Here is a 56473-nt window from a genome sequence, read left to right as displayed (position 1 = left end):
CCGGATTTGAAATTACGATCGCCGAGAATGGCACGATCCTCATCGGCCCCGGGCGCTACTATGTAGGCGGCGTGCACGTCGAGGTTCCGCAGTTGATTGAATATAATAGCCAGCCCTTTTTTCGTCCGGCTGCAGACGACCCGTTATCCTCCGCCGATCGCGCTGCAAACGGTAAGACCGCGCTGATGTATCTCGAAGTCTTCGAACGAACGGCGAGCGCCGCCGAAGACCCCAGCCTCGCCGATCCAGCACTCGGGGGCTCCGATACCGCGCTACGCCGCCAAACCGTTTGGCATGTACGCAGCATTGAGACGGGAACGGCATTTGCCCAGATGGGATTCAATGAGATCAACGCTCTGCTCGATCTCGAAACAGGGGCGCCGCCACGGCTCGCAATACGCGCGGCTCAGGCCGCTACGAGTAGTGAACTCTCGGGCTACCTCGGCGCAGAGAACCACCTCTTTCGGATCGAAATCCACCGCGGCGGCGGGGCGGGTGAAGCGCAATATAAATGGTCGCGAGATAATGGGGTGATCGTCGGATCGTGGCATGGTTTCGATGGAGACCTTCTTCGCCTGTCGATGCGCGAGGCTTTACAACCGCCAGCCGTCGTCGAGTTGTCCGATGGTCCGCGCGAAGCTTCAGGGCTGCCGGGCGTCTTGGTGGAGATCGCCGCCGATCGCAACGACTGCTACCGGATCGTTACCGGAGATATCGAGGCGGTTCGGGCGCTATGGGAAACGAGCCTCTCCAGACCATTTGTCCGCCGATGGGAGCTGCTCCGGTCAGGCCCGGCGCCCGGGTTGGCTTTTGTTCAAGTGAGCCAATCGCCGGTGCCACTTTGGACTTTTCTTGGCGACGGTCTCGAAATTGCGTTCGAGGGCGGACCGTTCATTGCAGGAGATTATTGGCAACTGGCCGCCCGCCCCGGCGCCGACCTGCTTTGGCCCGGCGGCAGGGTCGCGGGTTTCTGGAAACCAAAATTCTGCGTACCCGCGGGCCCACTGCGTTGGCGGGCCCCGCTGGCGCTTGTAGGAAAGGAAGAGGGCAGACCAGCAGTTCGAGACCTGCGCCGACGTTTTGCACCGCTAATGTAACGCGCCCTCCTGACAGCTTCAAAAAGAAGTCGTGTCCGTTATCCAGCACATTGTCATCGGCATCCGTCGGCCTATTCTCGAAGCGTTGCTTCCGACTGACCGGCGCCCTGCAAAGTCGTCCCCCCAAACAACCTGCGCGACGTTCCGAATCCGCGTTATCTCCCACATACGACCTGCACGAGGCGGCAAAGCACTGATGGTCTGCTATCTCAGATTTACGACTAAAAGCGGAAGGTCTGAAATCGGCCATCTCGCGCCATAATATAGCGAAGCAGATCGCATCTTTGACCTAATCGGTCGCACATCAGCGGCTCGACTTTACCAGCCCGCGACCCACGGCAACCAGCGTGGCCTCCGCGCGGGACTGAACGTTGAGCTTTTGGTACAGGATCTTGATGTAGCTGGTCACGGTGTGGGGAGTTAGCCCCAGCTTGCGGGCGGCTTCCGCAGTGGTCATCCCGGCAGATATCAGTGTGAGGACTTCAGTCTCCCGCGCAGTGAGGCCAGCATCGTCGCGACGATCGATGGCCGGGCGCTGCTGGAAATGCTGCATCATCCGCCATGCGATGGAAGGCGACAAGGGAGGCTCCCCGGCATCGATCCGCTGAAGCAATGACGACAGGGTAGCAGCGTCGCGATCCTTGAGGAGGTAGCCGCCGGCGCCTGCTGCGATTGCATCAAACAAATGGGCGTCGTCGTCGTAGATTGTCGCGACGATCGCGGTGGTGGCGGGATGGCGCGCTGCGATCTGGCGCAACAAGTCGATCCCCGAACCGTCGGGTAATCCGAGATCGATCAACGCCATGGCGAATGGCAAGGTGGCATTCCGCTCTTGCCCATCGAGCCAGCGGCGCGCCTCGCCGAGAGTTGAAGCCTCGGCGATCGCCATGTCCGGAAACGTGTCGCGAAGGGCTTGCACCAGCCAATTGCGAACGCTCGCCTGATCTTCGACGACAAGACACTGACGCGTCGGGGTCTGCGCGATCTGCGCGTCATCGGCCATCAAATGTCTCCTTGTCTTGCGAACCCAAAGGTTTCGCCTGCCAGCGGCCAGCTAAGCACGATCCGCGTACCTGCGGCCGGTTCCTCGATCCGAAGCGTTCCGCCAATGCTTGCGAGGCGTTTCGCCATCCCGGTCAGGCCAGTGCCGTGACTGGTCCCGATAGTCATCCCTAGGCCGTCATCGGCAATTCTGACCATCCCGGTGTTGCCTTCGAAGCTGATCCTGACCGACATGTGCGTCGCCTCCGCATGGCGCATCGTGTTGCTGACGGCTTCGCGAATGGCTGAGGTGATCGCTTTCGAGTGATGATACGGCATAAGCTGGCTTTCCGCTCCGTCGACGATTGGCCAGTCGAGCGCGATCCCGACGGCCTCGAGCCTCGAAGCGGTTTCTATGCGAATGTCCGCAATCACACGCGACAAGGGCGCATTTTCTCCGATCAGGCCCGTCACCAGCGTGCGCATGTCGCGCAGGGCATCCTGCAGCAGCGACCTGACTGGTCCCTGAGCAACGTGAATTCCGGACAACAAACGTGCGCCGATGTCGTCGTGGAGATCTTGCGCCATACGGCGTCGCTCGTCGGCGGCGCCCCGGTCGTAGGATAGAAGCGCCTCTCCGGCCTGTCGGCAAAGTGTGGCCATTTCATCCAACAGATGACGATCATCGGGCGCAAATAGCCGAGTACCGCGGCCGGCATAAGCAAGCCGCAACGCGCCGCCTCCCGCCGGATCGGCGACCAGCATCGCGATGCCATCTTCTATAATCTCCGCCGATCTCGTGACGGGCCCTTGAGGCCTGATCTCCAGCGGCTCGAACAGGCGTTGCATTAGGGCCCGCCACTGCGCCGATCGTACAGCGGGAGCTGCGAACACAACCTCCATGACCGCTGCGAACATCTCATTCTTTCGAAGACCTGTCCGGCGCGTCAAAAGCATCGCCAATCTGGAGCGCGCAGGGAGATACGCTAGCCCGACAAGGATCAGCGAAAGCCCCAAAGCAGGCCCCTGATCAAGCCCTAAGCCATAGATAAGCACGGCGTCGGCGAGCCAGAGGGCTGCCGTCCCGCAGACCGCAAACAGAATTCGAAAGCTCCAGGCTTTGGCCTCGAAGAGCCGATAGCGCAGCAGGCCGAACGTGAGGCCCGCATAGATCAAGAGCAAAAGCGGAAAGCCAACAGGTGCGTCGACGATCGCTTGCACACCGACAAGATTGGGCAGCGTGAGCAGGGCGATAAACCCCCCGGCGCCGACGACGACCGAGAGGCCGAACCATGTCAGCGCAGCACGCGCGAGCGGGTCACCCCGCGTCACCCGGAATTGTTCTGCAAGTGCAAGGCACAAGGCGGCGAATAAGATCGTCACCTCCACCTGCGCACCGCCGGTGGCTTCCCGCAGTGTAACCAGCATTCCAGCCAAACCGTCGCCCGGCCGATGCACCCATTCGAACAGGCGCCCGGTCGCTATGGCTAATGCCACCCCGAAGCAGAGCAATGCTGCGACTATGACGACCTTCGCGGATGCCAGCCTGCGGGGATATACGCAAAACAACGCGACCATCAGGATGGCAAACGACACGGCAGCGATCTCGTGCGAGAACATGAGCCACCGGTAGAGCTCACCATCGACCGCAAGGTCACGCGAGATCACGATGGCTGTCCCCGCGGTTACGAAGGGGAAGGTGAGCCCCGATAGCGCAACCAGGCGATTGGGCAGGCCATTCGGTTCGGACGCAAGCACGACAGCGGATACTGCGATCCCCACCACGCCTGGAACCAGTACGATCCAGAATCCCCACGGGATGCCGCCAAACCCACGTTTGGCTCCAACCGCGTAAGGATCCCCTGCAATCACAAGCCGGGCATTTGGCGATTGCAACATTTTAGCGAGCAGCGTCTGCCGCTCGTAAAATCGATGCAGCGTGTCAGCCGTATCAAACTTGTCGCTGTCTTTGACGATGTCCATTGGCAGGATGCGAACGCGCCGTCCGCCCTGATGCAGCTCCACTGGACCTATCGTCTCGCCGTTCAGACGGGCAACGACTGCCCCGTTGCGTTCCTTGACCACCACGCCCGTTGCCGGTTGCATCGCACTTACCCAGATCGCGGCGATTGCCACAAGCATGCCAAGCATCAGCATCGAGCGAACGATCGTGACGGGCAACAAGGTTCGCAAAGTCGGTCCTCCCGATCCCTACATCAGCGTCACCGCATGTCAGGACGCAGGAGGAGCTGGCCGCCCCGACCTGATCGAGTGAATAGACATTGTAAATCGAATTACGCATCCCCCCTTGGAACGGCACCTATAGCCAGCATCTCTTAGGTTAGTCGCTTTGGGGTAACGCGCTTTTGGGGGCCCAGTTCGTCGGCAGAACTTTGACATTGTCGGCGCGCAAACTGTTCCCCAAGCGCACGGCAGTCCCTTCCGCCGTGCTTTGATCTTTGGCCCACACGCATTCGACCTTCGATTGCGCACGCACAAGCCGGGGATCGATGCCAGCGCCCTCAATAACCTGGGCGACGCTAGCGTCGCTGCGAAGCCAGAGCTGATATTCTTCGGTCAGGGCCGCGACCCGCGCTTCGTCACCATAAGAGAGATTCAGCAGCGCCACGCGATTAGATCCAGGCCGCGTCGGAGTTGCAGTGCAAACGACAAAACCATCTGCAGAGGCCTGTGCCGGGGCGGCCGGTGCAACGGCGAGCAATACAGCTGCGGAAATTTCGATGAAAATCATGCTTCAACTCCAAGTCATCATTGAAAAATAGGGAATTTTGATTCGGGCTCGGCTGTAGAACCGATCAATGCTTACATGCCGCGCGCCGCTGCGATGCTTTCTGGTTCCTGAAGAGCGGCGATGGCATCCGCATTGCCCTGCGCTGCAGATTTCCGGAACCAGCGGACCGCCTCTTTCATGTCTTTGGGCACACCCTCGCCCCCCGAGTAGAGCGCGCCCAGAATGTGCTGGCCCTCCGCGTGTCCACTATCTGCGGCCAGTCGGGCATATCGCGCGGCAACGGTCATGTCCTTGGGCACCCCATCGCCAAAATATGCGAAGCGCGCCATCATCACCTGCGCGTCGCCATCGCCGGCATCTGCCGCCTCGCGCGCATAACGGACTGAACGCGCCAGATCCTTCGGCTCAAGGGCACCTTCATATAGAATGGCTGCGTAATCGCCCATCGCCGCGGGATAATGTTGGTCCGCCGCCATCCGAATATATTTGAGCCCTCTCGCCGGGTCCTTCGCTTGACCATTGCTGCCTTGAACAAGCGAGAGTCCTAACGGGCGCATCGCTTCGGACTGGCCAAGATCGGCCGCTTTCGTGATCAGTGCCCACCCTTTGGCCGTGTCTTTTTCAAGGACGGTGCCGCCCACCATATATTGCTCGCCCAAGACTTGCAGCGCCATAGGATGATCCTGGGCAGCGGCAAGCTTGAGATAATGGATCGCTTTGGCGGGATCCTGTTCGGCGCCATTGGTGCCATAAAAGTAGATCACGCTTCCCAGTGTCGCTTGCGCGACGGCCTCGCCGGCGTCGGCGGCGCGCGTCAGCAGCCCGATCGCCTCCGGGAGGGGGGCATCGCTCGTCCGTTTTTCAACGGCGTCCGTGATCAGCATCATGCCGTACAGAGCTTGGCCATAGCTATCACCGCCGGCCGCCGCGATTTTCAGCGCCGCTCGGGCAGCGTCGCGGTCTACGGGGCCGCCGCGCCCATACATGGTCAGATAGCCATATTGCGCGGAGGCGGCGGGGTGCCCTTGGGTCGCTGCGGCTCCAAACCAGCGGCGTGCGGCGACATCATCGCGCGCGACACCCAGCCCCGCATAGTTCAATCGGCCCAGATTATATTGCGACTGCGCTTTTCCTTCCGCGGCCTCCCGCGTAACCCGGGCCACCATTTGCGGCGTCGTCTCTTCAATGTTGATGAAAACGGTGCGGCTCGCGACGACGCTCTGCGGGCCTCGCTCTGCGCCCGGTGTGGCGGCGAAGGCGCCCGTGGAAGGCGTAGCCGAATTGGGTGCGGTTCCGCCTGATCCCCCTGTGGTCGAGCGGCCGCCGGCCAGTCCCTTTTGGAACGACGCATCTGCGTTACGGCGGTCGTTCGCGGCGGCCGTATCGCGCATGCTGGCCATCATCCGCTGGCGATTGGCCTCGTCATTTGCTGCGCTCCACTCTGCGCGAGTTGGCGAGGCAGTGAGTAGGGGGAGTGTCAGCATTGCCGCGCCGACCCAACGGGCTACCCGGATCCGATCGAACTGAGGGGCAAGCGTAATAAAGCGCATATGGATCCTGACCTGAATGGGAGCGCAACATCAGCTGATCGCCGGGAAGCGACAATTACATCAGTCGTATCAAGCAGATGGTCAGCGACAACCCTAGGATTAGGGGTGCTGATCAATTCTGGCAGCGTTACAGAAGCGCTCGCTCACCGAGCAAGTCATCGCGCGAGAACTCGCGACAGTCTGACGTAGCTCTTCAAATCTTGGCATGGAGACATCATGATTCGGAAACTTTCATTCGTCGTCGCGATCGCAATTTCAGCGCAAGCGGTTGCACAAGTTCCATCGCATTCGCGCGCTGAAGCGCTGCGCTGCGCAGCGGCGGCACTTGCTCTGTCGGGTATTTCCAAAATTCCGGAAGAGAAGGCTAAATATCAGAAGAAGGCCGACGCATTTCTCGAGCCAGTCATTCAACAGAATAAGCGCGACGGCATGTCTGACGAGAATTTCAAAGGCGAATTTCGTGTGGTAAATGAGGGCTACAAAAAGCAGCTAGACGCTTTCGGCGGGTCGACTGACCAAATGCTGATGGCATTTGAAGACGTGGAAGATTGCAGTAGCTGAGATCGGTCGGCGTTCGTGCGTTGCGATCAGCCCGATTGAACTGCTGTCGCCGCTTGACCACTTACGGCTCGCACAGGAGCAGCATTTCAAAGCGGCCGATGCCATCGCGCGCGCGCATCCAGACGAAACTCCCGTAATATATCGAGACCGTAACGTCCGTCGGGCAGCCGGCCAAAACTCTGAAAGCACATCGAATGAAACAGGCCATCGGAATAGTTGTCGCCGCGGCTCTTGCACTGGGAGCCGTGCCGGCGCTGGCGGCAGACGACGCCTTCCTCGTCGGCGCCAAAGCCTATGCGACGGCAGATAAATCTGACGCCCGCCCCTCCGAGGCCAGCGATTACGCTTATTGCGCTGGCTACTGGGACGCATGGAGCACGTCGATCAGCAGCGGCAAAGTGCCCGCAGAGCGCCTTCAGCCACTTCCGATTGCGCTGAAGCCGCCATCGACCGAACTCGCGTCGATGGCGATGATCCTCATGCTCGAGGAGACGCCGGAAATCGACCAGAAGATTGAACTCGCCAAGGCCGAGGCCCTGATATTGATCGACGCGAGCCTGGCGGGCAAAGTCAAAGCCGCCGAAGATCTGTTCCATTCGCTTGGCATCTGCCAAATCAGCGAAGACGAATAAGGGTCAGTCGCCGCTAGTCTTACCGGCCGCTCCACAGCGCGTCAGATCATACATCGCGATCGGAATGGAAACCGCCGTCGCTGTGCTGTCGCCATTGGCCGCCGCCGGATTGTACCAAAGCAACGGGCCGAGACCGCGCGCGAACAAATGCGCCGGCGCCGCGCTATCCGATTGCGGTACCGCGTCGATCACATCGTAATTCGCGCCGAACATATCGAAATCGACCTGCGGCGGCTCCTCTGCCGTGTCGGTCGCCCCGGCGTCCCGATCGGCCTCGGTGAGCGTGGCGGGATCGCGGTCGGGCGTCAGATACACACCGCCATAGCCGTTCGGCGCGTTGAAGGAGAACCACCTCCGGCGCCCTTCAACCTCGACCCAGAAAAACAGGTCGCTGCTGAAATTGACCTGGAACCGCTGCCGGGCAAAACCCGCGGTCACGTCTCTCGTGCCGCGCAAGGCGTAGGTCGCCTGCTCAGCGCGACATGCCGGCACATTTGCCGCCATGCTGGTTGCCAGCAACATGCTTGCGATCATTGTCATTCCCCCGACTGTGCATTGCGCGCCCCACCGTCCTTTAGCACCGGTAGCTACAACGTCGCGCCATTTCAGCGCCCTCGGGAATATTTGCCGATCGACCGGAGCGCAGATCATTCGGGCTGACCTCTTGCGCGAGACGGATGTCCGAATAGAAGGGCGGCGGCATGATGCGGATGTTGCCGCTTGGGGGAGCTTCTGGAATGAAATGGTTGATTGCACTGTCGGTCGCTATGAGCGCGGTCAGCGCACCCGCTGCGGCGCAGATTAGCAAAAGTATCGACTTTTCGGACAGTCAGGCGCCCGTCACCGTGTCTCATGAAGGCGCCATTGTGACGTTGCGGCCTGTTCGCGACCCCGAGCTCGACGACCTTATCGATGTCGAGGCAGCGATCCGCGTACCCGGCTTGGCTCCGGTCGTCGTATCGGAGGGCGGGGCGACGTCGAAATTCTTCACGCGGTGGGTGGGGATCGGCAAATTGTCCGCAAGCGATGCAGCCCCCTCGATCCTTCTGGAAGGGTTCACCGGCGGCGCCCATTGCTGTGCGACCCTGCGCGTCGTTACGCCGGTGGGCGGGATCTTCAAGACGATCGAATTCGAAGCGATCGACGGTTCGGGTGCGGAAGCCTTTCCCACCGATATCGACGGTGACGGGCGCGTCGACTTTGTCCGCCAGGACGATCGGTTCCGCTATCGCTTTTCGTCGGGGGCGGGAAGCCTCAGTCCGCCCGTGATCTACAACATCTTTCAGGGGCAGTTGGTGGACGTCAGTAAAAAGCCAGAATTTGCGCCGGTGTGGGTGAAGTTTGCCGCCGAGGCGCGCGCTCTGTGCACCGACACTTCGCAGTCCGATCGCAACGGTGCCTGCGCGGCATATGTGGCCGCTGCTGCGCGGCTCGGCAATTTCGAGCCGGCGATGCGCGAGGTCAAACGGTTCGCGGCAAAGGGCAAGAAACTTGATCTCCCGATGGCGTGCCGTTCGGCAGTCGTCGATGGGCAGTGCCCTGTCGGTATGGAACGTAAATTTCTCACCTTCGGCGACGCGCTGCGCTGGTTTCTTCAGGACACCGGCTACACGGGCTGACTTAATTTACGTCGGCCGTCGACCGTCGTGATCCGCCTGCCTTGTGCGGGATAGCGAGCACGTCGAAATCCGTGGGCAAGCGTCCATCCGAGGAATTGGATGTCAGCTTGGCGCGATCCCTAGCCGAAAGCGGACCGTCCGAAATCGGCCAAGTGCCGCGTAGGTTGGCGCCGACAAAAAGGCCTCGCGATGAAGCGAGGCCTTTCCGTTCTCTTGCTCTTGCAAGCGGGAGAAACCTCCTCGGCCGGCTTGGGTCGCTAAAGCTGGCTTCGGAGAAGAAATGAGGCGAGAACCTCCTTAAAAGCCGAACGCGACACCTACGCGGCCGCCGGTCGAGCCTTTCACGGTTGATCCCGCAAAACCGCCCGAAACGTATACGCGCGGTGCCGCGCGCACGACTACCGCCCCCGAAAAACCCTGCTCGCCGCGAAAGGTGGCGAGGTTGAAGTTCATCGAGACGGTGCTGTCGGGGACGATCATGGTTCCGCCCATCGCCATCGCCGCCGCGATGCCGCCATTGGCGTGCCGGAAGCGGCGGTCGGATGAAGCGCTCAGAACGTCGATGCGCGTGTCGACCTGTCCCAGCCGGTCATCGACCGCGTCAAGTGCCGACCCGACACTGGCGTAGCTTTGGCCGCCGATCATATAGCTGGGGGCGGATGCAGCGCCGGTCGCTGCGTTATAGCTCGATCCGCCGCCGAGCGCGCTGGCGGTGCTGGCGCCAAGCGTATCGCCGCGCACGATGGCGGTGTCGGCGGTGGTCTGGGCGGCAGCGGCGTCGATGCGCGCGGTATCCGCCGTGCCTTGCGCCGTTGCCGCATTGGTCAGCGCGGTGTCGGCGGTCGCCTGCGCCGCGATCGCCAGTGCCGACGCCGCCTGGGTGCCGTCTTGCGCCGCGAGCAGCGCCGCGGCGGCTTCGGTGCGGGCCAGATCGGCGGTTCCCTGCGCCGTGGCGGCGGCGGCGGCAACGACGTCGAGCTGGCGCTTGTTGACTGCGTCGGTCGCCTGGGTGCCGTCGGCGACCTGCGTGATCTGGCGTTCCGCGCCCGAACGGCCCACGGAAACACTGTTGGCGCGATCGGTTTCCGAACCCTGACCCAATGCGACCGAGTTTCCGAATAATGCGCGGCTTTCTGAGCCGAATGCGCTGGCATTGGTGGCATTGGCCCTAGCGCCCGCGCCTACGGCGGTCGCATTATTTTGCCCTGCTGCAGTTATACCGGCCTGAGCACCAGCGCCGAGTGCAGTGGCTGCCGCGTTTTCAAATGTGTTGGGGATAATGTTCGCCAGAACATCGGAAACACCGCCGTCACCGCCCGCCCTCGCGCCAAAGCCATAGACGCTGCTACGGTAACCCGCAGCCGCGCTGTCGGCGCCTGCTGCGATGCTTTGTTCGCCGACGGCTCGGCTAACATGTCCGATCGCGGTACTGCGCAAGCCGATTGCCTCCGTTTTCATGCCGAGCGCTGTGCTCCCTGGCCCGGATGCGTTGCTGAACACGCCGACCGCGACGCTTGCATTCCCAGATGCCGAACTGCTGCCGCCGCATTCTGTCGAGAAATTGGGATCGTCCGCATTGCCGGGAATGCCGTCGGGGCCGGGGTTACTGTTGCATTCGGGCGTGCCATCGGCCAGCGCCGACGTCGGCAGCATGCCGATCGTAATAGCGGTGACGGCCAGCGTCAGCGGCGCAGCGGCGGTTAGCAGGTTCGACAGTCTATTCATTATGCACTCCTCAAAGGCTCCAAGCGGATGCCGCCTGAAAATTCGTACCTCTGAGGGGATAGAAACCACGGTCGTGCGGTGCATCGGCCAGATGGCCTAACCGCATGGCCGACGCCTTAGCCAGATGGCCTAGATGCCTTGTGCCGACGTGCAATTGCGGCAAGGTTGCCGTCATGGACCACGACACACCGTCTCTTCATGGCCCCGGTTCCAGTTCGCCGACGGTCCGCGCCGGTCCGGGAAACGGCTGGGCAACTGAAGATCGAATAGCGACGGGCGCAGAGCAATATCCTGTCGGCTTGCTGACGAGCTTGCTGCGCTACGCCGGGCTTGCTGCTGCATTTTACTCCATGTCGGTGCTGTTCGCGCCGCATGTGCCGCATGCCACGATGCGGTCATGGGGCATCGTCACGATCATTTTCATGATCATCTGGCTGACTTCGATTGTTGTCCATTATTGGATCCGGCCTTCGCAGGCGGTTGAAGTCCGGCAATGGAATCTGATCGGGAAATGCCTGCTGATCGGCACGGTCCTGATCATAATGACGATGATCTGGGCTTTTCTGCCGGGGGCGCCGGAGCCGCTGCATCTGTTGATGATCATCTTCGTGATGGCTTATCTGTCCATCACGATCATTTCGGCGCCGCAACATGCCGTGGTCAACAGGTTCGCGATCATCGCCATGTTGGGATCGATCCTGATCGTCCACGATTATCAGGCAGATTTGTTCAATGGCGTCATTTTCGTGTTCGTCCTGCTGTTCGCGGCGATCATGTTTTTTTTGAGCAAGGTGTTCCCAGACGCCATCAAACAAGCGGCGCAATCTCGGGAAATTTCCGAAGCGGCACGCATCCAGGCTGAAATGCAGCGGGATGCGAAGGGGCGGTTTCTGGCCTCCGCGTCGCATGACCTGGGCCAGCCTTTGCAATCGGCACGATTGTTTTTCGATCAGGTCGTGAGGGGCACCGATCCGGCGCTGCGGGCGAGCGCCGTGATGCACACCGAAGCGGCCTTCTCTTCGATCGAGCGGCGACTGCGTCAAATGATCGAGCATCTGCGCCTCGAATCCGCGGACAGGGCTGCGGCGCTTGTCGCGCTCACGGTCGGACCTTATATCGCCCGGACGGCGGCGCTGGCCGAAGCCATGGCCGCACAGAAGGGCGTCGCGATCCATGCTCTGCCAAGCAGTTTGCAAGTCTGGGCAGACGCCGAACTGCTTGAAAGGGCGTTGCTCAACTTGGTCGACAACGGATTGCGTCACGCACGGGGCACGCGATTACTGATGGGAGCGCGCCGGCGGGGCTCTTCCGTTCGCATCTGGGTCATCGACGACGGCGTTGGAATTCCGGCAGGGGACGTGGCTTCGTTGTTTGAGGATTATTTCCAGGGCAGCAATCATGGCGACGAGGTGCGTGGCGGCTTTGGATTGGGCCTGGCATCGGTCCAGCGGACCATGTCATTGATGAACGGCAAAGCCGGGCTTGACCTGAACTGGACCCGCGGAGCGGCCTTTTTCCTTGAGTTACAAGATGCCGCTGCCTAGCTTGAGTCATGAACAACTGCTTGATCTGCGATGATCACCAAATGATGTTGCAGGCGTTGAGGGGCAGCGTGCAGATGTCCTGGCCCAGGGCCGAAATCACTCTCGCGGGTGATTTTCCGTCCGCCTGGTCGTCTGCGGCGGCCGGTCCCGACCTGATATTGTGCGATCTGGGGATGCCCGGCGCGGGCCCGGTCGAGGGGATAAGGCGGCTGCGCGAAGTAGCCCCTGGATCCCCCGTGCTTGTTGTGACGGGTGTCGAGGACGATCAGATTTTGCTCGATATGTTCGAGATTGGCGTGGCCGGCTTCATTCCCAAAGTGTCCAGCCCCACGATTTTGGAGCTGGCAATGCGCCTGATCCTGGCTGGCGGCCATTATCTGCCGGAGCGCATGATCAAATTGACCAGTAGGCTTTCGGAGACAAGCACCGAGCCGCCATCTTTTGTTGCGGGGGCTAATTTTTCAAAGCTGACAGTGCGTCAGATCGAAATATTGCGGATGATCGCCACCGGAAAATCCAACAAGGAAATTGCCCGCGCGCTTTGTCTTTCGCCCGCCACGGTCAAAGCCCATGTGGCGGCCGTTATTGCGGCGCTTGGTAGCGTAAACCGTACCGAAGCAGCGTTCGCGGCCCGAAATCTTGGCGTCATCTAGTCGTGATGCTTGAGCCGCCCGATGCGCCTTGGAGGTCATGAATGCACGCTCCTGCAAACCGTTCAGACACCCAAATATTCGTGCGCATTGCGGCGCTGTGTCTGGGAATAAACATCTTTGGCTTCGGATTGAATGCGGCGCTCGGGCGCGTCGATAGCGCTGCGCTTTCACCTATCCTCTATATTCACGCCTTGCTCTTCGTCGCCTGGAGCGTGCTTGCCGTTGTTCAGCCCTCCCTCGTCGCGCGCCCCAACAGGATGACGCATCGTAAACTCGGATGGACGATGATGGTCTTGGCGGTCGCAATGGGTGTCAGCGGTTTGTGGATTACCATCGCGGCCATCTCGGCAGGGAGAATGGCGCCCGCCAATATTTTCATGATGATCAATATCCTGACCGTGGCTGGCTTCTTTGGTCTCATCGCCGCCGCGCTCGGGTTTCGTCGCAAAATGGCGTGGCACAGCCGGCTGATGATCTCGGCGACGATCCTGCTGACGGGGCCGGCCTGGGCGCGCATTTTGCCTATGGATCTACTGGGACCAGCCGGCCTTATAGCGATATCCGCCTGCGTACTGGCCCTATCGGCATGGGGTATGATTCATGATCGACGCGCCCACGGCCGGATTCACCCTGCTTGGTGGTGGGGCGCGAGCGTTGCGACCCTGATAGGTCCGCTTGCGCCGCCTCTTGCTTTTATTCCCAGTTTTGCGGACTGGGCTGCGCGCATTTAATCGGCGCCCTCCAGCAAATCGGGTTGAGGTGCGCGCACGGAGCAGGGAAGGGGCGCGACCTTCTGTAATCTATTAACCGGTCTTCGCTTCCGTCGGCGGCGTTTAGAAACGATGATATATTTCTCCGAGCCGCACCACTGAGCCATGACCGCACTAGTGAACTTGCCCCGCGGGTCAACTCGCGGAGCCGAATGTCCGCTATCTCGGTTTAGCGTCCAAATCCAGACAGTCTGGAATCGGCCAATTCCCGATGAGGGCTAGATTCGGGATGCGCCCTCCTCGACCAATGCTTCAACTGTCGGATAGCCATTTACAGCCATCAGCAAGTCCGCTTCAGCGAGGATTGACCGGAGCACGTGCGCCGCACCCTTTGCCCCGCCGATTGCGAGGCCGTAGGCGTAAGGACGCCCGATGCCGACCGCCTTGGCTCCCAGAGCCAGCGCCTTGATCACGTCGCTGCCCGAACGGACGCCGCTGTCGAACAAGGTTGGCATTTCGCCGGCGGCGTTCACTACGTCCGAGAGCATATCTATCGCAGCAATCCCGCCATTTGCCTGGCGCCCGCCGTGGTTCGAGCAATATATTGCGTCAACCCCATGGTCAGCCGCTCGGCGAGCGTCGTCGGGGTGGCAAATGCCCTTTAAAATGATGGGCAATCGGGTGATTGATCTGAACCATTCGATGTCGCTCCAGGTCAGTACCTTGCCGAATGTCGTCGCCCAGGCTTGAACGGCGGCGGCGATATCCTCTTCCGGCGGACGCGCCAGCGTCGCCCGGAAGACCGGATCTGAAAAATAATTCTCAAGCACCTTGCCGCGCAGCTGGGGAAAATTTGACGCATTGAGATCGCGGGGGCGCCATCCCGTGACCCATGTGTCGAGCGTGATTACCAGCGCCTTATAGTCGGCTGCCTCGGCACGGCGGATCAGGCTCTCGGCCAAGTCCGGATTCTTGGGAGTGTAGAGCTGGAAAAACGCCGGGACGGATCCCGTCGCATTCGCCACCTCTTCCAGCGGACTGTTCGACAATGTCGAAGCGCAAAAGGGGACGCCGGTCATTGCGGATGCCTCCGCCGCAGCAATGTCGCCGCGCTGGTCCTGGGTGATCTCCCCATTGACGCCGATGGGCGCCATAAAGATCGGAGAGGGCAGGGTCATTCCCAAAAGGTCGACCGACAGGTCGCGCGACGTGCAATCGACCAGCATGCGGGGGACCATGCCCCAATGGTGAAAGGCGCTCGCATTCGAGCGCTGGGTATGTTCGTCGCCGCAGCCGCCCTGCACATAATTCAGCAGTGAGGGCGAAAGCGCATTTTCAGCGCGCTTTTCCAGCGTTGCAAAATCGACAGGATAATCGGGAAGTACCCCGCGCAGGCCGTCCTGATAGATCTGCGTCTGCAGATCGCCATAATGTCCCATTGTCCCGTCTCTCCGCTCAATCGCCGACGCATATTTGCGTGTGCCGGTCTTTCGTCCACTTCCGCCAGTCGGTAACGTATCGCTTTTTTACCGGTTCAAAAGCGTAAAACAGGCCGCGTTTCTCGACATCCTTGTGGCAGCAGCGCGAAAGTTACCAGCCTCATGTAAAAACTACTAGCAGGTAGATATCTTTTGCGGCATACCCTCCCGGCGGGCCGCCATCGATAGAATGGCGCCGCGGAGGGAGGTTTTGGTGTCACTATCCGGCTGCCTTGGGTCGATGCTATGACCGTCGCCGTGTCTAGTGATTCCCTGATCCGCCCGCGCGTCTCCGGCGCTTCCCTCAAGTCCGAGTTCGTTGCCTTCAAGGTCAACCGTATCGTCGAGGCAGCGAGCCATCTTTTTTACGAGCGAGGCTACAGCAGCTGCACGCTCGACAATGTCGCGAGCGAGCTCAGCGTCACCAAGCCCTTCCTCTACTCCTATTTCAAGAACAAGGAGGCGATCCTCGCTGCGATCTGCGAGGTCGGGATCAGCGAGGCGCTGGCGGTGCTGGAAGACGTCCTGGCGCATGAGCATGACAGCCACCGGGCGCGGCTCGCCGAAGTGGTCCGCAAGGTCGGACAGATCGTGATCGATCGGCAGGAATATGTCGTCGTTTATCAGCGCGAAATGAAGCATCTGAGCGCCGACGATTATAAACGCATTTTGCGCCTGCGGCATAGTTTCGACCATCAGATCGGCGAAATGATCCGCGAAGGCGTCGCCAGCGGCGAATTTCGCGAAGACATTGATCCGTTCATCGCGGTGTGGATCGGAGGGCTGATCAGCTGGATTCCGACCTGGTATTCATCCAGCGGCCAGCGATCTGCGGAAGAAGTGATCGAATATCTCGTCCAGGCCGCGCTGCGGCTGGCGGGCGCGGAATAGCTTCAAAAGGTATGAGTGAAGGCAAAGGATGAACGGGCGGGATCGCCCGACTAGCATGACCAGACATTAGATTACTGACCGGTAGAAAATTATACACCCGGTATATCAGGGAGAGAGATTATGAATTCGAAGATCAAGCATTTGCTGTTGGCCACGGCCATGGGTTCGTTCGCTGTCGCGTCTCCTGCATTGGCGCAAGACGCCAGCCCGGATGCTGTCGCCGACGGCAATGATGACGGCACGATCATCGTGACCGCGACCAAATCGGGCAAGTCGCTGGAAGACACCGGAGCGTCGATTTCGGTTCTGGGTGCAGACGATGTGGGGGCCGGCGGCATCGAGGACGCCGGCGATCTCGCCGCCGCGGTGCCCAACGTCTCCGTCGGTGACCAGTTCGGCGTCAACCGCACCTTCATCCGCGGCATCGGCCTCACCAGCATCGATCTGGGGGCCGACGGCGCCGTCGCCTTTCTTCAGAATGGCGCGATCATCAGCCGCCCCGCCGCGCAACTCAGCGGATTTTATGACATCCAGCAAATTGAAGTTCTGCGCGGGCCGCAGGGGACGACCTATGGCCGCGGTGCGACCGGCGGCGTGATCAATATCGTGACCGCGCGGCCGACCCCCGAATTCGAAGGCTTCGCCCGCGCAACTTATGGCAATTATGACGCCCGCACGCTTGAAGCGGCGCTTGGCGGGCCGATCGCTGGCCAAAATCTGATGTTCCGCATTGCGGGCAAATATGAAAAGCGTGACGGCTATGGCACCAATTTGTTCACCGGCAATCCGATCGACGATCGCGACGCCTATGCCATCCGCGGCTCGCTGCTCGCCAACCTGTCACCCGACCTAGAGCTGCTGATCGTCGCCGATCACTTCAAGGAAGATGATAACAATTACGCGTTCCACTATTTCGGACCGACCGTGGTGCCCGAAGCAGGACTCGCATCCTCCCTGCTCGGCGGCAACACGATTTTCGATTATTATGCGGCGCGCGGCGAGAAGCCCGATCTGCGAAACATCTATTCGGATGAAGACGCGATCAACAAGCGCAACGGGTCGAGCATCCAGGGCATATTGACGTGGGATTCAGGCGACTTCTCGCTGATCTCGACGACTGCCTATCGCAAGTTCAAGCGCTTCAACCGCGACGACCTCGACGTCAGCGATTTCAATGCCTTTGGCCGCAACGACTACACCGAAAATAGCGAGTCGTTCAGTCAGGAAGTGAATTTCAACTATAATGTCGGCAGTCTGTCGCTGCTCGGCGGCGCGACCTATTTCGAGGAAAAGCTGTTTGGCGAAGTCCGTGTTCCCACGGTCAATCTGGCTTCCTATTTCAACATCGTGCTGGGCACCAATCTGCCCGCCAATCTGTTCGACAATGGCAATTATCTCCAGCGCGGCACCGTGAAGACCAAAGCCGCCGGCGCCTATCTCGAGGCGGCTTTCGAAATCCTGCCTGACCTCACGATCACCGCCGGCGCGCGTTACAACTGGGAAAAGCGCAGCGGTGTCGGGCGTTTCACCTTCGAGGCGCAGGGACTCGATATTCCGACCGACAAAACCGGCAGCTGGAATGCGATTACGCCCAAGTTCGCGATCGAATATCGCACCCCGGGCGGCACCTTATTCTATGGCAAGGTGACGCGCGGCTTCAAATCGGGGGTCGTCAACATCGGCAGCATCAATTCGGTCATCGATCCCGAATATGTGTGGAGCTATGAAGCCGGTTTCCGCGGGGAAACCGCCGACCGAAAATTTGGTTTGTCGGGTGCGGTCTTCTATTACGACTATACAAATCTGCAGGTTGGTTTCGTCAATGCCAACAGCATCGTCGAGACAATCAACGCGGCGTCGGCGCGTAACTATGGCGTCGAGCTCGAGGCAACCTTCCGCCCCGCGGACAACACGACGATCCGCGTCTATGGCACCTATCTCAACGCCAAATACAAGGATTTCTGCAACGGTTATTATGCCGCGGGCAATGCCAGTCGGCCGCAATATCCAACGTGTGCGACTGACCCGGGGCTGGTCGATCTTTCGGGCAACCGGTTGTCGAACGCGCCCAAATATACGGTTGCAGCGTTTGTCGATCAGCGTTTTAATCTCGGCAATTCCGGCTTCCTCGACGTGTCGGCCGATATCAACCTGCAGGACGAGGTATTCTTTACCGAGTTCAACAATAATGACGCCCGGCAGGAGGCCTTTGCGCTGGTCAATGCGAGCATCACCTATCGTTCGCCCGACGAGCGCTGGTCGTTGGCGCTATGGGGCAAGAATCTGACCGACAAATATGCGCTGGCGAACACGATCATTGCTGCGCCGCTTTACAGCTTCGTGTCGGTTGGATCGTTGCGGCCGCCGCGGACCTATGGCGTCACGCTTGGGGTCGATTTCTGATCAGAGGATCGCATCATGGACGCAGCCTTCACTATCGGTCGCCACCGGGTCTATCGCCTGGAAGAGTGGCAAGGCGGCTTCAGCCCGCCCGAAGCACTCTTCGCGGAATATGAGGAAGCTGCGTTCGACCAGCAGGCGGGCGATTTCGAGCCCGCCTTCTTTCGCGACGGGCTGATCTACGGCTATCTGCAAAGCTGGCTGATTGACACCGGCAGCGAGCGAATCATCGTCGATACCGGGGCGGGCAATGACAAGGACCGCCCCGGCATCCCGATCTTCGGGCAACTGACGACCCCGTTTCTGGACGGTCTTGCGGCGGCGGGGTTCGGGCCGGGCGATATCGACAAGGTGTTTTGCACCCATCTGCACATTGATCATGTGGGATGGAACACCGAATGGCGCGATGGGGGCTGGCAGCCGACGTTTCCCAAGGCGCGATACTATTTTCCGCGGGCCGACGAAGAGGCGTGGAACCCGGCCAAGGCGCTTTACGCGACCCTCGCCGGTGCCGGGGTCAACGCAAACGTGTTCGAGGACAGCGTGCAGCCGGTGATCGATGCCGGACTGGCCGAACTGATCGACGACGGCGCCACGATCGCGCCTGGCATGACCGCGTGGAACTCGCCCGGACACACCCCGGGGCATATGGTGTTGGAGGTCGAGAGCGACGGTGAAACGGCGCTGTTTACGGGGGACATATTGCATCACCCCATGCAGATTTCCCGCCCCGACTGGAACAGCGTCTATTGCGAAGACCGGATCGCCGCCGCTGATACGCGGAGGCGCATTCTTCATCGTGCGAGTGCAAAAGGCGCGCGCATCGTACCGGCGCATTTTGGCGCCCCGCATTCGGTGTTTGTCGAACGCCGTGACGATGGGACATTCGAGCCGCGCTATCGCTAGTTTTCAGGGAGACGATCTGTGACCGATCTCCGCGTGCCTTCTTTTTCTCCCGACGATGTTGCGCTGAAGGCCGATCCGTACATCGCCTTCGCCCGATTGCGCGAAGACGATCCAATCCATCGCTCCGATCTGGGCTATTGGGTGGTCAGCCGCCACGAAGATGTTCGCGCCGTCCTCATGAACCGCGACGATTTCGGTCAGGGTGATTTCGTCGAAAACATCCGGCTTTTCTACGGCCCTGATTTCGACGTGATGGGGCAGCGCGGTTATAAGTGGTTGTCCGAAGTGTTCCTGATGCAGGATCCGCCGCACCATACGCGGGTGCGCGGGTTGGTGACCGGAGCGCTGACCGCCCGGCGCGTGCGCGCTATGGAGCCGCGAATTCGCGAGATCACCGACCGGTTGATCGACGGCTTTGCGGGCGACGGGCACGGCGACCTGATTGCGCGGTTTGCATATGAACTGCCGGTGCGCGTGATGTGCGATATGCTGGGGATCGATCCCGACGACGATCGGCTGCCTGCGGTCATCGATGCCATTGCGCAAAGTTTCATCGTTTTCGAAGCGCGTGCGTTGACCGATGCCGAGCTGACAACAGCGAACACACAGATTGCGGTGTTGCAGAATTTCTTTGAGGCGCTGTTCGACGAGCGCAAGGCGGCGCCGCAAGACGATCTCGCGACCGCGCTCGTCCAGGCGGGCGGGGCGGAGGATGCGCTGTCGCACGACGAGCTGGTGACCGTCGCGATCGGATTGTTCGGCGCCGGATTCGAGACGACCGCACATATGATCGGCAATGGCCTGCTCAGCTTCAGCCGCTTTCCCGATCAGTGGCAACGCCTGGTCGGCGATCCCGCGGCTTATGCTGCCGGGACGGTCGATGAGGTGCTGCGCTACGAAAGCTCGCTCATCGCTACCTATCGCACGGCCCTGAAACCGACTGAGGTCCGTGGGCAGTCCGTGGCGAAGGGCGAAAAGATCCTCACCCTGATCGGCGCCGGAAATCGCGACCCGAGGGTGTTCGACAATCCCGGCAGCTTCGACATCGGGCGCGACAATGCGGCCCGGCATCTGAGCTTCGGCGGCGGCATTCATTTCTGCGTGGGTGCGGAGCTGGCGCGGCTCGAAGGGCGAATAGCATTTGAACAGTTGGCGACGCGGCTGCCGGGACTGAAGGTCGACACCGATGCACCGGCTTGGCGTGAAGGATTTTTGTTTCGCGGAATGAGCACGCTTCCCGCCCGCTGGTGACGTCTCAGGGCGTGACAACAATCTTGCCGATGCGCGAGTCCGAGCCAAGCGCGCGGAACGCCGCCGGTGCTTCGGCAAGCGGGAAAATCTGATCGACCAACGATCGGATCCGGCCGCGTTCGGCAAGGCGGAAGATGATCCCCAATATGGCCCGCACTCGCGCGGGATCGCTTTCGCCAAGATAGCGGGCATCGACCCCCGCGAGCTCGCCGGACTTCAGCAGCGGGAGATTGGCAGGAAGCTGCGGAATGCCGTCGCCCGATGCAAAGCCTACCACTAGGTGGCGCCCGTGCTTAGCGAGCGAGCGGAAGCAGGCCTCGAATAACGGACCGCCGACGGGATCAAAGACCCGGTCGACTCCCGCGGGGTATCGGACCTTCAGCTGCTTGCGCCAGTCAGGGTCGCGATAGTCGAGCACCATGTCCGCGCCAAGCGCCGCGATATGGCGCATCTTGGCATCGCCCGACGCGAGCCCAATGACGGCACCACCGCAGTTATGCGCGAGTTGCACCGCCGCCGATCCGACGCCGCCCGAGGCGCCGGTGACGAGCAGCGACTGGCTTGCCTGATAATGACCACGGTCGAACAGGCCGTAGTGCGCGGTGAGGAAATCGAGGATCAGCGCCGAAGCCGTCGACGCGTCGAGGGCGTCGGGGACTGCGACGCTGCTTGCGGCGTGGACGATCGCCTGCTCGGCGAGGCCGCCGCCGAATTGCCAGCTTGCGATGCGCTGGCCCGATACAAAACCCGTCACGCCCGCACCCAGCGCTTCGATGCGACCCACGATTTCACCGCCGGGTGTGAAGGGCAGCGGTGGCTGTGCCTGATAGAGGCCGCGCATCACCAGCGCATCGACAAAACCCAACGACGTCGCCTCGACGCGCAACAGGATCTCGCCAGCACCCGGCGCGCCCGCCGATCCTTCTTCGAGCGCGAAGTCCTCAACCGCGCCCAAGCGATGTCCCTGAAAGGCTTTCATCCGGTTGAACCCCGCTGCCGCTCAACCGGCCTCTGCGAGCGACTGGTGGTTGCTGGCGGCTTTGCCGAACTCCAGATCGTCGGCATTGGGGGAGCGCGTCATCCGCCAGAAGGCGTCATTGCGCCAAGGCGTGATCGCAATCACGCGGCCTTTCGCGTTGCGGTACCAGTTTTCGGTGCCGGGATGGGTCCACACCAGCTTCTCATGCGCTGCGTCGATCTGGCGGCGATAATCCTGATAGACGGTGTCTTTCACCTCGACCGTGTCGGCGCCGCGCGCCGCGGTCGCGAGCACGACTTCACCGGCAAAATGCATCTGGTTTTCGATATTGCGGATCATGCTGCCGCCGTGACCCGAGCCGACATTGGGGCCGAGGAGAATGAAGAGATTGGGGAACCCCGGAACCAGCGTACCGAGATAGGCTGCGGCGTCATCTTCGCCCCACAGGTCGCGCAGGACCCGGCCGTTGCGGCCGATAACGTCATAGGATCCAAGCACCCGCGTCGTCTGAAATCCGGTAGCAAGAATGATGACATCGGCCTGGACCTCGATCCCCGACGACGAGATCAGCCGGTTGCCCTCGATGCGCGCCAGATGTTCGGGGATCAGCCGCACGTTCGGCTTGCGGAGCGTCCGGTACCAGCCATTGTCGAGCAGCATGCGCTTGGCGAAGGGTGGATAGTCGGGCAGTACGTCATCGATCAGCTCGGGGCGATCGGCCAGCTGCTCATGGACATAGCGGGTAAAATGGCGGCGATGGCCGTCGTTGATCTCGTTCACTGCGCGCTCGGGATGCGGCCATTCGGGATCACGGCGCAGAGTGCCGTGAACGCGGTCGTTGAACGTCCACGACAAGCGTTGTTCCAGCCACGCCCGGTAAAGCGGCACGGCCCGCATCAGGTAGCGCACGCCATCGGGAACGTCCTTGCGAAATTGCGGAAACGGCGCCGCCCATTGTTTGGACCGTGCAAACAGGGTGAGCGCGCTGGCCTCGTCGGCAACCGCCGGGGCCACCTGCATTCCCGACGCGCCATTGCCGATCACCGCGATGCGCTTTCCCGACAGGTTGACGTCGTTTGGCCAGCGACTGGTGTGAATCACCTCGCCTGAAAAGGAGTCGAGGCCTTCGATCTTGGGATATTGCGGGATATTGAGAATGCCGACGGCGCTGAAAAGATAGTCGGCGCGGTGCGTCGCCGTGGTGCCGTCGGGCTTTGACACCACAACCTCCCATTGATCGGCGTCGTCGATCCAGCGTGCGGATTCGACTTTCGAATTGAACTGGGCACGGGCGGGGAGCCCATATTCACGGGCCGTATCGAGCAGATAATCTTCGATTTCGTCGCGTAGCGGGAAATATTTCGACCAGTCGTTCGGGCGGCACGAGAATGTGTAGGTCAGCGAGGGGGTATCGACGCCGCATCCGGGATAGCGATTCTCGAACCAGGTGCCGCCGAAATCTTCGTTTTTTTCGAAGATCGTGTAGTGGACGCCCAGACGCTGAAGCTCGATCCCGGCGCAAATGCCCGAGATTCCGGCGCCGATGACAATCGCGGACTTTGTCTTGAGCAGCGGAGGAATGTCGCGCCTGGGCGGGGCGGGCATCATGCCTGCAGCAACAATGTCGCCATATTCCTCGGGGACATGCTCGGTCATCGCGGCGCTCAGCATCCTGGCCAGATGGGCGTTATCGGGTTGCGGCAGGACGAGCGGTTTGCCCTTTAGCCAGGCTTCGATCGCCTGGCGCGCGTGGTCGCGTATCGCGCGCTGGATATCCTCGGACAACTGGCCGCTATCATTGTCATCAAGACCCGGCGCCCGCTTCGGCAGAAAGGGCTCCTCGAGCCATTTTGCTTCACCGGTCATCTGGTGAAGCAGCATCAGGAGGGCGGGGATATTTCCCTGCTCGATCCCCGAGGCCAGAAGTTGCCAGTCGACCTGGTCAGCAGCAATCGGCCGGTCAAGGGTGTGGGTCATGTCGAAAATATCCTGGCGCAAGCGAAGAAAGGGGAGAGCGAAGTTATCTCAGCGTCGGAATGGCGGCGTTGGCAGCCCGAGCCTGTCGCATTAAACATTCGGTTCATGGAGCAAAGGATTCGCGGCGGACCCGCAGGCCCGCAGCCTCGCGATCCCATGTGTCGTCTGTCACGCCCTCGCGCCGCAGGTCGGTCTTCAAAACCTTGGCCGACGGCGTCTTGGGGAGCTCGTCCAACACCCGGAAATAACGTGGCACCATGAAATAGGGCATGGTTTCGATCAGGAATTCGGCCAGCGCGCGGCAGTCGATCGACCGGCCCGGAACCGGCGCGACGACCACCATCACCTCATCTTCCGAATATTCGCTCGGCACCGCGATGGCGGCCGCTTCGCGCACGTCGGGATGGCGGCAGACATCGGCTTCGACTTCGAACGACGAGATATTCTCGCCCCGCCTGCGGATCGCATCCTTCACCCGATCGACAAAATAATAATAGCCGTCCGCGTCGCGCCGAAAAGCGTCGCCGGTATGAAACCATCCATTGCGCCATGCGGTGGCGGTCGCTTCGGGATTGGCGTTATAGCCGCTGTTCATAGCCCATGGCCGGTCGGTGCGAACCAGCATCTCGCCGATTTCGCCGACCGCGACTTCGCAATCATTGCCGTCAACAAGACGAACGTCGACGCCGGAACGGACGCGGCCGCAGGTTCCGATCTTCGTCGGATTGGCCTCCGACACGACGGGCGACGAAATCTCGGTCATGTTGAAAATCGTATAGATGTCGATGCCGAAGCGCTCCGTAAAGGTAGGCGCGTCGCCGGTCAGCGGCACCATGAAAGCCTTTTGCACGCCATGATCGCGGTCCTTCGGCGACGGTGGCGCCTTGAGCAGGAAGGTCGCCATGACACCGAGCAGGAAGACTACCGTCGCCCCGGTGCGCTTGGCGACCGACCAGAATTCGTCGGTCGAAAAATTGTCGATCATCGCAACCGAAGCGCCCCGTGCCAGCATCACAAAGGGTGGCCCCATGCCGCCGATATGAAAGATCGGCGCAACGCACATATAGCGGTCGTCCTCGCCGACCATCGGCCAGCTTTCCGGCCCGGCGTTCGAGAACATGTGGAGATAGGAGGACAGAACGCCTTTCGACGGGCCAGTCGTCCCCGAGGTGTAGATGATCGACTGAATATCCCAAGGCTCGATCGGGCGTTCCAGCGGCAATTCATCAGATGGATCGCCGATCACGTCATCGAACCGCACCGACGCGAGCGGCGTTTCCGCCACCGCGTTTGCGGTCGTGACAACCAGCAGTTCAAGACCGGCGAGATCGACATCCGCCAGACGGGGGATCAGGTCGGGATGGACGAGCAAGGTCCGGGCGGACGAGTTCGCCAGCACATGCTCGAGCAATCCACCACGGTATGCCGTGTTGAAGGGTACAAACACGGCGCCGAGATAGTTGATGGCATAAAAAGCGATCAGCGCGTCAGGCCCATTGGGCAGCCACACCGCGACATGTTCACCCTGCCGGACGCCCAGTTGGCGCAGTCCGGCGGCTTTTTCGCGCACGCGGGCGTGGATGTCCGCGAAACTCCATTCCGAGCCGTCGGCAAAGACGACATGCGCCTTGTCCGGGCGCTCGACTGCCCAGCGGTCGAGTAGATAGCGCAACACGCATCCGTCGCGATTGGGGATACGCGGGTCCTGAAAATCTCGCGATCTTGCGGCGTTCGGCATGGTCGTTCCTTTATCTGCGGTCGCTATGGCCATGGTCGATCGTGTCGTCAGGCAGCGCGGCGCAGGATTTCGAGTATGTCGGCGGCAGAGGTAATGGGTCGGGGGTTGGTGCGGCCCCAGATGTCGAGCAGCGTGTATTCGGCAACCTGCTGAAAGCGCGACGCATCGACGCCGACGTCGCTCAGTCGGCGCGGCATGCCCAGTCCGGAGATAAACGCGTCAAGTGCGGCCGAAGCGCTCGCGTGCTCGCCACCGAGTACGGCCAGTGTGCGCGCCTGGCGGCTGGCGTCATGCTCGGCGTTCCACGCCAGCACATAAGGCGACATGACGCACGACGTGTAGCCATGCGGGACGTCGCAGGTGCCGCCCAGGATGTGGCCGATCGCATGACTCGCCCCCATCGGCACGCCGCCAATGATGCTGATCATCGATTGCCAGGCGCCGATCTGGCATTTCAGCCGCGCCTCAAGATCTCCCGGATCGGCTTTGACGCGCGGTAGGCCTTCGACCAGCAACCGCAGCGCGCTTTCGGCCAGTCCGTCGGCGAAATCGTTCGACTTGTACGATGACAAGGTCTCGACCGCATGATCCACCGAACGGACGCCGGTGGAGAGCCAGAGCCATTCGGGTGTATGACGCGTGATCGACGGATCGAGCACCACCATCACCGGCGCCATGTTGCGATGCTCATATCCCTGCTTGTGCTGCGTCACCTCGTCTGTGGCGCCCGACAGCGCGTTGAACTCTCCGCCCGACAACGTAGTCGGAACGCAGATGACAGGAATGTCAGGGCCGACGGTGATCGGGTTGATCACTTCGCCCGCGTCGGTGACATAGGTCCGCAAGGGCTCGAACGCCTCGACGCTTCGTACATCATGTTTGATTAACAGCGCGACGATCTTGGCCGCGTCGGTCGCTGAACCGCCGCCCACGGAGACAATCAGATCGGCACCGACGGCGCGTGCGGCATCGGCGGCTTTCAGCACATCGGCGCGCGGCGCGTGCGGCGCGATGCCGCTATAGGTGCCGCCGTGACGGGCGCCTAGACCCGCTTCGATCTTCTGGATTTCATCGGTATTTTCCCGCAGGCTCGACGAAGCGAGCAGAAACACCTTTTTGCATCCCATTTGACCTGCCTCGTCAGCGATCGCCTCCGCGGTCGGGACGCCCATTGTCACGCGTTCGGTGCGGGTAAAGCGCAATTCGCTTTGGGTGATCTCAGCCATCGTCTCACTCTCCTCTGATCGTCCAGTCTGTGCCGGACTCGTGAATCAGATAGTGACAGGACAAGCAGATACTGGCTAGTATATTTTTCAACTGATGGGAATATACCACCTGCTCGCAGTTGGTGGACGGGAGCCAAGTCAATATGAACGAGCGGGAAAGTGGCGTGCAACCGCCCATCGCAAACATTCGCATTCTTGAATTTTCCGGGCTCGGTCCAACCCCGTTCGGCGCGATGCTGCTCGCCGACCTCGGCGCCGACGTCCTGCGGATCGAGCGGTTCGGTGCGGCGCGCCCGTTGGGCGGCGATCCGCAGTATGATTTTCTCTATCGCAACCGCCCCTCGGTTGCGATCGATCTGAAGGCGCCTGCGGGATTAGCGCTGGTCCGCGATTTGGCGACGCGGGCCGACGTCGTCATTGAAGGCTATCGACCGGGTGTGATGGAGCGGCTCGGACTGGGACCAGATACGCTCTGCGAAGCGAATCAGCGATTGATTTACGCGCGCATGAGCGGCTGGGGACAAACCGGCCCCATGGCATCGCGCGCGGGACACGACATCAATTATCTCGCGCTAACTGGTGCGCTGTTTCCGATGGGGCCAAGCGACACGCCGCCAACCCCGCCCCTCAATCTTGTCGGCAATTTTGGCGGCGGCGGGACATTTCTTGCTATGGGCGTGCTCGCCGCGCTGCTCGAACGGCAGCGATCGGGACAGGGTCAGGTTATTGACGTCGCGATGATCGATGGCATTTCGGTCTTGCTAACCCAGATGGCGGGCTGGATGCAGATGGGCTTGTGGAATCGGGGTCGCGGCGAAAATCTGCTCGATGGCAGCGCCTATTTCTACCGCTGCTATGCAACCGCCGATGGAAGGCACATGGCCGTCGGCGCACTCGAACGTGAATTCCATGATGCGTTTTTGGTGGGGCTTGGGCTCGAACCGCAGCATTTTGACGACTATCTCAATCCTGCCGTCTGGCCCGATCGCATAGCCCAGATCGAGCCGTTATTCCGGTCGCGACCACAGCGCGAGTGGCGCGCAATTTTCGATGAACTGGACGCCTGCGTCTCCCCCGTTCTCACCTTTCATGAGGCCGCCGACCATCCGGCAAATCTGGCGCGACACGTTCATGCGCATTCTGGTCCGTCACTGCAACCAGCGCCCGCTCCGCGGTTCGCGCGGTCACCGAGCCGGACACCGAGCCCCGTGGTCTCGAAGTGCGATATTTCCGAGAGTTTGATGAGCTGGGCCGTGGCAGCCGATGAGATCCGGTTGCTGCACGACAAAGGGGTTCTGCGGTAGCGCCTCGAGGGTTCGATACGGACGCGACTGTTCGAACAGACAATTCCAGACCACAATTGCGCAGAAGCCTGCTTTAAGAAATATCTCGAGAGCCACAATAACAACGACGGCATTTGCGCGATACGTTCCCGAAAGCGGACGGTCTTCTAACGGCCAGCCTCAGCCGAAGCCAAACAGCGAGGGCGCCAGATTGTTCCAAACTGTGCTGCGCGCGATCAACGGCTCGACCATGTGGAACGGGATCAGGACAAGCGCGGCGCCGGTCGTCACGGCATGAACGCGACCGCGCTGGCGTCGGTCATGGAGCGCGAGCGCGATCAGCATTGCGTCGGCGAGAAGGTTGGGGGACATGTCGACCCAAGGAAATGGCAAGGGAAGCTTCAGCATCCAGCGTGAAAAGGCAGGGCCGAACAAGTTGAGCAACGCGACGAACATCAACCGGCGATGCCATTCGATACGCCGCGACGCCTCGTAAATCGCCCAACCGAACGCGAAGCTGAACACCATGATGTCGATTAGATTATAGAGTGAGAATTCAAAGGGCCTGGCGATCCCCATGGCTTGGCGACTGGCCGCAGCGCTCACCGCCATCCAGAGGCCGAGCGGCACTATGGCGCCGGCCAGCGCCACGCCTGCAAGACCCAGTTCGCGATGCAGGCGGATATGCCCGCTGCGCACAAGCCGAGTCTGGATAACATATAGTCCAACCCACGCAAAAAAGGCGAGACCGTGCAGATGGTGCAGCAAGCTGAAACTTTTGCTGCCGGTAGCGAGAGGGATGAAATAGCTGAGCGGGAAGCTTAGTACGACGAGCGCTGCGATCAGAAGCGCGCTGGCTGAGAAGAAGCGGCTGCCGCGGACGGCGACATTTTGGTTGGTCAAGCTGCCATCTCCGTCGGCGTTTGGCGACGATGGGGATTGCTGCGCCAAGCCCACGACAAGGCTGCTAGTCCGAACAGCCCGGCGCCGACGGCATGCACGGCGACCGGAACATCGCCGAATGCCAGGAAAACAGAGTTCCATGCTTTGGCGAAACCCACAGTCTCGAACAGAAGCGACTGCAGCAAGATAACGGCTGCCACGACCAGCCACGGCTGGCCGTTGCGACGGTGGCGAGACCACAGCCACACAGCAATCAAAACTCCGGTCAGGCCACCGAGATGGACACTCCAGCGGAACAGCGGGAAGTCCTGCGGCCCGTTGATGACGAGGCCGGGAAGGTGTGCGTTGTATACGCGCCCCAGCGCTGGCCCGATCAACAGCAACGGGGTCGCGAGCAGCCAGGCGGCATGGCGCGCAACGTTGCGCCGTTCCCTTAGCGCCAGCGCTGCAAAAAGAACAAACGCTGCCGATCCCAAAAGATCGTAGATACCAAGCGGCGAGCCCCAGAGATTGTAAAAAGGATCCTCGCCGGAAGCGGTCGCCATCGCCATGCTATGTTCGACCCCGGCAGCACCGACCAAGAATAGCGGCACCAAAGCAAAGACCGCGAGGCCAAGGCTTCGGTGCCTAGCTCGATGACCCCGATCGATCGACCAACTCTGAGCTGCAAGTAGCAACATCCACGCGGTGGCGGTGACCGCGTGCAAATGCCAGGCGATTTTCGCGGTTCCGAGCTTGGAGAAATAGCCTGGCCAAAAAGCCAGGACCGTCATCGCGATGATCGCGAGACAAAACATCCACGCATTGCGATACGGCATATTCATGGCCCCCACCAATGTTGGCAGTGGTCGACGACCAGCGCCCGCGTCCCCGCGGCTAGTCAGCACATGAGGGCGGGTAGAGCAAGACATGTATGTCTGCTATTGCTGGCTAGGCTCTCAAGTCGACGGACTGCTATAGACCATTCTGAGCGCAAGAGCTGTTGCGGTTACTGCCAATGCCTTTCGGTACTATTTAGCAGGAGTAACTTTGAGCGGTCTTGCGAACGGCTTGATGCCGATCTTCGCATACACTTCGCCAGGGAAATACACCGCGCCATCTTTGACCACCATCGAGATCGTCTTGATGGCTTTGATGTCCTTCACCGGATCGCCGGGAACCAGCAGAAAATCGGCGAATTTGCCGCGCTCGATTGAGCCGAGCGATTGATCCTGCCCGAGATATCGGGCCATTTCGAGAGTGTCGCGCGCCAAAACATCGGCGTTGCTCATGCCGAGCTTCGTGAACAGTTCCAGTTCGCGATGCAGCGTGAACGCACCGCCGGTATCGGTTCCGGGGATGAGCAGAATCCCCCGTTTGTTCATGTCGGTGAGTGTCGCCAGGACCTTCGCATAGGCCGCCACATAGCGGGCGCGCTCAGCCGGATCCGCGGCCCCGAAGAGCGCTTGCTTCAACTGCCTTTGTTCGGCCGGAGGCATATGGTCGAAATAGTCCAGCGCGCCGGGATTGGGTTTGCCATCAATCGCTGTGAGCCCGAGTTCGTGGATCCCGATCGTTGGTTCATGGGCGACCTTGCGCGCGACCATAGCATCAAGCGTCTTCATCACCTTGGGCGAGGCGAGGTCGATGTCGGGAAAACGCTGCATCGCCTTGAAGCGGAACAAAGTGCGCGTGTCTTCGCCGGGTTCGAGTACCCAGCCCAGCATCAGCTGATTCACATGCGTGATCTCGTCGAAGCCGGCAGCGATCATCGCGTCGGCGTCCGAAAACGCCGGGATATGACCGGCAACGCGTAGCCCCAGCCTGTGGGCCTCTTTAACGACTGCAGGCGCCCATTCGGGTTTCATCGAATTGTAGAGCTTGGCCTGCCAATAGCCCCGCGCGGCGTACCAGCGGACATGCTCGATCGCTTCCTTCTCGTTGTGCGCCAAACGGCCGGTCGCGGAACTGAAGTCACTATGGCCTTCGATGAATCCGCTTCGCGTTACGCGGGGACCGGCGACTTCACCGCTTTGGATGCGGGCAATGAGCTGGTCGAGCACGGCGTTGTCGTTGCCCATGTCGCGAACCGAGGTCACGCCGGCAAGCACGTTCATCAGCGCGTCTTCCGGGCCAAGGTGCGCGTGCATTTCGTAAAGTCCGGGGATCAGCGAACCGCCGGCGCCATCGATTTGCGTTTCGCCTCCCGTCGCGGCGCTGCCGGTCGGAACGATTTCGCTGATCCGGTTGCCGGAAAATACGACATCGCGCGGCCCGGTCATGGCTTTAGTGACGGGGTCGAATATCCGGACGTTTCGGATGCGCACAGGCCCGTCAAAGCGATGCGCTGCTTCGGTCTGCAGTCGGGCCAGCCGCTGAGACGCGAGCTGCTCCGATAAGTCCTGGAGGATTTTCGACGCGTCCGCGCCCAGCCCTTTGCGCAGGATGATGAAGCCGGGCGAAGGCAAGGCAACGAGGTCGCCCGCCGTATCGAGCGTAATATAGGTCGGCGTCGTCGAAAGCCCGGACAGTTCATAGGTAATCGCTTCGAGCGAACCTCCGCCGGCCGGAATCGTGCGGCGGTCGCGTTCCGCAAGCGTTGCGGTGCCCGCGGGAGCGACGGACATCGCATGGTCAGGATCGGCCAGCAGCGCCTTTGCGAGTATCGCGACGTCGAATGGCGACCCATTTTGCGTGACATAATAGGCGGGCAAATCCTTGCCCTTGAGCTTGCCTGGGCCCGCAAGGTCGATCCATTGCAGCTCGCCCGCCTTGCGCGAGAAGCTTTCCTGTACCGTGTTGCCAAATGTTGTGCTTCCGGAGATTTGCCAGCCTACCGGCGCTCCCTTTGTGTCGAGTGTCACGACCTCTTTGATCGTCGGTCCGCGGCCATTCTGTTTGTAGTCGTAGTCGATGCTGGCCTTATCTTCGTCGCGATCGATGGTCAGATGTCCGATATCGCGGTTCTGCATATAGACGCGATATTCCGATGTTTGCGCCTGAGCCGTTGCGATCAACAAAGGGGCAGACAAGACTAGTAACGAGGCTGTGGCGCGAACGGTAGCAAATCGCATGTCTGAATGTCCCTGCGCGATGATTGAGCAACATCTTTAGTAGCTCGGAATGAAACCGAAAGAAGATTGTCGCTTGGCTCCGTCGGCTCTCGTTCGCCGCCGGGAATGTGCCAAGTTAGATCGGCTGCGGTAGGATCCAAATTGGAGGGCGGGGCGCACCTCATCCCGCCGGGAGGCAAACATTACGTCTGCTTTGGCGGGTCTCAGGCTTAAAGCGGTCTGTCTCCTACCGGCCATCTGCTGTCCAAGTTGAGCGGATATGCTCGGGATCCGTCGGGTGCGTGGTCATTCAGAAGGCCAGCAAAATGCCAGTTTGCTCCGGAACGGAGTTTGGGATCTGGAGCCCGGTCGCGCCGGTGCCGATCCGGATATTGGCGCGAAAGACTCTTATCTGCGGCAAATGCCCGGTTTGGGTAGCTGCGGCCTGAATTACCGCGAAGCTGTTACTTCAAGTCACTCCGCTTTGCTGCCAAACTGGTACTTAATGTCGCACCAACCATGCTCTGAATCGGACATAAAGGCTGTGGATAACGAAGGGGGTGCTTCGTGGGACAGGCATTGAACGGGACAGGAATGAATCACGAGGGGTTCGGCGTGCCCGCCGAGACTTCGACGCAGGCGCAGCTGGACAGGCTCGATGCGCAGGTTCGATGGATTTTGACGCGATTGGGGTCGGCGCGACCAGAGGTCTTGCCGGACGAGCCTGCCGCGCGGCTACCAGCGCCCGTATCATTCGATGCCGGGAGGGCGAAGCTCGCGCGCGCGAAGCTTCGCGAAAGGCGGCAGCGCGAACAATTTTTGCCAGCCGATATATTCGCCGATCCGGCTTGGGACATGCTGCTCGACCTATATGCCGCCCATTACGAACGGCGCGAGGTGTCGGTCTCGAGCCTTTGCATCGCTGCCAATGTCCCAGCGACGACTGCATTGCGCTGGATCAAGAGCATGACCGATCATGGCATGTTCGAGCGCACCTGCGATCGGCACGACGGCCGGCGTATCCTCATTGCGATCAGTGAGAGCACGCGCCTCGCGCTGGACGGCTATTTCGACAAGCTTTCGGAGTGAGATTTCAGCTGCGAAAGTAGCGGCGCTCGAGATTTGCAGCTTCATCCGGATCGGGTCCGTCGCCGAGACGATTATTTAAAATCTCGATGGCCGAATTGATTTCAATCGCCGCCATTCGTTCGCCGAGGCGATCAAGTTCGGCAAGTTCGCGGACCAGCCGATTCCTTGCCGCCCGAACGGCATCGTCGTCCTGAGTTTTTCCGGCCATGAATTGCCAATCCCTGCTCGCCTCGGGGCTCGAAGCGGGTGAGGCGGCGGGGATTTAGCAAAGTGCGCGCGCGAGCGAAACAGGAAAGCGTGGTTAATCAAAACCCGGTCGCGGGCCGCGCCAGGTCATCACGAGGCGAAGCTCTCCATCCACACGGCTCGCAGTCACGATATTGTCGTCAACGAGAAGGGCCGCAACGCGGATCACGGTGGTCCTGGGATAGCCTGTCGCATCCTCGATCGCGGCGAGCGTTGCATGACCGGCGCAGATCGAACTGAAAATATCATTCGCTTTGCGGAAGACTGCGGCGGGGCGTGGCTCATGCGCCGATTGGCTCATGGCATATTCTCCATATCGCGACGCGCGCCCTGCGTTCGGCTTCGAGCGCGCCGGTCCTGGTAAGCCCAGATGGCGGCGAGCAGAATGATGAGCATCTGCGGATAGGCCCAAAAGCCCTGGCCCGCGGAATAGACGCGCGGGATGATTTCCGGAGCGAAGGCCTTGAGCACATGCGTGGTGCAGGTGATCAGCTGCAGGGCGGGGAGGCACAGCGTCCAGTAACGCTTGCTGACGAGAGCATGGCCGAGAAAGATTGCAAGGACGAGGAAATCGAGCGAACTCACGAGCAGGCTTGCGACCTCAAAGCGCGTTCCCGAAAAATAGAGCCCAAGGAGCGTAAAGGCCGAGGCGGCGAAAAGAGTAAGGATCGCAGTGCGCGACTCGCGTTCGCCGATGCGAAGCACGACAAGCGTCGAACCGGTCATCAGCGCAATATAGAGATAGCCCCAGATCATGAAGATCGCACCGTCATTGCTGCTGATTCACGACCCGGGGCCACAAGGCTTAAGCGGCTGCCGCCTCTTCGCCATCGCTGATCGCATCGTTACGCGCGGTGGTCGGCAGAATCTTGCCGGCATCGCCCGTGCCGACGACCTTGAAATTCCGCAGTCCCAGGTGATTTTTCACGCTGTCGAGTTCGTGATGGACGGCGACCATGCGCGAACGGCCATCATAGAGCGCGGCGACGGCGGCGCCGAGATGTCCAAAGGTGGTGTCGCCGACGACGGGCGAAAGTTTTGCTGCTGCCTGAGCCGCGGGCAGCGTGGCCATCAAAGTTCCGGCCTTGGCAATCGCATCGTCGATCGCGGCCTCGACTTCTGAAAGCTGCGCGGCGACATTATTGGCGAGTTCAATACGTTCCCTGAGCATTTTCTTTCCCCCGGCCGACTCCTAAGAGTGGCCCTCATGGGGGCGTGCCAAGCATCGATATACCGACCAGTGCATTGGCCAATATCCCGACCGCGATCGCCGCTCCGATGCCGATCGCGAGGATCGTCAGCAAGCGCTGGCCGATCGAAAGCTTGTTCTCGCCCCCAAAGTATTTGGCGATCGGATGACTAGGCTCGAGCCATGACTTTCCTTTTCGGGAAGCACGAGCTTCCCGATCTAGACCTTGCGATGACCTGAGGCCGTCGGGACCGTCGCCTTCTCCCGCCGACGACCTCTTGTCGGGAGGCAGCGCACTTTGGGGAAGCTTCCGATCTTCATATACCAAATTGGCATGGGCAGATGTCACGGTGACATCGGAGGCTGGGCGACCCGCATCGCGAAGCATGGACGCTGCATGGAATCGGGATTTTGTGCCGAGTTTAGCGCAGGCGGACTTGAGCCGGGCATCGACTGTATGGGGTGATATGTCGAGGCGCCGCGCAATATCTTTCGATCCCAGACCATCGGCGACAAGATCGAGACAGTCGATCTCGCCGACGCTGAGGGCGTCAATGCCGCTCTTTTTTGGACCGCCGGAAGCGAAATCGCGATTCATCTTTCCGATTCCCCTCTCGATCTATGCCTAAGCTCAAATTAAGATCGTTACCAGTCGGAGATGCTTTGCGTAACGCTTCAATCGCGAACGCGAGGAGGATTTTTATGCGAGGCAAGAAGCCGGTCTTTATTCGTCTCATTTAGCAATTTCCATCTTTCAGCATGTCGATGCCGGGCGTAGCGAGGCCGTGCAGATAATCGAATATCCGTTTTCGGCGGTTTGGTCTTGAAAAGACGACAGGCCACAGAAGGCCAATTGCAATGATCCGTGCGTTTCCCTTTTTGGCCATTTTGGCCGCAGGAGAACGATCATGGGAAGGTCTGAATTCGACTATTTACCTCCACGACCGGCGTGGAATGCCGGTCGAAAGGTCGGTGCAAAGCGACCGCTAAAACCACGGCAGATATGGGCAATTCGCTTTCACCTGGACCGAGAGCATCGGCTTCGAGACAGGGCGCTTTTCGATCTTGCGATCGACAGCAAACTCAGAGGCTGCGATCTAGTGAAGATTAAGATAGGCGACCTTGTCGCCGGCGGTGAGTTGAGAACGCGGGCGATCGTGATCCAGCAGAAGACCGGTCGACCAGTTCAGTTCGAAATCATGTCAGATGCTCGCGGGAGCCTCCTCGCTTGGCTCGAACGTCGCGGCGGATCGATAGAGGACTATGCGTTCCCGAGCCGCATCGATCATTTAGCGCATATGAGCACGCGGCAATATGCGCGTCTTGTTGACGAATGGGTCACCGCGGTTGGACTTCGAAGCGAAGACTACGGCACGCATTCGTTACGCAGGACAAAGGCGTCGATCATTTACAAGGCGACCGGGAATTTGCGTGCCGTGCAGATTCTGCTCGGTCACACCAAGATTGAAAATACGGTGCGTTACCTCGGCGTCGATGTTGAAGATGCGTTGACCCTGGCAGAAGGCGTCGAAGTCTAACCAGCAAATCTCGATATCCTAGAGAGCGAGCGCTCTGGCTCGTGGCGGAACGTCCGCTCTCTTTATTTTGACACCTAAAAGCGGACAGTCTCCAACCGGCCAACAGAGGCTAGCTTGCGGCAGGGAGGCTAGCATCGGCTCACCGCCCGAAAGATTTTCTTCATCGCAAAACGCGTCGCGGCGGTTGACGAATTCAATATCAATCTTTTAAGTTGAGATAGTCACTCGGAGCTGGTCGAGACGGGTGACGGGCTCTCCCGCTCTCTCCCTTCGACCCGCGGCTTTTGAATGGGAAAGCAGCTTGCTCCGCGTTACCAACGGCTAAAGCGCGTGATGCTCGGGCGACATCGCCAGGCATTGCGTTCCCCCTGAAGGGGTATTGCGATGCGTATGTGTAGCACAATCAACTAGATCATCACCGCGCCGTGCGCGGGGTAGCGGACCGACCGCGCCCTTCGTGCCCAGCGGCCTCCCATAATCTCCAGCCGCACCTCCTCACGCGAGACGTTTGCGGCCTGACGTCCGGCACCCGAGCGCCGGCGTGGAGAAAAATCATGCCTTTGCTGACCCAATCCGACCTGTCGGATCTGGCTCGCTATCCTGCGTCCTTGCGCAGCGCCGCCCGGGCGCTGTGGTGGGCGGAGCTGACGGCTGTCCGATCCGGCGCGGCGCCCGGCGCCACTATCCTTCACACGAAAAAGGGGGCGGGATCGCCGCCCGGGGACCTGATATAATGAACCGCTTTTCTCCCGATCATCGATTAAAGCTTTTGCTCGGCGCCGGGCTGATGCTGCCCGTAACACCGGCCTTTGCCGCTGAAACCGCAACTGAATACGCGACCGCTGTTACTGAAGCCGCGGTTCCGGCCGGCCTCGACGATTCCGACTATGGCAACGAAATCATCGTGTCGGCGCGCCGCCGAGACGAAAGCGCTCAGGATGTGCCGATCGCGCTGTCGGTCATCGGCGCCGAGACGCTCGAGGCGACGGGCAATTACACGCTGACGCAAGTACAGCAGATCGTCCCCAGTCTGCAGGTCTTCAGTTTCAATCCACGCAACACCAACATCAACATCCGCGGCCTCGGCAGCAATGTCGCGCTGACCAATGACGGGCTGGAGAATGGCGTCGGCTTCTATATCGACAATGTCTATTATGGACGCGTCGGGCAGACCCAGTTCGACCTCGTCGACCTGCAGCAGATCGAGGTGCTGCGCGGCCCGCAGGGAACCCTGTTCGGCAAGAACACGACGTCGGGGGCGATCAACATCACCTCAAAAAGGCCCAGCTTCGACCCCGAATTTTCAGGCGAGGCGAGCGTCGGCGATTATGGCTATTACCAGCTGCGCGCGTCCGCGTCGGGCGGGCTGATCGACGATCTGCTCGCGGTCCGCCTCAGCGGCTCGGTGACCGAGCGGCGCGGTTTCCTTTACAACGACACGCAGAAAGAGCGCGCGCAGGATTATTCGAACTGGAGCGTGCGCGGGCAATTGCTGTTCACGCCGACGGCGGATCTCGAGGTCAAGATCATCGGCGACTTCTCGCGGCAGAAGCAGAACCACGTCCTCAATATCTTCGCGAATTATTTCGGCACCTATGACAATGGCGCGATCATCCCGAACAATTTCGCGGCGCGCGCGGCGCGCTTCCCCGGATATAGCTTTCCCACGATCGATCCCTTCGCTCGGCGCGGCGAGGCGGACGGTCATTATCAGTCGAACATGGACGGCTATGGCGTGTCGGGGCAGGTCGACTGGGAGATCGGCGCGGCCAAGCTGACCTCGATCACCGCCTATCGGTGGTGGGACTGGAATCCCGCGAATGACGGCGATTCGACGGCGCTGCCGGTGATCACCAAGGCGCAGCAGGCCAATCGCCAGCGTCAGTTCAGCCAGGAAATCCGCCTCGCCTCCGATAGCGACGGCCCGATCAACTATGTCGTCGGCGCCTATTATTTCTGGCAGATCATCCGCGGCAAGGGCGCGACCGCTTATGGCCCCGCTGCGGGCCTGTGGAACCTGCCGGCCGTTCCGGTCGCGGTCAGCAATGCCGCGCTCAACGGCTTCGAGGCCAATTCGACCTCCGATCCGCGCACGCGCAGCTACGCCGCCTTCGGACAGTTCGACTGGAAGTTCACCGACCAGCTGACGCTCACTGCGGGCCTGCGCTTCACGCATGAAAAGAAGGATGGTTCGTTCAACCAGTTCCATGTTGCGGGGATCGACCTGGCGACGCAGCCGCTCGCCATCGCGACCGCAGCGCTCGCGATCCGCAACCAGTTCAACCCGCTGACCAGTTACTCGACCGCCTTCAGCGACGACAGCCTGTCGGGGCTCGCGACCTTGTCGTGGCAGTTCAGCGATGACGCGCTTGCCTATGCGACCTTCTCGCGCGGCAACAAGTCGGGCGGGCTCAATCTGACCGCCTTGCCGGTGGGCATCGACCCCGACGTTGCGCCCGAAAAGGTCGACAGCTATGAACTGGGTATCAAGTCGCAATGGCTCGACCGACGGGTGACGCTGAACCTCGCGGGCTATTGGACCGAGATCAGCGATTATCAGACCGCGATCACCGAACAGGTGCCCAACACGGTCAACGTCCGCCAATATATCGCGAACATCCCCGGCGTCCGCTCGCGCGGGGTCGAGGGGGACCTGTCGTTCGCGCCGAGCGAGCGCGCGAGCTTCTATGCCTCGGTCGCCTATGCCGACACGACGTACAGCGACTATCCCAATGCACCGCAGGCGCCCGAACGGCTCAACCTCGGCGCGATCCAGGATCTGACCGGCGTGCAATTGCCGGGGGTGCCAAAATTCACTTACACCCTCGGCGGCGATGTCTCGGCGCCGCTCGGCAATCTCGGCGGGCGCGACCTCTCGATTTATGCGCACGCCGATTATTCGCACCGCTCGTCGTTCAATACCTCGTCTAGCGACAGCCGCTATGGCGATGTCCCCGCGTTCGGCATTGCGAACGCCCGGATCGGGTTCAAGACCGACGACGGCCTGCTCGACCTGTCGATCTGGGCGCGCAACCTGTTCGACAAGGATTATTACCAAACGCTGTCACCGGCCGTCACCGGCATCGTCACCGCGCTGATCGGCGAACCGCGCACGATCGGTGCGACGCTGCGGACGAAGCTGTGATGAGCAGCGCGCCGCCTCCCACCGCCGGCCAGCTCGCCCGCTTCTCGGCGGTGGCGGTACCGCTCGCCGCCGCCGGGCTGCCGCTCGGTGTCTATCTCCCCGCCATTTATGCCCGCGACTATGGCCTGTCATTGACCGTGATCGGCGTCATCTTCCTGCTCGGCCGATTGTGGGATGCGATCGCCGATCCGGTGATGGGGTCGCTCAGCGACCGCACGCGCAGCCGCTATGGACGCCGCAAGCCGTGGATCGCGGCGGGCGGAGTCCTGTTCGGCCTGTCATCGATCTTCCTCTTTTTCCCGCCCTTCCGGGTCACGCCGCTGTCGCTCGGGATCGTCCTCTTCTTCTTCTATCTAGGCTGGACCGCAGTGCAGATCCCGTTCCAGGCCTGGTCGGGCGAGGTGTCGGGCGATTATCATCAGCGCACGCGCATCGCGACCTATCAGACCGTCGTCACGTCGAGCGCGCTGTTGCTGACGCTGATCCTGCCGACGATCGCCGACCAACTGCGCCCCGGCGACGGGCATTTGCAGTTGTCGCTGATGGGCGGGCTTGTCCTGCTGTCGATCGTTCCTGCGCTGGTCCTGACGCTGACCGCGCTGCGCGAACCACCGCTGCCGCCGGTGCGGGTCGGCAAGCCGAGCCTGAAAGAGACGATCCGCGCGATCACCGGCGAGCCGCTGCTGCTGCGCGTCCTCGCGTCCGATTTCGCGGTGACGCTGGCGCAGAATATCCGCGCTGCGCTGATCGTCTTTTTCGTTACCTTCTACATGGGCCGCCCCGAATGGGCAGGCGGGCTGTTCCTGTTCCAATTCGTCTTCGGCATCTTCGCCGGACCGATCTGGCTCAAGATCGGGCGACGCTATGGCAAGCACCGCACCGCGGTCGCGGGCGAGCTGGTGCAGGTCGCGATCAACCTGTCGTTGCTGCTCGTCACCCCCGACACCTTCCCGCTGCTGCTCGCGCTGACGCTGGCGCAGGGGCTGGCGCAAGGATCGGGCAATCTGATGCTGCGCGCGATCGTTGCCGACGTCGCCGACAAGCATCGCCTCGACAGCGGCGAAGATCGCACCGGGCTTTATTATTCGGTCTTCAGCCTCGCCGGGAAGACCGCGACGGCGGTCGCCATCGGCATAGCGCTGCCGCTGGTCAGCTGGCTCGGTTTCGATCCGAAAGCCACGAACAGTCCTGACGCACTGACCGGCCTGCTCCTCGTTTTCGCACTTGGTCCCGCCATCGCCCACGCCTTTTCCGCCGCCCTGATCGCGCGCTTTCCGCTCGACGAGGCGGCGCATGCCGAAATTCGCCGACAGCTGGATCCGGGACCGCCCGATTATGTTTTCGCCGAATAACCCCCGCCGTCCCACCTTCAGGAGAATGATCATGACGGACCTTCACAACAGCTACGCCAATGCCCGCGACAAGAGCATCGACCTCGACGTCACCCCGGTGACCGGCACCATCGGCGCCATCGTCAACAATGTCCAATTGTCGGGCGATCTGCCCGCGGCGACTGTGCAGGCGATCCAGGCCGCGCTGGTGCGGCACAAGGTGCTGTTCTTTCGCGACCAGCAGCATCTGACCGACACCGAGCATGAGGATTTCGCGGCGCTACTCGGCGATCCAATCGCGCATCCGACGGTGCCGGTCGCCGAGGGTTCACGCTATCTGCTCGAACTCGACAGCAAGGAAGGCTATGCCGCGTCGAGCTGGCACACCGACGTGACCTTCGTGGATGCCTATCCCAAGGCGTCGATCCTGCGCGCGCTAACCATCCCCGAGGCGGGCGGCGACACGCAATGGGCGAACGGCGAAACCGCCTATGAAGGCCTGCCCGAAGTGCTTCGCCAGCTCGTCAACAATCTGTGGGCGACGCACACCAACCTTTATGACTATGCGGCGATCCTGCAGTCGGCGCCCGACAACGACAGTGCGCGCGAACGGATCAAAGAGCATCGCAATGTTTTTGCCTCGACGGTCTATGAAACCGAGCATCCTGTCGTGCGCGTGCATCCGGTGAGTGGTCAGCGCAGCCTGTTGCTCGGACATTTCGTCAAGCAGTTCGTCGGGCTGAACCAAGCCGACAGCGCGCGGCTGTTCCAGACGCTGCAGGATCATATCACCAAGCCCGAGAATGTCGTGCGCTGGCGCTGGCGCGAGGGGGACGTCGCGATCTGGGACAATCAGGCGACGCAGCACCGCGCGACCGCCGATTTCGGGCTGCAGCGCCGGACGCTCCGCCGCGCGACGATCGCAGGCGAGATTCCCGCCGCGATCGACGGCCGCAAGAGCCGAACGGTCCGCAAGGACAAGGCGGTTCAATACGAACCTGCGTAACTGAAATCGGCCGGCGCTTCTGGCTCTCCTCTCCCTCCTGTGACTGCGCCGGTCCAGACTGCGGCGCGCCCGGGTTTCATTCGCCCGCGGCGCGCCACCCTTCTTTTCTGCAAGGATGACCCGATGCTCCGCTTCGCCTCATTGCTCGCTTTCTTGTTCGTAACCGGGTTCGCGCCAGCGCAAGCGAAGGAGAGACGGCCGAACCTGCTCCTAATCGTCGCCGACGATCTCGGCTATTCGGATCTCGGCGCGTTCGGCGGCGAAATCCGGACGCCCAACCTCGACAGGCTCGCGCTGCAAGGCATCCGTCTTGCGGGTTTCCATACAGCGCCTACCTGTTCGCCGACGCGCTCGATGCTGCTTTCGGGAACCGACAACCATCTCGCGGGCCTCGGCACGATGGCCGAGATGATCCGGCCGAACCAGAAAGGAAAGCCGGGCTATGAAGGCTATTTGCGCAGCGATGTCGCGACTCTGGCCGAGCGGCTGGCGGTGGGCGGATACCGCACACTGTTTTCGGGCAAGTGGCATCTTGGCCTGACCGAGGCACAGGATCCGCACGCCCGGGGCTTTCAGCGCAGTTTCTCGCTCGCGCAGGGCGGGCATAATCATTTCGGAACCGATGCCGGACTCGAACCGCCGAACGGCGCCACCTATCGAGAGAATGGCAAGCAGGTCAAACGCCTGCCCGACACTTTCTATTCGAGCGACTATTTCGCCTCGCGTCTGATCGACTACCTCGGCGAGCGACCGAAGACGAAGAACGCTCACAATCCCTTCTTTGCCTATCTGTCCTTCACCGCGCCGCACTGGCCGCTGCAGGCGCCGAGCGAGGATATCGCCCGCTATCGCGGTCGCTATGATGAAGGCTTTGACCGTCTGCGCGAACGCCGTTTGGCGCGCCAGCGCGAACTCGGCATTCTGGCACCCGACGTCGTGCCGCACACGCCGCGCAATCGCGACGGCAGCTGGGACTCGCTGACTGCCGACCAACAGTCGCTCGCGGCGCGCAACATGGAGATTTATGCGGCGATGGTCGATCGGCTCGACCAGAATGTCGGCCGGGTGATCGAAGCGCTGCGCGCGTCGGGCGAACTGGACAATACGGTGATTGTCTTTCTCGCCGACAATGGCGCCGAGGCGCTCGACGTCGAGACGACGGGTGCCGTTATGCTGGCTCGGTCGCTTGAAGGCGCTGACAATAGTTTGGCCAACCGGGGCACCGCGACGTCGTATCTGACCTATGGCGCAGGGTGGGCGCAGGCCGCGACGGCGCCATCATGGCTCACCAAGGGCTATCAGAGCGAGGGCGGCACGCGCGCCGCGGCGTTCATCAGCGGCGTGGGAATAACGCGCCGGACTGGCGCATCGACCCAGTTTCTGTCGGTCGTGGACATCGCGCCGACGCTGCTCGAACTCGCCGGCGCCGACCCGCGGCAGACGCGCGTCGCAGGCCGCATCGTCCGTCCGATCACCGGGCATTCGTGGATGCCATGGCTTCGCAACCCGGAAACCAAAGTTTACGGAGCTGACGACGGCGTCGGGTCCGAACTTTTCGGCTCGCGCGCTTACCGGCGCAGCGATTGGAAGATTACCGACATTGGCGATGGCCATTGGCGACTTTTCGACATGGCGCGCGATCCCGGCGAGACACGCGATCTCGCCCTCATCCATTCCGAGCGCAAAGCCGAGCTGGTGGAAGCGTGGGAAAAATATGCGCGGCGCGTTGGCGTCGTGTTGCCCGATGCCATTCCCTATCGGCCATGAGGGACCGGTGAATCCCGAAGCTTCGCGGGCGTTGTCGGATTGGCGGCGAGGCGACCCGTTCGTCGGACGACCCGCGTCAACGCTATTGTCAACCAAATCAATTGTCTTATCGTATCGGCAGAGCGGGACGTGCAACCGAATCGACCGCGAGACCATTTGACCGAATGAGAGGAGCCAATGCGATGGCCACATTAGCCAAAGTGCCCGACCTGTTCGAAACCGCGCGTTCGCTGGGAGCGGCGCTTTCGCCATCGACGCCCGCGCTCGGTGCCGAGATCAGCGGGCTCGACCTCGACCGGCCGCTCTCGTCAGAAGAAGCCGAATTTCTGCGTGCCGCCTGGCTGCGCTACAAAGTCATATTTTTCCGCGATCAGGACATCAGCCACGAAAGTCATGTCCGGCTCGGCAACCTGTTCGGTGAGCTTGAGGGGCATCCGGTCATCCCGTCGGTCGACGGCTACCCCGAGATCCTGCGCATCGAAGGTGTCGAGGGCGTTCAGTTGACCGCCGAAACGCTTGCGCCCTTCCAGGCCTACAACAAATGGCACACCGACGTGACCTTTCGCCAGAAGCCCTCGATCGCATCGATCCTGCGCGCCCGCGTGCTCCCCCCGCTTGGCGGCGATACGATGTGGGCGGACACGGCCGCCGCCTATGCCGGCTTGCCGCAGCCGGTGAAGGACCGGATCGAGGGGCTGGAAGCCGAGCATGATATCGTCCGCAGCTTCGGCGGCCGCGTGTCCGAGGAAAAGCGGGCGCAGCTGGCGCGGGATTTCCCGCCGGTGCGGCATCCCGTGGTGCGCACGCACCCCGAGACGGGCGACAAGATCCTCTACGTCAACTACACCTTCACCAGCCGGATCATCGGCGTCAGCGAGGAGGAAAGCGACAGCCTGCTCCGCCTGCTCTTCGACCGCATCAAGGTTCCCGAATATCAGGTGCGCTTTCGCTGGACGCCCAACGCCATTGGCATCTGGGACAATCGCTCGACCCAGCATTATGCCGTGGGGGACTATTGGCCCGAATATCGCCTGCTCGAACGCGTGACCGTGTCGGGCGATGTGGTAACGCGGTGAGGATGATCGAAGCCCAGCTCCATTCGCCCCGCCCGCGCTTCCGCACCGCCACCCGGGTCGCTATCGTCGGGGCCGGCTTTTCGGGGACGATGCTGGCGCTGAACCTTCTCGAACAGGCGGATGTTGAAGTCTTGCTGATCGAGCGCGATCGCCATCGCATGGGGGCGGGCGTCGCCTACAGCAGTTCGGAGACGTCGCACCTGCTTAACGTCCGCGCCGGCAATATGAGCGCCTTTCCTGACCGCCCAGATCATTTCTGCGAATGGCTTGCGGCGCGCGGTCTGGGCTGTGAAGCCGCCTTCGTGACCCGCGCCACCTATGGGCTTTATCTGCGCGAAACGCTCGCCGGAGCGTTGGAGCGTCACGGTCGGCGGCTCAAGCTGATCGACGACGAGGTTCTCGATATCGAGGAGCGGGACGGCCAGGTGACGCTTGGCCTCGTTAACGGTGGGCTGATCGAAGCCGATCGGGCGGCGCTGGCCATCGGCAACCTGCCTCCGCACGATCCGCCCGCCATCGCCGGCACGGGTCTGCCTGCCCATCGTTATATCGGCGATCCCTGGGCAACGCCATTTGAGCAGGGCTTGGACAGCGATGCCACGGTGCTGGTCATCGGCACGGGGCTGACCGCCATCGACGTCATTCTGCGCCTTGTCGCCAATGATTTTTCCGGGCCGATTGTCGCGCTGTCGCGGCGCGGCCTCAGGCCGCATCGCCACGTCGATGGCCTGCCTCGTCCCAAGCCGGTGCTGGCCAAGCCCGCGCCCGAACTCTCCGACCTTGTGCGTTGGGCGCGCCATGGATCGGCGACGCAGGATTGGCGGCTCGTCGTCGATTCGATCCGTCCCATCACCCAGATGATGTGGGCATCGGCAGACGCGGCAAAGCGCGCTCGCTTTCTACGCCATCTGCGACCTTTTTGGGATGTCCATCGCCACCGACTCGCGCCGGAGGTTGCCGGGCGAATCGATGCGCTGGCGGCCTCGGGTCAGTTGAGCTTCCGCGCCGGCAAGATCAGTCACGTCGCGGTTGAGGGTGACGCGCTGTCTGTCGAATGGCGTCCGCGGGGCGAACGCACCATTGTCGTGACCCGCGCCGCACGAATGATCAACTGCACCGGCCCGCAAGGCGACTTGTTGCGCTCATCCGATCCGCTTGTGAAGCATATGCTCCGGGCTGGCCGAATTCGACCGGACGCGCTGCGGCTTGGGCTTGATATCGATCGCGAGGGGCATGTCCTCGACTCGGGAGGCCGGGCATCCGAGCACATCCTCGCGATCGGACCCATGACACGGGGAGACCTATGGGAGGTTGTCGCGGTTCCCGATATCCGCATTCAGGTGAGCGCACTGGCGCGGCGCCTGGTCAACGCCCACTGGACGGCGGGAGAGGGTCTTTGACCGTGCCGCCCGCGACTATATTTGGCGGTCCGCGGAAAAAGGGAAGCCGTCTCCGCCGCGGACCGCACAGTATCTCTACTGCATTGGTAGAATGACAGCCGAGACGCGCACTGACTAGCAGCTTGGACCTCGGGCCAGCGCGGACAGGGCTCGATTCACCGCCAACCTTCCACCCGCAACGGCGATGGCATGATGAGCAAAAAGGGACTGATTATCCGCCATGTGCCGCGGGAGGGGATCGCCGGGTTTCGCGATCCCGTCGAGGCAGCTGGCTGCTTGCGGCGGCATTGTCGATGTCCCTGACTCCGGCGTACTCAATGTGGGAAGCCGTGAAGCAGTTGGGCAGCGTGTTCGACCGGGAACGTCTGCTTTCTCCAATTTCGGGACTCAAAGCCGCCAGTCCGCTACCGGCCAGCTGTCCTCCGTTCCAATGCTAGGCCAATTTTGATCGTCGCCCGCGCAGGCACTCCGTCAGCGAGATCCCCATTTTGTGATCGGCGGCCTGGATTTCACAGGAGCGCCATCCCGAGCCGCTCGCATTTCCGGGTGCCCTCCCGTCTGCTGCAGAACTCCGATCACTAGCCTCTCGCAGAAGAGGGCGCGCATTTGTTCATCGGAAAGTTCCGCCGCGTCGCGGTCCGACAGCTTGAGCTGCTTGACCGCCTTAGCCCTTGGTAGTTCGGTGTACGCCTCCATGAAGAACTGGAACAGTTCGTATGGTGTTTTTGCTTCGCGGGACACGGGCTTGATCTTCCCGAAATACGCATCAGGATGCGCCTTGTAATCCGCAAGCTGCGTATCGCTGAGGTCGTCGCGCAAGATGACGGCGCTCCCATCATTGCAGTTGACCGCGATCATCGCGCACTTGTCTTCTTCCATCACCGTTACATCGGCGACCGTGCCGACGATATCGCTCCGGTCGTCATTTGCTGCTTCGAAGCAGTATGTCTGGCCTATCGTAACGGGGGGGATGTCGCCATGCAGCGTGGTCGCAGGCATCGAACCGTCAAACGTCATCGGCAGCGAAAGAAGGCTCGACAGCCCCTCCGCGACGCGATGGGCGTCGGCGTGCTTCTGGTCGCTCAGATAGACGTCATACAGGCGGAAGTGGCCTGAGCGATTGAAGTCGGGGATGCCTACTCCCACAGGAATGGCGACCATCTGCGCGAGCGCATCCAGCTCCCGGTGAAACGTCATGTTGGTCACAAAGAGATAGGCTGACTCACCTTTAGGCAATTCCGTCTTCTCATACCGCTGCAAGCGGGCATTGACCTTGGACACGAATGTAGGCCGTCTCTCATCGCTCGCGTCGACATTCATTTCAGCGTTCAAGTCGATAAAGATCATGCGCCTGCCGGCGGCAGGCTTCTGAAAAGCGGCATTGAGTTGGGGAACCAGCCGCGAGATGGGATTGCTACTGGTGGCTCCGTCGGCCTCGGTGCGGCCGAGCAGCCCGGAGACCCCGCGCATCTTCGCTTCGACCCAGAACTTCTCTCCGGTCTTCTTGGAGACGGCGGCGAACTCGCAGTGCTTCGAGCCGGGATCCGTTTCGTCTTCCAAAGTAAGTTCGAAGCCCGCAGAAATGAGAGCGCGGGCGACCACCACTTCATAATAGGCGCCTTGGAAGTTACCCGGATTCTTCAGCCGGGCGACCAGGCGATCCTGCAGTTCTACATTGTGGTCCAGAAGATAAAGCCCGTAGGCGAGACCATAGTAGCAAGCGAGCACGCCGGTAACCGGCATGCTCGCTGGAACGCCCGCGGTTTTGATCGACTGACGCTGGAGGCGACATACGTGGTCGTACCACTGCAAACTGGGTGCCGCTGTCCGAGCGGCTTTGCGATCTCCGCATTCCCCCAAGCAGGATCGAGCTTCTGCTTCAGATAATCCGACAGGAAATCTGGAAACGTCTTCCAGGTAGAAGAGCTGTGGATCTTGTTTCCGACGGCGACCACCTGTTGATCGCCTACCTTCGCAGAGATGATAGGCCGGCCGAGGCCTTGCTGCGTTTGGCGAACTCGCTCGCGCGCTTCCCATTCGGCACGAATTTGCGCGATATCGTAAGGGGGATGGGCCTGTTCAGCCTGTTGCAAGAGAGGCGAACCGTGACAATGCTTGTACTTTCGACCATTCCCGCACGGGCACGTCTGATTTCGGCCGATCTTCCGGCCCTTGGGTGCGGAACCGTGGGTCATATGTTCTCTGTTTGTCCTAAACGCGCCGTCGCGTCAAATTTGAGATTTCATCCGCGAACAGCAACGGAGTGACGACGATTAGCGCCCTGTCAGACGCGAAGGCCCCTCGAGAATGGTATCGAGACCGTCCTGCAGCACATCATGCGCAGCGGAAAGGCAGCCTGGGTATCGCTCGACAAGGAATCCGCCGAGGATCGATTGACGATGGGACGGTGACTTCGCAAGATTGAGAACCGGATCGATGCCTTCACTTCGGCACGCTTCCAACAACCCTTCGAAATCGCCGACTGAGCAGATGCTGAAGGGATAGCGATCGAGCAATTCCCTTTCGAGGCCGCGCGCGGTGAATGTCTCGTCGACGAGCTTGTCGAGGTGGGCGTAGAAGAATGGGCCAAAGCAAAACCACTCGTGGAACGTCACAATAATCGGATGGATTGGCCGTCCATCCGGTTTCCAATGCGGATAGCGCCCATCCAGGGCATCGGCGAGCGTTGCATAAACCTGACCGACATAACGGGCGAGCTTTCCGATCGCGTCGGTAAGCGGTGGCTCGTCGGCGAGTTCAGTCTGGGAGGCAATGTCGAGCCGTGCGAGCTTGCATTCGACGAACAGCGCGGCGGTATGGTCCTGCATGATCCAGTCTACGCTGCGGCGTTCCGGTTTGCCCCAGCGCTCTTCTCCCAACATTTCGAGCCACCCGGTCCCGATACGTCCTGCGACCTCGCCAACGTAATCCTCGAATGCTGCGCCTACACGGTCTCCGAAACTGTCGTCGGCGCGAATAAGATCGAAATAGAGACCATCGGACAATCGTTGCGCTAGTGCGACCGGCAGGGGACACATCATCGATTGGGGGTTTCCAGCGTGGATCAAGGGGTGCTCCCGAAGCGGATTGAAGCTGAACGCCCAATTCACGCCATAGGTCTGCCGCTCGATAAGATCGGCGCGCATCGTCTTCGCGGGCTTGGAAAGCCGATCGAGGAGGGCGACCATTGAGTTTCGGGCCTTCGCGTCCGCCCCTTGCAAGAAGGCGAAGGGTGGCATGGGGTTTTGATAAAGCTCCTGCAATAGCAACAAAAGGACCTGGAACAGTTCGGTCGAGGTCAATCCGAATTCGGATTCGACGAGCGGCGCGATCAACGGGTGCCCATAGAGGAGATGATAACGCGACAGGGCGCCGTTCGTTATGGGCTTCTGATACGGAAATTGTTTGAAGGCGATCCGCGACAACTGAAACATGATGTCGCTTGAGCGCGTTTCGTGCAGGCCCCAATATGTATCATCGAGTTGATGGATCATTCGCATTGCGCCGAACGCGTGAGCCGCGTGATTGAAAGGCTTGCCGCCCCGCATCTCGGCGTTGAGCAATAGTTCGCGTGCCAACAGTTCGACCAGATGACCGTGTAGCCCGGCGCGCATCGCTGACTGGCCGCTGGCCAGCGGTGCGTTCAAAAGCTCGGGCGGAAGCGGTTTTTGCCACTGCAGAAACTGCATATAGCTATAAACCGCGCCGAGACCGCTCCACAGGTTAAATCCGCGCAGATGGTTTCGCAGCGGCTTATAATAGCCGTACATATTCCCAGCCCCCGTTCAAAATCTTCGATACCCTTTGTGGGTCCAAATCGCCATCATGGAAATGACGAAGCCGCGTGGCCGGGAGTGCTAGTATCAACCGGACGAGATGAGCCGCGATGATCGATTGTCCGGGGCGTTTTTTCGCCAACATCGTAGCAAGCGTTCGATTCACTGCCCCGAATGGGCTGTCAGCTTTTCTGCCCACGGCCCCTGAAAGCTGACGGGCAGCAAGCGGCCAGACCCAGTCGCGCCCTAACTGATCATAGTTGCGCAGCCAGACGGCGCGTACGCAACACCGCAGACGACTTGCATCGCTGTCGCTATCGGTCACAATCGCGCTGATGGAAATTCTGACCCAGCCCTCCCATGCCGAGATCCGCCGGTTTGTCCGCTCTTTCGGGCAGCGCCGCGTCTCGCTGACGCGGGTCAGCGTCACAACACCGCTGGCGGCTCGACCAGACCAGTTTATCGAGTTCTATCTGGGCGAACGCTATCGTGTCAGCGTGGACGATGGCCCATCGTCGCTCACCCCGGAAACCGCGGTGGTGGGACCGCAGACCCGTCCTGGACTACGTCTTCATATGAGCGGTGAACTCGACGTCTTTACGATGCGTTTTCAGCCTACGGGGTTCCATCGCCTGTTCGGAGTGCCGATGCCCGCCCTTGCCGATCAGGGGATCGCAATCGCAGAGCTGTTGGGACGTACCGCGGCCGGACTGGAGGATGCGATCCGGCGCGCCGATAGCTTCGAGGGCAGAGTGATCGCGGCGCAGCGTTGGCTGGCGGTACGCGCCGACAAAAGCAGTCGGGAAAGCGGCGTCGACCATGCCGCGAGACTGCTGGTGGCCGCGCGTGGCCGCGCGAGGATCGATGCTGTCGCCGAAAGATCGGGTCTGAGCCTTCGCCAGTTCCAGCGTCGATTCACGGCCGAAGTCGGCGTCCCGCCGAAATTCTACTCCCGAACGCTGCGCCTCGAGGCGGCGCTCGCGGCGCGAAATCGATACCCGGAGCGCAGCTGGACAACCATCGTGCATGACGCGGGCTATGCCGATCAGGCGCATTTCATTCGCGACTGCCAGCTGTTGGCGGGGGCGACGCCGACGTCTTTCGTCGCCCAATCGTCGGGCATGACCGAAATGTTCAATTACGGGACCGCGTGATCGCGTAGCCGACGGTCACCAACGGAGGCCGAAATGAAGAGACGGGACCTATGCGGAATAGTCATAGCTGGAGCAGCGATTTTGGCAGGAGGTCCGGTAGTGGCGGCTGAAGCGCTGGATTCGAAGGCTGAAAAAACGCTGAATGCCTGGGTCGATGCGTGGAACCGCGAGGACCTCGACGCGATGTTCGCGTTATTCACGCCCGAAGCCCATTGGGTCAATATCGTGGGAATGCACTGGCAGGGCCGTGATGCGGTCGAAAAAGCGCACCGTGCCTACTTCGAACTCATGTTTCGCGGCGTTAAGCAACGATTGGTCGCCACAGAGAGCCTCACGCCGCTTGCAGGGGGCGGCGTTATTGTAGTCGCTCGTCTCGCGGTGGATGCATTCCGCCAGCCGAACGGCGTCGTTAAACCGCCCAGCGAGGACCGGCTGACGCTCGTCATGGTACCGCGCGGAGATGACTTAGCGATAGTACATGGAGCGAATGTGGCCATCGTTCCAGAAGCGCAGCAGCACGATCCGGTGCTTAAAAAGCCGTAGTGGCCGTCGGATGGCCAGCGCCGCGCGTCATGCCCGCGAATGTCTGGTTATGAGCGGTCGCGACTGATAGCGGCCATCGGCCAGTTCGGGTCGAGTTCAACACGAAAACCTTCCGGACCATGCCCTCGTTAGCTGATGCACAAAATAGGACTCTCAAATCGGAAAGTGATACGTAGCGTTAGCTATAAGGGGACGTGAGCGCATGAACGCGAACAAGGCTCTTTGGGAAAAAGGCGACTTCACCAGGATTGCTGCGGCGATGCGGGAGTCCGGTGAGGAACTGATCGAGAGCCTTGGCGTAAAGGCCGGGATGGACGTTCTCGATCTTGGCTGCGGCGATGGCACAACGGCCTTACCGGCAGCACAGCGCGGGGCGAATGTCCTGGGCGTGGACATCGCAGTGAATCTTGTGGCAGCCGGAAATGCCCGCGCGGCTGCCGCGGGGCTGGACAAACTGCGGTTCCAGGAAGGCGACGCAGCTGACCTTCGCGGTCTCGCCGACGGTAGCTTCGACCTCGTGGTGAGCATCTTTGGCGCGATGTTCGCGCCGCGCCCGTTCGATGTGGCGAAAGAAATGGTGCGGGTCGCCCGCAGTGGCGGTCGCATTGTCATGGGCAACTGGATTCCCGGCGATCCCACGCTGATTGCGCAGGTGCTGAAGACGAGCGCCGACTACACGCCGCCGCCGATCGAGGGGTTCATCAGCCCCGTGACGTGGGGGGTCGAGGACAATGTTCGTGAGCGCTTCGCGGCGGCTGGCGTTCCAACGGAGAATGTTACCTGCGAACGCGCGACCTATGTCTTTCGCTGTCCTACGCCACCGCGCGATTTGCTCGAGACCTTCAAACAATATTACGGCCCGACGATGAACGCCTTTGAGGCCGCTTCGAAGGATGGCGGGGCCGATCAGCTGGAGACTGCGCTAACCCAGCTCTTCGAACAGCATAATCGCGCCGGTGCGGACAAGACCGAGATCCCGGCAACCTTCCTCAAGGTGACCGTCACAAAACCGTAGGTAGCTGTGTCCGTAATGCGCCGCGGGCAGACCTGCACCTAGAGGGGGAATCATGTCGAAAAACGATCTCCATCGACGCGAATTTCTGACCATCGCTGGCGCTTCGGCGGCGTTCCCGTCGCTTGCGATGGCCAACGGCGGTTCCCTTGCCGCGCTGGAAGCGCCGCGACAAATGGCGATCGACGCGGTGCAGTCGCGCGCGGTACCGTCGATTTCTGTTGCGGTATTTAAGGACGGACGGCCACTTTGGGTGGAAGCGTTCGGTTGGGCGAACCAGGAGCAGCGGATCCAGGCGGCCGTGGGCACCCGCTACGCGATCGCGTCGGCGACAAAGCCATTTACGGCCACGGCCATCATGATGCTTTGCGAGGCCGGAAAAATGGCCTTGGCGGATCCGATCGCCCAATATCTTCCGGGGTTAGGCATCGGGGACGATGCCGATTTCTCAGCGATTACCGTCGCGGATGTCCTCCAGCATCGCTCGGGCATCGCGCGTCACTGGCGCAACTATTTCAAAGGACAGGGAGAGCCGCCGGCCTTTTCCGAAGTGGCACAATCGCATGCTTTTGTAACGCCCGCCCATCGCCGCCGCTATCTTTACAGCAATCTGAACTACGGCTTGGCGGCTCACGCGATCGAGCAAATTACCGGGCAACGCTATCATGACCATATCGCGGAGGCGATCCTTCGGCCCTTGGGACTCTCGAGTGCGACATCGCTCGGCGCGTTGACGGAGACCTGGTCTGCTGCTCGGCCTTATGAAGAGGATGGGACCCCGATCCCGCCCTATCGCGTCGATGAACAAGGGGCGCGAGACCTGGTCATGACCGCCTCGGATCTCGCGCGCTTCGGTCTGGCCCATCTTTCGGGCCACCGCAGTCTGTCCGGAAGCCTGCGCCGAAGGATGCTGTCCGAACGTCACTCGCTTCCGGACGAAGGGGTTTCCCGCGTATCCTACGGTCTTGGCTGGATGGTCGAGCACGACGGTCCCGCGGCGCTGTTCAATTTTAGTCACACGGGGGAAGGTCCCGGTGCGGCATCGATCCTAACGATCGTACCTCGCGAACGCCTCGTCGTCGCGGCGGTAGCCAATGCGCAAGGGGCGCCTGCCTATCGGATCAGTGAAGCGATTGTCGACGCACTTAGCCCCGAGTTCGCTACGCGACGGCGTGCGAACCCGTTTCAGGAACGCGATCCGGATCCGGCCTTGATTGCTTCCTTTTCCGGCAGCTGGTCCGGGCACGTCGAGATGCTGGAGGGCCCTATTGCTGTTCGTGTCTTGATAGGAGATGCAGGCGCTTCAAAAATATTCATGGGTGACAACACCGGCCTCGATCTCGCCCGCGTAGCCGTCACGCAGGGCGTGCTGAGCGCGCGTGCAGCGGGTCAATTGCCCGGCCGTGAAACCAGTCGATGGCCCCACAGCCTTCGACTGCATGTCGAGCGAACAGATGCCGGGCTCAACGGCACTCTGGCAGCCTATGCGAGCAGGGCGCCGTTGCCGCATGACCAATTCTGGCTGAGCCACAAAATACGTCTGCAGCCGGCATGATCGGGGCTTTGGTCCCGCCGCCATCGCAGAAAAGCCGGATCATCGACGCAGAGGCGGCTGTGGCCTCCGCATCAGGCTGGCGCGAGATGTCTGCTACCGCGCGAAGCAGATCGAAAGCTGGAGTTCCGCTTTCGGCCATCATCTCCATATAGGCCAGCGAGTTCGCGCCAACGCCAAATCGATCTTCTTTGCTTGGGCTCGTACTACACCAGTAGTGGCACAACTAAGCTGACCAGAAGGCTCGCGATGCAAAGCCTTTGCAGCATACGCTTCGGTCTCGGCTGGGGCCGGATCGCAGCAACGAGAAGGATCAGCGCGCAAAGGAGCCAGAAGATTGCGGTGAGCGGCGCAGCATTGCCCGCGATCACGCGCGCGAGAAAGGTCAATGTCAGCGCGATCGGCACGCCCCACAATACCCCATCCCACAGGCTGCGGAGCCGCGGGTCATGCACTCCACGCCGTTCGCGCTTGCCAAGCCAGATGGAAGTGCCGGTGGCGACGACAATCGTGAGTGCTAGGCCAAGCAGGAAATAGATGATTTTGACGGGCAGCCCGCCATAATTGCCAAAATGGAGATTATAGGTCGAAGCCACGAGCTGTTGCCCCAAATGTCCGTCGGACAGGCCGACCTTGCCATGATAGGAGCCGTCGGCGCCGAATTCATAGGTTTCGCCGTAGATGAGGCGACGCGGATGTTCGGCGACAATCTGAACATGTTGGCCGCGGGTCTGGGGATCATGGACGATGACATAGGTCGGGCGGACGCCGGGGTGCTTTGCCGCCATATAGGCAAGCGGCGCGGCGATATTGGCAAGCGGGGCGGCGCTCGGATCTGCGCCGTGTTCTTTGCCGAAGATCGGCGCATAGGCGGCATCGAGGTCGTTTTTGTAGAAAGCGGCGGCAAGGCCATAGGCACCGACGACGCCAAGCCCGATCATCGCGCCAGTGAGCGCGATCGCCAGGCCGAAGGGCAACGTCCAGACGCTTAGCCGGTTATGCCAGTCGGCGAGGCCCACACCGTGATTGTCGCGCGCTCGGAGGCGAAAGGCGTCGCGAAAAATACGCGGGTGGGCGATGACCCCCGACAGCGATAGCGCCAGCATCATTACTCCGAAAATGCCGACGATCGTCATCCCGACGAGCCCGGGAATATTGAGCGCATAATGGGCGCTAAGCAGAAATTCGGACCAGGCGTTCTCCTCGGGTGCGGCGATGCGGCCGTCGGGATCGATATGGAAAGCCTGATGGTCGGTGATGACCGTCGCGCGCGGCAGGCCGTCGATGGGCATATGGACGTAAAGATGGGTGGTGCCGGGCTTGTCGGTTTCGGTGGCGAGGACGGCGGCGACCCCGCGCTGCACGGCTGCGGGCGCGATGGTGGTCATTTCGGGTGCGGCGGGCTGCTCGATCCGCTGCCATTCCTGATAGAAGACAACGACCGTGCCGGTCAGGCAGATGAGATAGAGCAGCGCTGAGGCGAGCAGGCCGATCGCGGCGTGCGCCGACAGCGCGCGCTGGACCGTGTCCTTTGAAACCGCGAGGGTCATGGCGCATTTCCTCCGATCCAGATAAGCGCCAGGCTGACGATCGCTGGGAGCAGCAGCCATGCCAATTGGGCGCAGCGATGCGGCAGCATGAGCAGCCAGAACGCGAGGATGCCCCAGACAAGCGGGAGCAGGAGCAGCGCCATGGCGTTGCCGTTGGCGTCGCTCCACCCCGCCAAGGTCGCAAGCGCGCGGGCCGCCAGCGACACCAGCGACGCCGTCGCATAAGCGAGCGGGACGGTGAGCAGGAAGGTGAGCAGACGGCGGCCGATCTGGCGTGGCTCGCCCGGTGCAGGGAGCATATGCGCCTTGCGCTCCGACGCGCGCGCCTTACCCGCCGGGGATGTCCAGCCGGCGTGAGCAAGGAGAAGCGCGGCGGCGGTCATGCCGACGAGCGAGGCGACCGCAAGCCCCCACGCGCCGTCGCCGGCGAGCGTAAGCAGGACCCCGGCGAGCAGGAGCGCCCACGCGATGCCATTCTGCGCCGACGACCGCCGGGGCAAGCCCCAGGCATGGCGCAGCAGCAGCACCGCGACGACGATCGCCGCGGTGCCGATCCAGACCAAGGGCGCGGTCTCGCTCACCGGAAGCGATAGCCGACGGTCGCCATAACATTGCGTGGGGCGCCGACGAAGCAGTCGCCGCGCGCGAGGCACGAGGCGTAATATTTGTTGTTCAGCAGGTTCGTCGCGTTGACGGCGAAGCGCCAGTTCCCGCGGGTAATCTCTGCCAGCGCATCGACCGTGGTGCGCGCCGGGGTGACGATCGACCAGACCGGACTGGTCGAGATGCTCTTGCCGCTATAGACGACCCCGGCGCCGAGGCGCAGCTGCGCCGCGCGGTCGAGGCCGAACGTCTTTGTCGACCAGAACGACGCGGTGTGGCGCGGCATGTAGTCGAGGCTGGTGTTGGTTTCCGACCGCAGCTTTGCATAGCCATAGTTGGCCAGCAGTTCGAAGTTGCCGGGCAGGCTATGGCTAGCCTCGATTTCGAAGCCCTTGGTGTTCAGTTCGCCAGATTGCGCCGTGCCGCCGGCGGCGAGGTAGAGGATGCGGTTGCGTTCCTTGATCTTGAACGCGGTGGCGGTGACGAGCGTCCCGACGGCGGGCTGCCACTTGATGCCCGCTTCGTACTGGGTGCCGGTTTGCGGTCGATAGGGATCGCCAAAGGTGGCGTCGACATTTTCGATCCGACCGGCGACCGGCAGGAAGCTC

Annotated in this window: 50 protein-coding genes (2 of these 50 cut by a window edge); 25 read left to right on the top strand and 25 right to left on the bottom strand. The window is 61.3% G+C overall.

Features of this window, described 5'->3' with window-relative positions; genetic code table 11:
• Window positions 1-1097, top strand: the 3' portion of a protein-coding gene (locus tag ACQY6T_RS08515; RefSeq protein ID WP_428630313.1) for a DUF6519 domain-containing protein. The gene continues 181 nt to the left of window position 1, outside the view; only the last 1097 of its 1278 coding nucleotides appear in the window; the start codon falls outside the window, past its left edge; the stop codon is at window positions 1095-1097.
• Window positions 1098-1401: 304 nt separating this feature from the next.
• On the opposite strand, the gene ACQY6T_RS08510 is transcribed toward ACQY6T_RS08515, so the two are convergent.
• A complete protein-coding gene (locus tag ACQY6T_RS08510; RefSeq protein ID WP_428630311.1) occupies window positions 1402-2100 on the bottom strand; it encodes a response regulator in 699 nt (232 codons plus the stop codon).
• Window positions 2100-4235 (bottom strand): sensor histidine kinase, encoded by a 2136-nt coding sequence (locus ACQY6T_RS08505; protein ID WP_428630310.1) that lies wholly within the window; start codon window positions 4233-4235, stop codon window positions 2100-2102. Before ACQY6T_RS08505 ends, ACQY6T_RS08510 begins: the two co-directional genes overlap by 1 nt.
• Here ACQY6T_RS08505 and ACQY6T_RS08500 point away from each other — a divergent pair.
• Window positions 4219-4353: a hypothetical protein gene (locus ACQY6T_RS08500; protein WP_428630309.1), complete on the top strand. Its 135-nt coding sequence runs from the start codon at window positions 4219-4221 to the stop codon at window positions 4351-4353. The two genes, ACQY6T_RS08505 and ACQY6T_RS08500, sit on opposite strands and share 17 nt — an antisense overlap.
• 66 nt (window positions 4354-4419) lie before the next feature.
• On the opposite strand, the gene ACQY6T_RS08495 is transcribed toward ACQY6T_RS08500, so the two are convergent.
• Window positions 4420-4830, bottom strand: a complete 411-nt coding sequence (locus ACQY6T_RS08495; protein WP_428630308.1) for a hypothetical protein — start codon at window positions 4828-4830, stop codon at window positions 4420-4422.
• A 71-nt stretch (window positions 4831-4901) separates the two neighbouring features.
• Window positions 4902-6380 carry an SEL1-like repeat protein gene (locus ACQY6T_RS08490; protein WP_428630306.1) on the bottom strand — a complete coding sequence of 493 codons (1479 nt, stop codon included), beginning with the start codon at window positions 6378-6380 and terminating at the stop codon, window positions 4902-4904.
• Between the two features lie 216 nt (window positions 6381-6596).
• On the opposite strand from ACQY6T_RS08490, the gene ACQY6T_RS08485 reads away from it, so the two are divergent.
• Window positions 6597-6941: a hypothetical protein gene (locus tag ACQY6T_RS08485; protein WP_428630304.1), complete on the top strand. Its 345-nt coding sequence runs from the start codon at window positions 6597-6599 to the stop codon at window positions 6939-6941.
• A gap of 194 nt (window positions 6942-7135) precedes the next feature.
• Complete coding sequence (locus ACQY6T_RS08480; RefSeq protein ID WP_428630303.1) at window positions 7136-7573, top strand: hypothetical protein; 438 nt, start codon at window positions 7136-7138, stop codon at window positions 7571-7573.
• Window positions 7574-7576: 3 nt separating this feature from the next.
• On the opposite strand, the gene ACQY6T_RS08475 is transcribed toward ACQY6T_RS08480, so the two are convergent.
• On the bottom strand, window positions 7577-8107 hold the full coding sequence (locus ACQY6T_RS08475; RefSeq protein ID WP_428630301.1) for a hypothetical protein: 531 nt from the start codon (window positions 8105-8107) through the stop codon (window positions 7577-7579).
• 203 nt (window positions 8108-8310) lie between these two features.
• Between ACQY6T_RS08475 and ACQY6T_RS08470 the strand changes: the two genes are divergently transcribed.
• Window positions 8311-9192: a hypothetical protein gene (locus tag ACQY6T_RS08470; RefSeq protein WP_428630299.1), complete on the top strand. Its 882-nt coding sequence runs from the start codon at window positions 8311-8313 to the stop codon at window positions 9190-9192.
• Window positions 9193-9489: 297 nt separating this feature from the next.
• Here the strand turns inward: ACQY6T_RS08470 and ACQY6T_RS08465 are convergent, their stop codons facing one another.
• Window positions 9490-10917, bottom strand: coding sequence for a hypothetical protein (locus ACQY6T_RS08465; RefSeq protein WP_428630297.1), 1428 nt, complete (start codon window positions 10915-10917; stop codon window positions 9490-9492).
• A gap of 173 nt (window positions 10918-11090) precedes the next feature.
• On the opposite strand from ACQY6T_RS08465, the gene ACQY6T_RS08460 reads away from it, so the two are divergent.
• From ACQY6T_RS08460 to ACQY6T_RS08450, 3 genes are read left to right on the top strand one after another with little or no spacing between them, the layout of a single operon-like run.
• Window positions 11091-12461 carry a sensor histidine kinase gene (locus ACQY6T_RS08460; RefSeq protein WP_428630295.1) on the top strand — a complete coding sequence of 457 codons (1371 nt, stop codon included), beginning with the start codon at window positions 11091-11093 and terminating at the stop codon, window positions 12459-12461.
• Window positions 12462-12469: 8 nt separating this feature from the next.
• Window positions 12470-13114, top strand: coding sequence for a LuxR C-terminal-related transcriptional regulator (locus ACQY6T_RS08455; protein WP_428630294.1), 645 nt, complete (start codon window positions 12470-12472; stop codon window positions 13112-13114).
• Window positions 13115-13155: 41 nt separating this feature from the next.
• Window positions 13156-13845 carry a hypothetical protein gene (locus ACQY6T_RS08450; protein WP_428630293.1) on the top strand — a complete coding sequence of 230 codons (690 nt, stop codon included), beginning with the start codon at window positions 13156-13158 and terminating at the stop codon, window positions 13843-13845.
• Window positions 13846-14102: 257 nt separating this feature from the next.
• Here the strand turns inward: ACQY6T_RS08450 and ACQY6T_RS08445 are convergent, their stop codons facing one another.
• Entirely contained in the window at window positions 14103-15263 is a 1161-nt protein-coding gene (locus ACQY6T_RS08445) for an alpha-hydroxy-acid oxidizing protein (RefSeq protein WP_428630291.1), read from the bottom strand.
• A gap of 297 nt (window positions 15264-15560) precedes the next feature.
• On the opposite strand from ACQY6T_RS08445, the gene ACQY6T_RS08440 reads away from it, so the two are divergent.
• The 4 genes from ACQY6T_RS08440 to ACQY6T_RS08425 all read left to right on the top strand — a co-directional run bounded on the left by ACQY6T_RS08440 (window position 15561) and on the right by ACQY6T_RS08425 (window position 20750).
• Window positions 15561-16193 carry a TetR/AcrR family transcriptional regulator gene (locus ACQY6T_RS08440; RefSeq protein ID WP_428630289.1) on the top strand — a complete coding sequence of 211 codons (633 nt, stop codon included), beginning with the start codon at window positions 15561-15563 and terminating at the stop codon, window positions 16191-16193.
• A gap of 120 nt (window positions 16194-16313) precedes the next feature.
• Window positions 16314-18596: a TonB-dependent receptor gene (locus tag ACQY6T_RS08435; protein WP_428630287.1), complete on the top strand. Its 2283-nt coding sequence runs from the start codon at window positions 16314-16316 to the stop codon at window positions 18594-18596.
• Between the two features lie 15 nt (window positions 18597-18611).
• Window positions 18612-19499 (top strand): MBL fold metallo-hydrolase, encoded by an 888-nt coding sequence (locus ACQY6T_RS08430; RefSeq protein ID WP_428630285.1) that lies wholly within the window; start codon window positions 18612-18614, stop codon window positions 19497-19499.
• 18 nt (window positions 19500-19517) lie between these two features.
• Window positions 19518-20750, top strand: coding sequence for a cytochrome P450 (locus ACQY6T_RS08425; RefSeq protein WP_428630283.1), 1233 nt, complete (start codon window positions 19518-19520; stop codon window positions 20748-20750).
• Window positions 20751-20754: 4 nt separating this feature from the next.
• On the opposite strand, the gene ACQY6T_RS08420 is transcribed toward ACQY6T_RS08425, so the two are convergent.
• The 4 genes from ACQY6T_RS08420 to ACQY6T_RS08405 form a co-directional block, all read right to left on the bottom strand.
• Window positions 20755-21729, bottom strand: a complete 975-nt coding sequence (locus ACQY6T_RS08420) for an NADPH:quinone oxidoreductase family protein (protein ID WP_428630282.1) — start codon at window positions 21727-21729, stop codon at window positions 20755-20757.
• A 21-nt stretch (window positions 21730-21750) separates the two neighbouring features.
• Window positions 21751-23706, bottom strand: coding sequence for a flavin-containing monooxygenase (locus ACQY6T_RS08415; RefSeq protein ID WP_428630280.1), 1956 nt, complete (start codon window positions 23704-23706; stop codon window positions 21751-21753).
• 103 nt (window positions 23707-23809) lie between these two features.
• Window positions 23810-25444: an AMP-binding protein gene (locus ACQY6T_RS08410; RefSeq protein ID WP_428630278.1), complete on the bottom strand. Its 1635-nt coding sequence runs from the start codon at window positions 25442-25444 to the stop codon at window positions 23810-23812.
• A 47-nt stretch (window positions 25445-25491) separates the two neighbouring features.
• The gene (locus tag ACQY6T_RS08405; protein WP_428630276.1) at window positions 25492-26670 is read right to left on the bottom strand and encodes an iron-containing alcohol dehydrogenase; all 1179 of its coding nucleotides are present in this window, start codon (window positions 26668-26670) and stop codon (window positions 25492-25494) included.
• 143 nt (window positions 26671-26813) lie between these two features.
• Between ACQY6T_RS08405 and ACQY6T_RS08400 the strand changes: the two genes are divergently transcribed.
• Complete coding sequence (locus ACQY6T_RS08400) at window positions 26814-27974, top strand: CaiB/BaiF CoA transferase family protein (RefSeq protein WP_428630274.1); 1161 nt, start codon at window positions 26814-26816, stop codon at window positions 27972-27974.
• 159 nt (window positions 27975-28133) lie between these two features.
• On the opposite strand, the gene ACQY6T_RS08395 is transcribed toward ACQY6T_RS08400, so the two are convergent.
• From ACQY6T_RS08395 to ACQY6T_RS08385, 3 genes are all read right to left on the bottom strand, one after another.
• Window positions 28134-28856 carry a hypothetical protein gene (locus ACQY6T_RS08395; protein WP_428630272.1) on the bottom strand — a complete coding sequence of 241 codons (723 nt, stop codon included), beginning with the start codon at window positions 28854-28856 and terminating at the stop codon, window positions 28134-28136.
• Window positions 28853-29680 carry a hypothetical protein gene (locus ACQY6T_RS08390; RefSeq protein ID WP_428630270.1) on the bottom strand — a complete coding sequence of 276 codons (828 nt, stop codon included), beginning with the start codon at window positions 29678-29680 and terminating at the stop codon, window positions 28853-28855. Before ACQY6T_RS08390 ends, ACQY6T_RS08395 begins: the two co-directional genes overlap by 4 nt.
• A gap of 186 nt (window positions 29681-29866) precedes the next feature.
• Window positions 29867-31303, bottom strand: a complete 1437-nt coding sequence (locus tag ACQY6T_RS08385; RefSeq protein WP_428630269.1) for an amidohydrolase family protein — start codon at window positions 31301-31303, stop codon at window positions 29867-29869.
• A 1440-nt stretch (window positions 31304-32743) separates the two neighbouring features.
• On the opposite strand from ACQY6T_RS08385, the gene ACQY6T_RS08380 reads away from it, so the two are divergent.
• A complete protein-coding gene (locus ACQY6T_RS08380) occupies window positions 32744-32977 on the top strand; it encodes a winged helix DNA-binding protein (protein ID WP_428630267.1) in 234 nt (77 codons plus the stop codon).
• 4 nt (window positions 32978-32981) lie between these two features.
• Here the strand turns inward: ACQY6T_RS08380 and ACQY6T_RS08375 are convergent, their stop codons facing one another.
• The 5 genes from ACQY6T_RS08375 to ACQY6T_RS08355 form a co-directional block, all read right to left on the bottom strand.
• Window positions 32982-33185, bottom strand: a complete 204-nt coding sequence (locus tag ACQY6T_RS08375; RefSeq protein ID WP_428630265.1) for a hypothetical protein — start codon at window positions 33183-33185, stop codon at window positions 32982-32984.
• Window positions 33186-33278: 93 nt separating this feature from the next.
• Window positions 33279-33524 carry a hypothetical protein gene (locus ACQY6T_RS08370; RefSeq protein WP_428630263.1) on the bottom strand — a complete coding sequence of 82 codons (246 nt, stop codon included), beginning with the start codon at window positions 33522-33524 and terminating at the stop codon, window positions 33279-33281.
• Complete coding sequence (locus ACQY6T_RS08365) at window positions 33521-33979, bottom strand: hypothetical protein (RefSeq protein ID WP_428630261.1); 459 nt, start codon at window positions 33977-33979, stop codon at window positions 33521-33523. The genes ACQY6T_RS08370 and ACQY6T_RS08365 overlap by 4 nt, the downstream gene beginning before the upstream one ends.
• Before the next feature lie 49 nt (window positions 33980-34028).
• Entirely contained in the window at window positions 34029-34394 is a 366-nt protein-coding gene (locus ACQY6T_RS08360) for a hypothetical protein (protein WP_428630259.1), read from the bottom strand.
• Window positions 34395-34428: 34 nt separating this feature from the next.
• Entirely contained in the window at window positions 34429-35010 is a 582-nt protein-coding gene (locus tag ACQY6T_RS08355) for a response regulator transcription factor (RefSeq protein ID WP_428630258.1), read from the bottom strand.
• Between the two features lie 310 nt (window positions 35011-35320).
• On the opposite strand from ACQY6T_RS08355, the gene ACQY6T_RS08350 reads away from it, so the two are divergent.
• The 7 genes from ACQY6T_RS08350 to ACQY6T_RS08320 all read left to right on the top strand — a co-directional run bounded on the left by ACQY6T_RS08350 (window position 35321) and on the right by ACQY6T_RS08320 (window position 45675).
• A complete protein-coding gene (locus ACQY6T_RS08350; RefSeq protein WP_428630256.1) occupies window positions 35321-35950 on the top strand; it encodes a tyrosine-type recombinase/integrase in 630 nt (209 codons plus the stop codon).
• A gap of 733 nt (window positions 35951-36683) precedes the next feature.
• Complete coding sequence (locus ACQY6T_RS08345) at window positions 36684-39095, top strand: TonB-dependent receptor (protein ID WP_428630254.1); 2412 nt, start codon at window positions 36684-36686, stop codon at window positions 39093-39095.
• A complete protein-coding gene (locus tag ACQY6T_RS08340) occupies window positions 39095-40447 on the top strand; it encodes an MFS transporter (protein ID WP_428630252.1) in 1353 nt (450 codons plus the stop codon). The genes ACQY6T_RS08345 and ACQY6T_RS08340 overlap by 1 nt, the downstream gene beginning before the upstream one ends.
• Before the next feature lie 31 nt (window positions 40448-40478).
• Window positions 40479-41432 (top strand): TauD/TfdA dioxygenase family protein, encoded by a 954-nt coding sequence (locus tag ACQY6T_RS08335; RefSeq protein WP_428630251.1) that lies wholly within the window; start codon window positions 40479-40481, stop codon window positions 41430-41432.
• A 123-nt stretch (window positions 41433-41555) separates the two neighbouring features.
• The gene (locus ACQY6T_RS08330; RefSeq protein WP_428630249.1) at window positions 41556-43199 is read left to right on the top strand and encodes an arylsulfatase; all 1644 of its coding nucleotides are present in this window, start codon (window positions 41556-41558) and stop codon (window positions 43197-43199) included.
• Between the two features lie 182 nt (window positions 43200-43381).
• Entirely contained in the window at window positions 43382-44275 is an 894-nt protein-coding gene (locus tag ACQY6T_RS08325; protein WP_428630247.1) for a TauD/TfdA dioxygenase family protein, read from the top strand.
• Between the two features lie 2 nt (window positions 44276-44277).
• The gene (locus ACQY6T_RS08320; RefSeq protein WP_428630245.1) at window positions 44278-45675 is read left to right on the top strand and encodes an FAD/NAD(P)-binding protein; all 1398 of its coding nucleotides are present in this window, start codon (window positions 44278-44280) and stop codon (window positions 45673-45675) included.
• A 471-nt stretch (window positions 45676-46146) separates the two neighbouring features.
• On the opposite strand, the gene ACQY6T_RS08315 is transcribed toward ACQY6T_RS08320, so the two are convergent.
• The 3 genes from ACQY6T_RS08315 to ACQY6T_RS08305 all read right to left on the bottom strand — a co-directional run bounded on the left by ACQY6T_RS08315 (window position 46147) and on the right by ACQY6T_RS08305 (window position 49445).
• Window positions 46147-47418, bottom strand: a complete 1272-nt coding sequence (locus ACQY6T_RS08315; RefSeq protein ID WP_428630243.1) for a hypothetical protein — start codon at window positions 47416-47418, stop codon at window positions 46147-46149.
• On the bottom strand, window positions 47346-47870 hold the full coding sequence (locus ACQY6T_RS08310; RefSeq protein WP_428630241.1) for an SEC-C metal-binding domain-containing protein: 525 nt from the start codon (window positions 47868-47870) through the stop codon (window positions 47346-47348). The genes ACQY6T_RS08315 and ACQY6T_RS08310 overlap by 73 nt, the downstream gene beginning before the upstream one ends.
• A gap of 78 nt (window positions 47871-47948) precedes the next feature.
• Window positions 47949-49445, bottom strand: coding sequence for a hypothetical protein (locus ACQY6T_RS08305; protein WP_428630239.1), 1497 nt, complete (start codon window positions 49443-49445; stop codon window positions 47949-47951).
• A gap of 341 nt (window positions 49446-49786) precedes the next feature.
• Between ACQY6T_RS08305 and ACQY6T_RS08300 the strand changes: the two genes are divergently transcribed.
• From ACQY6T_RS08300 to ACQY6T_RS08285, 4 genes are all read left to right on the top strand, one after another.
• Window positions 49787-50605, top strand: coding sequence for a helix-turn-helix domain-containing protein (locus ACQY6T_RS08300; RefSeq protein ID WP_428630238.1), 819 nt, complete (start codon window positions 49787-49789; stop codon window positions 50603-50605).
• Window positions 50606-50704: 99 nt separating this feature from the next.
• Window positions 50705-51148, top strand: coding sequence for an SgcJ/EcaC family oxidoreductase (locus tag ACQY6T_RS08295; RefSeq protein ID WP_428630236.1), 444 nt, complete (start codon window positions 50705-50707; stop codon window positions 51146-51148).
• A 202-nt stretch (window positions 51149-51350) separates the two neighbouring features.
• The gene (locus tag ACQY6T_RS08290) at window positions 51351-52163 is read left to right on the top strand and encodes a class I SAM-dependent methyltransferase (protein WP_428630235.1); all 813 of its coding nucleotides are present in this window, start codon (window positions 51351-51353) and stop codon (window positions 52161-52163) included.
• A 52-nt stretch (window positions 52164-52215) separates the two neighbouring features.
• Window positions 52216-53715, top strand: coding sequence for a serine hydrolase domain-containing protein (locus tag ACQY6T_RS08285; protein WP_428630233.1), 1500 nt, complete (start codon window positions 52216-52218; stop codon window positions 53713-53715).
• Window positions 53716-53918: 203 nt separating this feature from the next.
• On the opposite strand, the gene ACQY6T_RS08280 is transcribed toward ACQY6T_RS08285, so the two are convergent.
• The 3 genes in view from ACQY6T_RS08280 to ACQY6T_RS08270 are tightly spaced (each overlapping or abutting the next) and all read right to left on the bottom strand, a layout consistent with a single transcriptional unit that may run on beyond the window.
• Window positions 53919-55262, bottom strand: a complete 1344-nt coding sequence (locus ACQY6T_RS08280; protein WP_428630231.1) for a PepSY-associated TM helix domain-containing protein — start codon at window positions 55260-55262, stop codon at window positions 53919-53921.
• Window positions 55259-55843 carry a hypothetical protein gene (locus ACQY6T_RS08275; RefSeq protein WP_428630229.1) on the bottom strand — a complete coding sequence of 195 codons (585 nt, stop codon included), beginning with the start codon at window positions 55841-55843 and terminating at the stop codon, window positions 55259-55261. The genes ACQY6T_RS08280 and ACQY6T_RS08275 overlap by 4 nt, the downstream gene beginning before the upstream one ends.
• Window positions 55840-56473: the final stretch of a TonB-dependent siderophore receptor gene (locus tag ACQY6T_RS08270; RefSeq protein WP_428630399.1), read on the bottom strand. 1391 nt of this gene lie beyond the right edge of the window; 634 of the gene's 2025 nt are visible here — the last part of the coding sequence; its start codon lies off the right edge, out of view — the gene reads right to left on this strand; its stop codon occupies window positions 55840-55842. The genes ACQY6T_RS08275 and ACQY6T_RS08270 overlap by 4 nt, the downstream gene beginning before the upstream one ends.

The sequence above is a fragment of the Sphingopyxis sp. genome (assembly GCF_965279725.1).
GTDB lineage: Bacteria > Pseudomonadota > Alphaproteobacteria > Sphingomonadales > Sphingomonadaceae > Sphingopyxis.
The sequence above is the reverse complement of the archived record's forward strand: the minus strand, read 5'-3'. Positions and strand labels throughout refer to the sequence as shown.

What these genes read in the sequence shown, in the direction of transcription:
- ACQY6T_RS08365 (WP_428630261.1), bottom strand. Translation starts at nt 33,979, where the DNA reads ATGATCTGGGGCTATCTCTATATTGCGCTGATGACCGGTTCGACGCTT.
- ACQY6T_RS08455 (WP_428630294.1), top strand. Translation starts at nt 12,470, where the DNA reads ATGAACAACTGCTTGATCTGCGATGATCACCAAATGATGTTGCAGGCG.
- ACQY6T_RS08415 (WP_428630280.1), bottom strand. Translation starts at nt 23,706, where the DNA reads ATGACCCACACCCTTGACCGGCCGATTGCTGCTGACCAGGTCGACTGG.
- ACQY6T_RS08485 (WP_428630304.1), top strand. Translation starts at nt 6,597, where the DNA reads ATGATTCGGAAACTTTCATTCGTCGTCGCGATCGCAATTTCAGCGCAA.
- ACQY6T_RS08360 (WP_428630259.1), bottom strand. Translation starts at nt 34,394, where the DNA reads ATGCTCAGGGAACGTATTGAACTCGCCAATAATGTCGCCGCGCAGCTT.
- ACQY6T_RS08335 (WP_428630251.1), top strand. Translation starts at nt 40,479, where the DNA reads ATGACGGACCTTCACAACAGCTACGCCAATGCCCGCGACAAGAGCATC.
- ACQY6T_RS08280 (WP_428630231.1), bottom strand. Translation starts at nt 55,262, where the DNA reads ATGACCCTCGCGGTTTCAAAGGACACGGTCCAGCGCGCGCTGTCGGCG.
- ACQY6T_RS08375 (WP_428630265.1), bottom strand. Translation starts at nt 33,185, where the DNA reads ATGGCCGGAAAAACTCAGGACGACGATGCCGTTCGGGCGGCAAGGAAT.
- ACQY6T_RS08465 (WP_428630297.1), bottom strand. Translation starts at nt 10,917, where the DNA reads ATGAATAGACTGTCGAACCTGCTAACCGCCGCTGCGCCGCTGACGCTG.
- ACQY6T_RS08480 (WP_428630303.1), top strand. Translation starts at nt 7,136, where the DNA reads ATGAAACAGGCCATCGGAATAGTTGTCGCCGCGGCTCTTGCACTGGGA.
- ACQY6T_RS08285 (WP_428630233.1), top strand. Translation starts at nt 52,216, where the DNA reads ATGTCGAAAAACGATCTCCATCGACGCGAATTTCTGACCATCGCTGGC.
- ACQY6T_RS08420 (WP_428630282.1), bottom strand. Translation starts at nt 21,729, where the DNA reads ATGAAAGCCTTTCAGGGACATCGCTTGGGCGCGGTTGAGGACTTCGCG.
- ACQY6T_RS08305 (WP_428630239.1), bottom strand. Translation starts at nt 49,445, where the DNA reads ATGTACGGCTATTATAAGCCGCTGCGAAACCATCTGCGCGGATTTAAC.
- ACQY6T_RS08510 (WP_428630311.1), bottom strand. Translation starts at nt 2,100, where the DNA reads ATGGCCGATGACGCGCAGATCGCGCAGACCCCGACGCGTCAGTGTCTT.
- ACQY6T_RS08435 (WP_428630287.1), top strand. Translation starts at nt 16,314, where the DNA reads ATGAATTCGAAGATCAAGCATTTGCTGTTGGCCACGGCCATGGGTTCG.
- ACQY6T_RS08400 (WP_428630274.1), top strand. Translation starts at nt 26,814, where the DNA reads ATGAACGAGCGGGAAAGTGGCGTGCAACCGCCCATCGCAAACATTCGC.
- ACQY6T_RS08505 (WP_428630310.1), bottom strand. Translation starts at nt 4,235, where the DNA reads ATGCTGATGCTTGGCATGCTTGTGGCAATCGCCGCGATCTGGGTAAGT.
- ACQY6T_RS08290 (WP_428630235.1), top strand. Translation starts at nt 51,351, where the DNA reads ATGAACGCGAACAAGGCTCTTTGGGAAAAAGGCGACTTCACCAGGATT.
- ACQY6T_RS08370 (WP_428630263.1), bottom strand. Translation starts at nt 33,524, where the DNA reads ATGAGCCAATCGGCGCATGAGCCACGCCCCGCCGCAGTCTTCCGCAAA.
- ACQY6T_RS08410 (WP_428630278.1), bottom strand. Translation starts at nt 25,444, where the DNA reads ATGCCGAACGCCGCAAGATCGCGAGATTTTCAGGACCCGCGTATCCCC.
- ACQY6T_RS08405 (WP_428630276.1), bottom strand. Translation starts at nt 26,670, where the DNA reads ATGGCTGAGATCACCCAAAGCGAATTGCGCTTTACCCGCACCGAACGC.
- ACQY6T_RS08320 (WP_428630245.1), top strand. Translation starts at nt 44,278, where the DNA reads ATGATCGAAGCCCAGCTCCATTCGCCCCGCCCGCGCTTCCGCACCGCC.
- ACQY6T_RS08340 (WP_428630252.1), top strand. Translation starts at nt 39,095, where the DNA reads ATGAGCAGCGCGCCGCCTCCCACCGCCGGCCAGCTCGCCCGCTTCTCG.
- ACQY6T_RS08300 (WP_428630238.1), top strand. Translation starts at nt 49,787, where the DNA reads ATGGAAATTCTGACCCAGCCCTCCCATGCCGAGATCCGCCGGTTTGTC.
- ACQY6T_RS08390 (WP_428630270.1), bottom strand. Translation starts at nt 29,680, where the DNA reads ATGAATATGCCGTATCGCAATGCGTGGATGTTTTGTCTCGCGATCATC.
- ACQY6T_RS08490 (WP_428630306.1), bottom strand. Translation starts at nt 6,380, where the DNA reads ATGCGCTTTATTACGCTTGCCCCTCAGTTCGATCGGATCCGGGTAGCC.
- ACQY6T_RS08330 (WP_428630249.1), top strand. Translation starts at nt 41,556, where the DNA reads ATGCTCCGCTTCGCCTCATTGCTCGCTTTCTTGTTCGTAACCGGGTTC.
- ACQY6T_RS08450 (WP_428630293.1), top strand. Translation starts at nt 13,156, where the DNA reads ATGCACGCTCCTGCAAACCGTTCAGACACCCAAATATTCGTGCGCATT.
- ACQY6T_RS08500 (WP_428630309.1), top strand. Translation starts at nt 4,219, where the DNA reads ATGCCAAGCATCAGCATCGAGCGAACGATCGTGACGGGCAACAAGGTT.
- ACQY6T_RS08495 (WP_428630308.1), bottom strand. Translation starts at nt 4,830, where the DNA reads ATGATTTTCATCGAAATTTCCGCAGCTGTATTGCTCGCCGTTGCACCG.
- ACQY6T_RS08315 (WP_428630243.1), bottom strand. Translation starts at nt 47,418, where the DNA reads ATGCCGGTTACCGGCGTGCTCGCTTGCTACTATGGTCTCGCCTACGGG.
- ACQY6T_RS08310 (WP_428630241.1), bottom strand. Translation starts at nt 47,870, where the DNA reads ATGACCCACGGTTCCGCACCCAAGGGCCGGAAGATCGGCCGAAATCAG.
- ACQY6T_RS08460 (WP_428630295.1), top strand. Translation starts at nt 11,091, where the DNA reads ATGGACCACGACACACCGTCTCTTCATGGCCCCGGTTCCAGTTCGCCG.
- ACQY6T_RS08350 (WP_428630256.1), top strand. Translation starts at nt 35,321, where the DNA reads ATGGGAAGGTCTGAATTCGACTATTTACCTCCACGACCGGCGTGGAAT.
- ACQY6T_RS08380 (WP_428630267.1), top strand. Translation starts at nt 32,744, where the DNA reads ATGCTGCTCGACCTATATGCCGCCCATTACGAACGGCGCGAGGTGTCG.
- ACQY6T_RS08325 (WP_428630247.1), top strand. Translation starts at nt 43,382, where the DNA reads ATGGCCACATTAGCCAAAGTGCCCGACCTGTTCGAAACCGCGCGTTCG.
- ACQY6T_RS08430 (WP_428630285.1), top strand. Translation starts at nt 18,612, where the DNA reads ATGGACGCAGCCTTCACTATCGGTCGCCACCGGGTCTATCGCCTGGAA.
- ACQY6T_RS08470 (WP_428630299.1), top strand. Translation starts at nt 8,311, where the DNA reads ATGAAATGGTTGATTGCACTGTCGGTCGCTATGAGCGCGGTCAGCGCA.
- ACQY6T_RS08475 (WP_428630301.1), bottom strand. Translation starts at nt 8,107, where the DNA reads ATGATCGCAAGCATGTTGCTGGCAACCAGCATGGCGGCAAATGTGCCG.
- ACQY6T_RS08445 (WP_428630291.1), bottom strand. Translation starts at nt 15,263, where the DNA reads ATGGGACATTATGGCGATCTGCAGACGCAGATCTATCAGGACGGCCTG.
- ACQY6T_RS08355 (WP_428630258.1), bottom strand. Translation starts at nt 35,010, where the DNA reads ATGAATCGCGATTTCGCTTCCGGCGGTCCAAAAAAGAGCGGCATTGAC.
- ACQY6T_RS08345 (WP_428630254.1), top strand. Translation starts at nt 36,684, where the DNA reads ATGAACCGCTTTTCTCCCGATCATCGATTAAAGCTTTTGCTCGGCGCC.